Origin of the sequence: Rhodopseudomonas sp. AAP120, assembly GCF_001295845.1 — a bacterium.
In the GTDB taxonomy this organism is placed as follows: Bacteria; Pseudomonadota; Alphaproteobacteria; order Rhizobiales; family Xanthobacteraceae; genus Rhodopseudomonas.
Window position 1 is genome coordinate 1 of the sequence record NZ_LJIC01000009.1, and the last position, 43,646, is coordinate 43,646.

The 43,646-nt window shown below is 62.6% G+C and carries 41 protein-coding genes, 3 pseudogenes and 1 riboswitch; of the genes and pseudogenes, 34 read left to right on the forward strand and 10 right to left on the reverse strand.

Features of this window, described 5'->3' with window-relative positions; all coding sequences use genetic code 11:
* Positions 1-124: 124 nt before the first annotated feature.
* The 14 genes and pseudogenes from IP86_RS00800 (at position 125) to IP86_RS00855 (ending at position 10,401) form a co-directional block, all read left to right on the forward strand.
* Positions 125-367 carry a helix-turn-helix transcriptional regulator gene (locus tag IP86_RS00800; protein ID WP_054160670.1) on the forward strand — a complete coding sequence of 81 codons (243 nt, stop codon included), beginning with the start codon at positions 125-127 and terminating at the stop codon, positions 365-367.
* Positions 368-375: 8 nt separating this feature from the next.
* Positions 376-1,239 carry a replication initiator protein A gene (locus IP86_RS00805; protein WP_054160671.1) on the forward strand — a complete coding sequence of 288 codons (864 nt, stop codon included), beginning with the start codon at positions 376-378 and terminating at the stop codon, positions 1,237-1,239.
* Positions 1,236-1,694: a DNA methyltransferase gene (locus IP86_RS29545; protein ID WP_283804765.1), complete on the forward strand. Its 459-nt coding sequence runs from the start codon at positions 1,236-1,238 to the stop codon at positions 1,692-1,694. The genes IP86_RS00805 and IP86_RS29545 overlap by 4 nt, the downstream gene beginning before the upstream one ends.
* The gene (locus IP86_RS00810; protein WP_054160672.1) at positions 1,691-2,185 is read left to right on the forward strand and encodes a DUF2840 domain-containing protein; all 495 of its coding nucleotides are present in this window, start codon (positions 1,691-1,693) and stop codon (positions 2,183-2,185) included. Before IP86_RS29545 ends, IP86_RS00810 begins: the two co-directional genes overlap by 4 nt.
* Positions 2,182-2,742, forward strand: a complete 561-nt coding sequence (locus IP86_RS00815) for a S26 family signal peptidase (protein WP_054160673.1) — start codon at positions 2,182-2,184, stop codon at positions 2,740-2,742. The genes IP86_RS00810 and IP86_RS00815 overlap by 4 nt, the downstream gene beginning before the upstream one ends.
* 36 nt (positions 2,743-2,778) lie before the next feature.
* Complete coding sequence (locus IP86_RS00820) at positions 2,779-3,108, forward strand: DUF736 domain-containing protein (RefSeq protein WP_054160674.1); 330 nt, start codon at positions 2,779-2,781, stop codon at positions 3,106-3,108.
* A 40-nt stretch (positions 3,109-3,148) separates the two neighbouring features.
* Positions 3,149-3,388, forward strand: coding sequence for a hypothetical protein (locus IP86_RS00825; protein ID WP_054160675.1), 240 nt, complete (start codon positions 3,149-3,151; stop codon positions 3,386-3,388).
* A 181-nt stretch (positions 3,389-3,569) separates the two neighbouring features.
* Positions 3,570-4,328 (forward strand): lytic transglycosylase domain-containing protein, encoded by a 759-nt coding sequence (locus IP86_RS00830; RefSeq protein ID WP_054160676.1) that lies wholly within the window; start codon positions 3,570-3,572, stop codon positions 4,326-4,328.
* The gene (locus tag IP86_RS28390; RefSeq protein WP_156332343.1) at positions 4,325-4,570 is read left to right on the forward strand and encodes a hypothetical protein; all 246 of its coding nucleotides are present in this window, start codon (positions 4,325-4,327) and stop codon (positions 4,568-4,570) included. Before IP86_RS00830 ends, IP86_RS28390 begins: the two co-directional genes overlap by 4 nt.
* On the forward strand, positions 4,567-6,303 hold the full coding sequence (locus IP86_RS00835) for a relaxase/mobilization nuclease domain-containing protein (protein ID WP_054160677.1): 1,737 nt from the start codon (positions 4,567-4,569) through the stop codon (positions 6,301-6,303). Before IP86_RS28390 ends, IP86_RS00835 begins: the two co-directional genes overlap by 4 nt.
* A 34-nt stretch (positions 6,304-6,337) precedes the next feature.
* Positions 6,338-6,441: riboswitch (TPP riboswitch) on the forward strand.
* A 32-nt stretch (positions 6,442-6,473) separates the two neighbouring features.
* A pseudogene (locus IP86_RS00840) lies at positions 6,474-7,120 on the forward strand (TenA family protein).
* A gap of 3 nt (positions 7,121-7,123) precedes the next feature.
* Positions 7,124-7,785 (forward strand): annotated as a pseudogene (locus IP86_RS00845) (TenA family protein).
* A gap of 156 nt (positions 7,786-7,941) precedes the next feature.
* A complete protein-coding gene (locus IP86_RS00850) occupies positions 7,942-9,960 on the forward strand; it encodes a conjugal transfer protein TraG (RefSeq protein WP_054160678.1) in 2,019 nt (672 codons plus the stop codon).
* 3 nt (positions 9,961-9,963) lie between these two features.
* Positions 9,964-10,401, forward strand: a complete 438-nt coding sequence (locus IP86_RS00855; protein ID WP_054160679.1) for a ribbon-helix-helix protein, CopG family — start codon at positions 9,964-9,966, stop codon at positions 10,399-10,401.
* Between the two features lie 251 nt (positions 10,402-10,652).
* Here the strand turns inward: IP86_RS00855 and IP86_RS27815 are convergent, their stop codons facing one another.
* Positions 10,653-11,375, reverse strand: a complete 723-nt coding sequence (locus tag IP86_RS27815) for a response regulator (protein ID WP_082363700.1) — start codon at positions 11,373-11,375, stop codon at positions 10,653-10,655.
* Positions 11,376-11,972: 597 nt separating this feature from the next.
* Between IP86_RS27815 and IP86_RS27820 the strand changes: the two genes are divergently transcribed.
* Complete coding sequence (locus tag IP86_RS27820; protein WP_245290494.1) at positions 11,973-12,788, forward strand: DUF3313 domain-containing protein; 816 nt, start codon at positions 11,973-11,975, stop codon at positions 12,786-12,788.
* A 225-nt stretch (positions 12,789-13,013) separates the two neighbouring features.
* Positions 13,014-14,258, forward strand: a complete 1,245-nt coding sequence (locus IP86_RS00860; RefSeq protein WP_054160680.1) for a patatin-like phospholipase family protein — start codon at positions 13,014-13,016, stop codon at positions 14,256-14,258.
* A 69-nt stretch (positions 14,259-14,327) separates the two neighbouring features.
* Here IP86_RS00860 and IP86_RS00865 read toward each other — a convergent pair whose 3' ends face one another.
* Positions 14,328-15,563 carry a sensor histidine kinase gene (locus IP86_RS00865; protein ID WP_245290495.1) on the reverse strand — a complete coding sequence of 412 codons (1,236 nt, stop codon included), beginning with the start codon at positions 15,561-15,563 and terminating at the stop codon, positions 14,328-14,330.
* The gene (locus IP86_RS00870; RefSeq protein WP_054160681.1) at positions 15,560-16,288 is read right to left on the reverse strand and encodes a response regulator; all 729 of its coding nucleotides are present in this window, start codon (positions 16,286-16,288) and stop codon (positions 15,560-15,562) included. The genes IP86_RS00865 and IP86_RS00870 overlap by 4 nt, the downstream gene beginning before the upstream one ends.
* A gap of 254 nt (positions 16,289-16,542) precedes the next feature.
* Between IP86_RS00870 and IP86_RS00875 the strand changes: the two genes are divergently transcribed.
* The 14 genes from IP86_RS00875 (at position 16,543) to IP86_RS00935 (ending at position 30,756) form a co-directional block, all read left to right on the forward strand.
* Positions 16,543-17,634, forward strand: a complete 1,092-nt coding sequence (locus IP86_RS00875) for an efflux RND transporter periplasmic adaptor subunit (RefSeq protein ID WP_054160682.1) — start codon at positions 16,543-16,545, stop codon at positions 17,632-17,634.
* A complete protein-coding gene (locus tag IP86_RS00880) occupies positions 17,631-20,714 on the forward strand; it encodes an efflux RND transporter permease subunit (protein WP_054160683.1) in 3,084 nt (1,027 codons plus the stop codon). The genes IP86_RS00875 and IP86_RS00880 overlap by 4 nt, the downstream gene beginning before the upstream one ends.
* 167 nt (positions 20,715-20,881) lie before the next feature.
* Positions 20,882-21,049, forward strand: a complete 168-nt coding sequence (locus tag IP86_RS27825; RefSeq protein WP_245290496.1) for a LysR family transcriptional regulator — start codon at positions 20,882-20,884, stop codon at positions 21,047-21,049.
* A gap of 87 nt (positions 21,050-21,136) precedes the next feature.
* Entirely contained in the window at positions 21,137-22,135 is a 999-nt protein-coding gene (trbB, locus tag IP86_RS00885) for a P-type conjugative transfer ATPase TrbB (RefSeq protein WP_054160684.1), read from the forward strand.
* On the forward strand, positions 22,132-22,467 hold the full coding sequence (locus IP86_RS00890) for a TrbC/VirB2 family type IV secretion system protein (protein ID WP_054160685.1): 336 nt from the start codon (positions 22,132-22,134) through the stop codon (positions 22,465-22,467). Before trbB ends, IP86_RS00890 begins: the two co-directional genes overlap by 4 nt.
* Positions 22,467-22,730, forward strand: coding sequence for a VirB3 family type IV secretion system protein (locus tag IP86_RS00895; RefSeq protein WP_054160686.1), 264 nt, complete (start codon positions 22,467-22,469; stop codon positions 22,728-22,730). The genes IP86_RS00890 and IP86_RS00895 overlap by 1 nt, the downstream gene beginning before the upstream one ends.
* Positions 22,731-22,739: 9 nt before the next feature.
* Complete coding sequence (trbE, locus tag IP86_RS00900) at positions 22,740-25,235, forward strand: conjugal transfer protein TrbE (RefSeq protein WP_054160687.1); 2,496 nt, start codon at positions 22,740-22,742, stop codon at positions 25,233-25,235.
* Entirely contained in the window at positions 25,232-25,984 is a 753-nt protein-coding gene (gene trbJ / locus IP86_RS00905; RefSeq protein WP_054160688.1) for a P-type conjugative transfer protein TrbJ, read from the forward strand. Before trbE ends, trbJ begins: the two co-directional genes overlap by 4 nt.
* 10 nt (positions 25,985-25,994) lie before the next feature.
* Entirely contained in the window at positions 25,995-26,261 is a 267-nt protein-coding gene (gene trbK-alt / locus IP86_RS00910; RefSeq protein ID WP_156332344.1) for a putative entry exclusion protein TrbK-alt, read from the forward strand.
* Positions 26,258-27,607 carry a P-type conjugative transfer protein TrbL gene (gene trbL, locus IP86_RS00915; RefSeq protein ID WP_054160690.1) on the forward strand — a complete coding sequence of 450 codons (1,350 nt, stop codon included), beginning with the start codon at positions 26,258-26,260 and terminating at the stop codon, positions 27,605-27,607. The genes trbK-alt and trbL overlap by 4 nt, the downstream gene beginning before the upstream one ends.
* The gene (gene trbF / locus IP86_RS00920) at positions 27,604-28,290 is read left to right on the forward strand and encodes a conjugal transfer protein TrbF (protein ID WP_054160691.1); all 687 of its coding nucleotides are present in this window, start codon (positions 27,604-27,606) and stop codon (positions 28,288-28,290) included. Before trbL ends, trbF begins: the two co-directional genes overlap by 4 nt.
* Positions 28,290-29,309: a P-type conjugative transfer protein TrbG gene (gene trbG / locus IP86_RS00925; RefSeq protein WP_054160692.1), complete on the forward strand. Its 1,020-nt coding sequence runs from the start codon at positions 28,290-28,292 to the stop codon at positions 29,307-29,309. Before trbF ends, trbG begins: the two co-directional genes overlap by 1 nt.
* Positions 29,309-30,523 carry a TraB/TrbI/VirB10 family type IV secretion system protein gene (locus IP86_RS00930; RefSeq protein WP_054160693.1) on the forward strand — a complete coding sequence of 405 codons (1,215 nt, stop codon included), beginning with the start codon at positions 29,309-29,311 and terminating at the stop codon, positions 30,521-30,523. The genes trbG and IP86_RS00930 overlap by 1 nt, the downstream gene beginning before the upstream one ends.
* Positions 30,520-30,756, forward strand: a complete 237-nt coding sequence (locus tag IP86_RS00935) for a DUF2274 domain-containing protein (protein ID WP_054160694.1) — start codon at positions 30,520-30,522, stop codon at positions 30,754-30,756. The genes IP86_RS00930 and IP86_RS00935 overlap by 4 nt, the downstream gene beginning before the upstream one ends.
* On the opposite strand, the pseudogene IP86_RS00940 reads toward IP86_RS00935, so the two are convergent.
* Positions 30,753-32,208: pseudogene (locus IP86_RS00940) on the reverse strand (aminotransferase-like domain-containing protein). The gene IP86_RS00935 and the pseudogene IP86_RS00940 sit on opposite strands and share 4 nt — an antisense overlap.
* An 88-nt stretch (positions 32,209-32,296) precedes the next feature.
* Between IP86_RS00940 and IP86_RS00945 the strand changes: the two are divergent.
* The 4 genes from IP86_RS00945 (at position 32,297) to IP86_RS00960 (ending at position 35,836) form a co-directional block, all read left to right on the forward strand.
* Positions 32,297-33,157 carry a DMT family transporter gene (locus IP86_RS00945; protein WP_054160695.1) on the forward strand — a complete coding sequence of 287 codons (861 nt, stop codon included), beginning with the start codon at positions 32,297-32,299 and terminating at the stop codon, positions 33,155-33,157.
* Between the two features lie 202 nt (positions 33,158-33,359).
* Entirely contained in the window at positions 33,360-34,247 is an 888-nt protein-coding gene (locus IP86_RS00950; RefSeq protein WP_082363707.1) for an NAD-dependent epimerase/dehydratase family protein, read from the forward strand.
* 162 nt (positions 34,248-34,409) lie between these two features.
* Positions 34,410-34,961 (forward strand): hypothetical protein, encoded by a 552-nt coding sequence (locus IP86_RS00955; protein ID WP_054160697.1) that lies wholly within the window; start codon positions 34,410-34,412, stop codon positions 34,959-34,961.
* Between the two features lie 71 nt (positions 34,962-35,032).
* Positions 35,033-35,836, forward strand: a complete 804-nt coding sequence (locus IP86_RS00960) for a hypothetical protein (RefSeq protein WP_156332345.1) — start codon at positions 35,033-35,035, stop codon at positions 35,834-35,836.
* 351 nt (positions 35,837-36,187) lie between these two features.
* Here IP86_RS00960 and IP86_RS00965 read toward each other — a convergent pair whose 3' ends face one another.
* From IP86_RS00965 to IP86_RS00990, 6 genes are all read right to left on the reverse strand, one after another.
* Positions 36,188-37,072 carry a hypothetical protein gene (locus IP86_RS00965; protein ID WP_054160699.1) on the reverse strand — a complete coding sequence of 295 codons (885 nt, stop codon included), beginning with the start codon at positions 37,070-37,072 and terminating at the stop codon, positions 36,188-36,190.
* Positions 37,073-37,178: 106 nt separating this feature from the next.
* A complete protein-coding gene (locus tag IP86_RS00970; protein ID WP_054160700.1) occupies positions 37,179-38,249 on the reverse strand; it encodes a hypothetical protein in 1,071 nt (356 codons plus the stop codon).
* Between the two features lie 46 nt (positions 38,250-38,295).
* A complete protein-coding gene (locus IP86_RS00975; protein WP_054160701.1) occupies positions 38,296-40,920 on the reverse strand; it encodes an AAA family ATPase in 2,625 nt (874 codons plus the stop codon).
* 71 nt (positions 40,921-40,991) lie between these two features.
* Positions 40,992-42,110, reverse strand: coding sequence for a hypothetical protein (locus IP86_RS00980; RefSeq protein ID WP_197279583.1), 1,119 nt, complete (start codon positions 42,108-42,110; stop codon positions 40,992-40,994).
* Entirely contained in the window at positions 42,107-43,354 is a 1,248-nt protein-coding gene (locus IP86_RS00985) for a type II toxin-antitoxin system HipA family toxin (RefSeq protein WP_054160702.1), read from the reverse strand. Before IP86_RS00985 ends, IP86_RS00980 begins: the two co-directional genes overlap by 4 nt.
* A partial coding sequence (locus IP86_RS00990) for a helix-turn-helix domain-containing protein (RefSeq protein ID WP_245290497.1) occupies positions 43,347-43,646 on the reverse strand: 300 nt, incomplete at its 5' end. The genes IP86_RS00990 and IP86_RS00985, both read right to left, overlap by 8 nt.

Genomic DNA, 43,646 nt, shown 5'->3' on the forward strand with positions numbered 1-43,646 from the left:
GGGGGGGGGGGGGGGACACTTTCCCTAAAGACCCCCGATTTTTGTCACTCCGCCGAGCCGCGGATTCTTCGCCATCGTCGCAACCGACTCGCCGCCCTGTCGGCGGCTGCGACGGAGGCCCGCAATGTCGGAGAAGACCGAGAAGACTTGGCCGCGCTTCGTGCGAACGCCCGAGGCCGCGCGCCTTCTTGGTCTCTCCCCACGCACGCTGGAAAAGCATCGCTGTGACGGCACCGGCCCGATCTATCACAAGCTCGGTGGCCGCGTGGTCTATACCATCGCCGACATCGAGGCATGGATCGACGCCTGCGCGCGCCAGTCCACGGCGGAATCTGTTGCCGGCCATGCGGCCGGCGCAGCGCGCTAACCGTCGCCATGTCGGCGCGCCGCCCATACGACGACCAACAACTCGAACTGTTCCGGGCGCGCACCGGCACGATCGCCGCACGAGACGCGCAGGACTTGATGTCCTGGCCGTTCTTCTCGCTCGCCAAAGTCCGTCGCGTGACGCCGATCGACTTCCGCATGGGCGAGGTGTCGATCCGCGTCGAGGCGACCGCCGAACACGGCATGGCTACGATTTGGGACGCCGACGTTCTGATCTGGGCCGCCAGCCAGATCGTCGACGCACGCGACCGCGGCCTGCGCACATCGCGCCTAATGGCAGCGACTCCATATGAGATCCTCACTTTTGTCGGCCGCAGCGATTCCGGTCTGAGCTACGATCGCCTGAAAGCGGCGCTCGACCGGCTGCAATCCACCACCGTCGTCACTTCGATCCGCCAGCCGTCCGAGCGACGGCGGCACCGCTTCTCCTGGATCAACGAATGGAAAGAGCGGCTCGACGCGACCGGGCGGCCGCTCGGCATCGAACTGATCCTGCCGGACTGGTTCTATGCCGGCGTCCTCGACGACGCGCTGATCCTCACGATTGACCGCGCCTATTTCCATCTGACGGGCGGCCTCGAGCGCTGGCTGTATCGCCTCGTGCGCAAGCATGGCGGCCGACAGACGCACGGCTGGAGCTTCGATCTTCCGCACCTGCATCTGAAGTCCGGCAGCTTGTCGCCGCTGCGCCGCTTCCGTTTTGAGCTGCGCGCGATCGTTCAGCGCCAGCCGCTGCCCGGCTACCGCCTGACGCTGATCGACGATCCCGACGGACGACAGCGCCTGACCTTCCGACCAGCGGAATCCGATTGCACCGTTACGCCGCGCCGACGGCGGGGAGGCGTGCGATGAGCCTGTCTCGCGTTGGTGCAAAAGCTGTGGACGCACCCGTACTATTGGGAACGCCGACACCCGTACCATTGGGAACGCGAGTCCCGTACTATTGGGAACGCGCGCACGCCGTAACTCTTTGGCGCGACAAGACGGAATCAGCCCCCTCTAACTTCCCTAACTCAGAGTCCTTCGGACTCTTGCTAACGCGACTGGTTGGTTCGCGGATTTGTGGACATTCGCGCTGCCGCCACTCGCGCAGGGCGGCGCGTGTTCTCCCGACAGCGGGGATCCGCACGAACTGTCCGCAAGGTGGCCTGGTCAGTGACTGGTTTGCCGGATCGGGCGCCGCCGGCGAAGCCTGCCGGCTCGCCGGTCGCCGCTATCTCGGCTGCGAGATCGACGCCGGCATGGCCGAACTTGCGCGGGTGCGCATCGCGTCGGTGCTGCCGTTCGCTGAGGGAGCGCAGCCATGACGGCAGGGCTGCGTGCAATCGGTCAACCGGGCGACCATACGCTGGTCGAACTGACGTGGCGCGAGAAGCGCATCGAGCACCGTATCCGTTTCGGCCGGATCGTCGACGAACACCGTCTCGATCGCCATCGGCGCATCGTCAGCTTCGCGCCGGGCAGCGTCTTTGCCTTCGTTCGCTGGGCCGCCAACGAATACGGCACGATCATCTCGCGCATCGACATCGTTCGATCCGTCGGAGCGGATGAGCCCTATCAGACGCTGCCCTTCGTGCGATCCGGTGGCGAGATTCTGTTGCGCATCTCCGGCTGGCCGAAGGTGCAGCGCGTGCTGACTGCGATCGACGCGATCGAAGCTATCGGCATCGACCCGCCTGACGTTGCGCCGGAACACTGGCGGCATCTCAACAATCGCATCAGCGTCAACGAGCCGTTCCGCGTCTATAGCCTCGTTCAGCACCGCGCCTGGCTGTTGCGGCGCGAGGTGTCGCGATGAGCGCGCGGCGCATGACGCTGCTGGTGATGCTCGCTGGCGCGGCGCTGATCGTCGCGCCGGCCTGGAGCCAGCCCGACATCCGCTTCATCTGGAACGCATCCGCCAGCGTGCCGATCGGGCTGTATCGCATCGTGCCCGGCAATCATGTTGACGTCACCGATCTCGCCGTCGTCATGCCGCCCGCCGAGCTGGCGGCATTCCTCGACGAGCGCCGCTATCTGCCGCGCGGCCTGCCGCTCATCAAGCGCGTGCTGGCGCTCGGTGGCACGACGGTCTGCCGGCGCGGCAGCACTATCATCGCCTATGACGGAATCTACGGGCAGGCGCTCACGCGAGATACGCGCGGCCGGCCGCTGCCCGACTGGCAAGGCTGCCGCACGCTTCATGACGGCGAAGCCTTCTTCATGAACTGGGACAGCCCCGACAGCTTCGACAGCCGTTACTTCGGGCCGCTTCCCCTCAGCACCATCGTCGGTCGCGCCATTCCTGTCTGGACCACCGACGACACCGATCCGGCCGCGGAATCCCTTCGCGCGCCGGTCTCCGACGAGCCGTGATGGCTCGCTTCATAAACCAAGGGAAGGATCATCGCCATGCCCCCGATCGGTACGTTCACGAAGACCAAAACTGGCTTCAGTGGTCGCGTTCGCACGCTCGCACTCGACGTCGAACTGACAATTCGGCCGGCCGAGAAATCCGACGCCGAGAACGCGCCGGATCATCGCATCTTCGCCGCCGATGACCTCGAAGTCGGCGCCGCCTGGAGCCGCAGCGGCGAGAAGGCCGGCGACTATCTGTCGATCAGCATCGACGATCCGACTTTCACCCAGCCGCTGCGCGCGGCGCTCTTTCAGTCCGAGGCTGATGCCAAGGTCTGGAATCTAATGTGGAGCCGGCCGTCGAAGCGCGACGACAAGAGTTGAGGCCCATCCCGACCGATCTTCACCCCCAACGGAGACTGACATGATGGATCAGCAGCTCGTCGCGCGCATCAAACGACGCAGCAAATACTGGGGCCAGACAGCACCGCATCAATGGTTCGATGTGCGTGTCGTCGAGGACGCCGGCTATCGCCTCAGAGGCAACAACAACAACTACCGATTGGACGACGTGATACTCGGCGTGCGTCTCGCCAGTGGCTTCATTGTCGATTTCGCCAACGGCAAGGCGAACCGTCGGCGGAAGCCGGACAGGCACGGTTGAGACAATGTGCGCGTCACTCCGATCCTTGTCTGCCGTCATCCCTCTGATCGATCGGGTCGCGGATCATCCCTCCGACCCGATCGCTCACAGCGCGGCCGTCGCGCGCAGCGCAGGTCAAGGGCGGCCGCATCGCGGCCGGCGCAGCCTTGTCCTTGACCGAAGCGAGCACGATGGCAAGCTGATGGCGCATCGGAACGGCGGCTTCCATGCGCTCCTGTCGTCGATCATGATCATGCTGAGTGCATGTGTTGTGGTCTCCTGTGCGACAGCGGAGTCCCCGTTCACGACTCCTCCGACGCCCTCGAAGACCGCTGCTCCATCGCGCGATCCGTGGGCGGCGCATATGGCCGAGGCGGCGAAGCGCTTCGCTATTCCGGAGCGCTGGATACGCGCGGTCATGGCCGTCGAAAGCACCGGCGACCGGACCGCGCGATCGCCCAAGGGCGCGATGGGCCTGATGCAGGTCATGCCGAAGACATGGAACGAGCTGCGCGCGCGTTACAGCCTCGGCAACGATCCTTGGCAGCCGCGTGCCAACATCATGGCCGGCGCGGCGTACCTGCGCGAGATGCACGATCGCTATGGTGCGATCGCCGCGATGCTCGCTGCCTATAATGCCGGGCCTAAGCGCTATGACGCACACCTTGCGAATGGCCGCGCGCTGCCCGCAGAGACCGTCGATTACGTCGCGAAGATCGCGCCGATGATCGACGGCAAGGTCCCTGTCATGCGTCTGGCCGGCACTGCATCGCACGCGTCATGGTCGCGTGGACCGATCTTCGTCGGGCGATCCAGCGTCCAATCCGAAGACGGTTCCCAGCCGGCCGATCTTCCTTCCGGCCAATCGCGCGCACCTGCGATCGTCGATCTGTCGGCGCTCGTGCCGCCCTCCGATGGCATCTTCGTGCGACGGCCGCGCGCCGATGGAGACCAGCGATGAGCATCGTGTTTCCACGCTGCGCTGCGAACGCAATCGTAGACACGGCGAAGGGCTGGGGGGCAGACCAGGCAACAACCGCGGGAAGGCAAGATAAAAAGCCGCACATCGCGGCTTGGACGGTCGGTTGTTTTGTTTCTGCTTTTTCCGATTTGTTGCACATCGCGGATCATCATCGCGATGTGCGCGTCTTCCATTTCTCGAATGATTTCAGCGAATATCGCACATCGCGGGCTCAGCCATGACACGCGACGATGATTTCCGCGTCCGCCCTGGCCGCATCCGCTCATCGCGAGCGCAGCGCGCCTTGCCCTTCGTCGCCCAGGCGCTCGCCGCCGCGCAGAAGGCTGGGGGCTGCATCTCGCGCTCCGGCAAGATCACGTCGGGTCGTGGGCCGCATTTCGCGCGCGGCCGCGTCGCCAGCATCCGCGCCAATCGTCTCATCACCAGCCGCACGCGCTTCTGCACCGTCAAGGCGCTCGTGGTCCGCAACAGGGGGCAGCGCGGGCCGCTCGCCCGTCACCTCAACTACCTTCGCCGGGATGGCGTCACCCGCGACGGCGAGCGCGCGAAGATGTTCGGTCCGGAGACCGAGGACGCCGACGTGAAGGAGTTCACCGAGCGTTGCAAGGACGACCGCCACCACTTCCGCTTCATCGTGTCCCCCGAGGACGCGACCGACATGGAGGATCTGAAGCGGTTCACGCGCGAGCTGATGACGCAGTCTGAAAAAGACCTCGGTACCAAACTGGAGTGGGTCGCCGTCGATCATTGGAACACCGACAACCCCCACGTCCATGTCATTGTGCGCGGCCGCGCCGATGACGGCCGCGACCTCGTGATCGACCGGGACTACATCAAGAGCGGGATGCGGGATCGCGCACAGGACCTCATCACGCAGGAACTCGGACCCCGCACCGATCTCGACATCAGCCGCGCGCTGGAGCGGCAGGTCGAGGCCGAGCGCTGGACCCAGCTCGACCGGCAGCTTGTCCGCGACGCCAACGAGCAGGGCGTCATCGACGTGGCTCCGTCGCCCGATCGGCAGCCCGACGCATATCTGACCCAGAAGGTCGGGCGGCTTCGCCATCTTGAACATCTCGGCCTTGCCGAGACCATCGGCGCCGGTCAGTGGGTCGTCGCCAAGGAGGCGGAATCCACGCTGCGCGAACTCGGCCAGCGCAACGACATAATCAAGCGCATGCACCGCGCCCTCGACGAGCAGGGCATCGCACGCGGCACGGCCGACTACGTCCTGGCCGGCGGGGCGCATGGCGCGCCGATCATCGGCCGGTTGGTCGAACGCGGCCTCGACAACGAGTTGTACGGGACGGCCTATGCCGTGGTGGATGGCGTCGACGGCCGCACCCACCACATCAAACTTTCGGACATCGAGTCGTCCGGCGACAGCACGCCGGGCTCGATCGTCGAATTGCGCGCCTTCGAGGACGCGAAGGGCAATCGGCGCGTGGCGTTGGCCACGCGCTCCGATCTCTCGATCGAAGCCCAGACCACGGCGAACGGCGCGACCTGGCTCGACCGCCAGCTTGTCGCTCGCGATCCGCCCCATCTCGGCGGCGGCTTCGGCCTGGAGGTGAAGCAGGCGATGGAAGCGCGTGCCGACCGTTTGATTCAAGAAGGTATGGCCCGGCGCGATGGCGAGCGCATCCTGTTCAACCGAAACCTGATCGGCACGCTCAGGCAGCGCGAGCTGGACGCGCTTGGCGACAAGCTCGCGGCCGAGAGCGGCGTGCCGTTCCAGAAAGCCGCCGAGGGCGAATACGTCACCGGCGCCTACCGGCAGCGTTTCGCGCTCGCCTCCGGCCGCTTCGCCATGATCGACGACGGACTTGGTTTCAAGCTCGTGCCTTGGACGCCCTCGATCGAGAAGCATATCGGCCAGCACATCTCCGGCGTGGCCCGTGCGGACGGCGGCATAGATTGGAACTTCGGCAAACAGCGCGGTCTCGGCCTGTGATGCGGTGACATCCATCGCCGGCTCCCGTACAAAGGCCGTCACCAAGGGGAGCCCGCCGGGGCTGAGACGCTGCACGCGCGGGAACCCTTCGAACCTGATCCGGATCATGCTGGCGAAGGGATGGGCGCTTTCCAACCTGTCTTCCGCCGGCCTCAACGCGAGGCCGTCCGATGTCCGAACGCTTCACCGAGACCCTTCGTCGCGCAAGCGAACGGACCTGGTCGCAGGCCGTACAGCATCGCTTCGTCAGTGAGCTGTCCGCGGGAACGATCCCGGATCGCGTAATGGCAGGGTATCTGATTCAGGATCATCGGTTCCTCGACAGCTTCCTGACCTACTCGGCGCAGCGATCGCCACGGCCGACAGCTTCGAAGCGCGGCTTCGCTTCGGCCGCTTCGTCGGCATGGTCTCGGGCGAGGAGAACACCTACTTCCTGCGCGCCTTCGATGCACTCGGCGTCACCGAGAAGGAACGAGGTGAGACGCCGGACACCGAGCCGACCAAGGGGTTCAAGGCGATCATGCGGGAGGCCGCGGCGACCCGCTCCTATGCCGCCGCGCTCGCGGTGCTCAATGTCGCCGAATGGCTCTATCTCGACTGGGCCATGAAAGCCCCGAAGCCGCTACCATCGAACTTCGTCCATGCCGAGTGGATCACGCTCCACGACAATCCCGACTTCCGCGACTTCGTCGCCTTCCTGCGCGCGGAGCTGGATCGTGTCGGACCGGCGGACGAGAAGGTGAGCCGCGACTTCTTCCTGCGGGAGGTCGCGTTGGAGCGGGTCTTCTTCGACGCCGCTTACAAGAACGAGGGTTGACCGATGGACATCTTCGATCGGCTGAAGGCCGCGGCCGTTGCCGACTGGCAGAGCTATGTCGACCATGACTTTGTGCGGCAGATGGGGCGGGCACGCTGCCGCAAGTGGCGTTCCGAACCTACCTCGTGCAGGACTATCTATTTCTGATCCAGTTCGCTCGCGCCTATGCCCTCGCGACCTACAAGAGCCGCACGCTCGTCGACATGAAGGCGGCGCAGGCGGGGCTGGTGGCCATCCTCGACGAAATGGACCTGCATGTGCGGCTATGCGGCCGATGGGGACTGTCACCGGAGGACATCGAGGCCGCGCCAGAGCATCAGGCGACCGTCGCCTACACCCGTTTCGTGCTGGACTGTGGCGCGGCCGGCGATCTGCTCGACTTGCATGTCGCGCTCGCTCCTTGCGTCATCGGCTATGCCGAGATCGGCCGCAATCTGGCGCCGGATGGAATCGATGCGCTCGGCAACCATCCCCATCGCGAATGGATCGCCGAATATGCGGGCGATGCCTATCAGGGCGTTGCGGCCAAGGCGCGACGCCATCTCGATGATCTGGCAGCGCGCGCGATGACCGAGCGGCGCTTCGATGAACTCGCTGCGACATTCGGCAAGGCGTCGCGACTCGAAGCCGATTTCTGGCAGATGGGACTGGATGCTGAGCGCTGATCGTTACCTCGGACGTTGAGAGTTTGTCTCCGCACGCCGCAATTATTTTTTCGATCACCTACGCTGTTCTACGATAACTGACACAGACGCAGTTGAAACCTCCGCATTCCTTGCTCTTCTTCATAGCATTGCAACGCGCAGGGAGGTTTACTCGCTTTGTCCGCCAGCCGCGTCGTGTGGGGACAGATTGTCGTCGTGTTCGCGATCGTGCTGCTCGCGGTCTGGATCGCGACGCAGTGGGTTGCGTGGCGTCTCGGCTTTCAGCCGCAGCTCGGCTCGCCGTGGTTCGCGCTTGCCGGCGTGCCGGTCTATCCGCCGCCGGCCTTTTTCTGGTGGTGGTTCCTCTTCGATGCCTACGCGCCTCATATCTTTCTGGAAGGCGCCGGCATCGCCGCCTCGGGTGGCCTCGTTGCGATCGCCGCCGCCATCCTCATGTCGATCTACCGGGCGCGCGAGGCCAAGGACGTGCGCACATTCGGCTCGGCTCGCTGGGCGGCGCCGGATGAGATCGAGGCCGCGGGCCTGCTTGGCGAAGATGGAGTCGTTCTCGGCCGCTTCGACCGGACCTATCTGCGACACGACGGCGCCGAGCATGTCCTGTGCTTCGCGCCGACACGATCCGGCAAAGGTGTCGGTCTCGTGGTGCCGACGCTGCTGACCTGGCCCGGCGCGTCGATTGTTCACGATATAAAGGGAGAAAATTGGGAGCTGACCGCAGGCTTTCGCGCACGCTTCGGCCGCGTGCTGTTGTTCGATCCCACCAATGCGAACTCGGCCGCCTGCAATCCGCTACTCGAGGTGCGCAAAGGAGAGTGGGAGGTGCGCGACGTTCAGAATGTTGCCGACGTGCTGGTCGATCCCGAAGGGTCGCTGGAGAAGCGCAATCATTGGGAGAAGACATCCCATTCGCTTCTGGTCGGCGCGATCCTTCACGTCCTTTATGCTGAAAAGGACAAGACGCTCGCCGGTGTGGCGGCCTTTCTGTCGGACCCGCGCCGACCGATCGAGTCAACGTTGTCCGCCATGATGACGACGCCACATCTCGGCGAGAACGGACCGCACCCTGTCATCGCCAGCGCGGCCCGCGAGCTGCTAAACAAGTCCGATAATGAAAGGTCGGGTGTGCTCTCAACCGCCATGTCGTTTCTGGGCTTGTATCGCGATCCCGTCGTCGCGGCCGTCACGGCGCGCTGCGATTGGCGGATTGCCGACCTTGCCTCGGGCGAGAAGCCGACGACGCTCTACCTCGTGGTGCCGCCTTCCGACATCAGCAGGACGAAGCCGCTCGTGCGTCTCGTGCTCAACCAGATCGGCCGTCGGCTGACCGAGGATCTGCACGCGAAGGATCGGCGGCACCGATTGTTGCTAATGCTCGACGAGTTTCCAGCCTTAGGGAGATTGGATTTCTTTGAGTCCGCCTTGGCCTTCATGGCCGGTTATCAGATCAAGGCGTTTCTCATCTCCCAGTCATTGAATCAGATTGAGAAAGCCTACGGCCAGAACAACTCGATTCTCGACAATTGCCATGTCAGGGTCAGCTTCGCCACCAACGACGAGAGGACGGCGAAAAGAGTCAGCGACGCGCTCGGCACCGCGACCGAGATGCGCGCGATGCAGAACTATGCCGGCCATCGTCTCGCGCCCTGGCTCGGCCATCTGATGATCTCGCGTTCCGAGACTGCGCGACCGCTGCTCACCGCGGGCGAGGTGATGCAACTCCCGCCCGACGACGAAATTGTCATGGTCGCGGGCGTCCCGCCCGTCCGCGCCAAGAAGGCGCGCTATTTCGAGGATGCTCGCTTCAAGGAACGGCTTCTGCCCGTCCCACAGAACCCCAAGGCCGGTCTCGTACCGAAGCCCGATGACTGGTCAGCCCTGAAACCTGTCGCGGCGCCGGCCGGCAAGATCGCCACCGTACCGCGAACTGCGGCCGCAATGAAGGGCACTGCCAAACCGGACGACGACGATCCGGCCAACGCTGGTCTTCGACGCGAACCGGGTCTTGAGCGTCATAAGGATATCGCGCCCGAGCCGGCGAGGCCCGCCGCGAACGAGTTCGATCCCGATGCCGAGGGGCCGGAGCGTGAGGTTGTCACGAACCGCGCGCTGGCTCGGGACATGCGGCTGACGGCGCGGCGGATCGCGTTGGACCCCGGCGATGGCATGGAGCTGTAAGTCATGCCGCAAAAATCCGACAAAGCCGCGCGAGCCGATAGAAAGAAGCGGCTCTCGATCTATCTCGACCCAGACCTCTCGCATCGCTTAGCGGACCACGCTGGGCGTCGCGAGCAGTCGCGCTCCATGATCGCCGAGGCCGCCATCGCCTTGTTCCTGTCACCGGATGCGGAGGAGCGTAAGGAGGCGGCCTTGGCTAAACGTCTTGATCGGATCGATCGCAACATTCAGCGTCTGGAGCGCGACATCGGCATCGCCAACGAAGCGCTCGCCATTTTCATCCGGGCCTGGCTCACCTCGACCGCGTCTTTGCCGGAGGCTACGCAGGCATCGGCGCGCGCCAAGAGTGGCGAGCGGTATGACAAGTTTCTAGAGGCGCTCGGCCGACGTTTAGCGAAGGGACCACTGCTCCGCCAAGAGGTCCCCGACGATGTGAGTTAGCCTTTTCAAAGCCTAAACCGGGGGACGTCGGCCTATTCGAGCGTTCGACGTCTGGCGTGTACCTGACGCAAGTGGACGAAGCGCTCGTCAGCGAGGCGCGCCGTATCTTGGTTGCACGCGCAGGAACCAGAGCGCCGCGCAAGCTGCGATGATCAGCATCCCGGCGATTCAAAATAACGAGAAGCCGTTGAGCTAAGGCCGAAAGCCGCGCACTCGATCATATTAGACGGAGGTCAACATTGGAAGAATGTTTATCTGGACTCATCCAAATGAACGACGTTCGTGGCAAGTTGATAGCCGCCATTGCGGACAGTCTTGAATATGTGAGTTGCACCGCCGTCCGAAAGTTTGCGTCGCAGACGACCAACAAGCACATCGATCGACCGATCCAGTACGTCTCCTTCGCGCCCGCGCGTCAGATCGAGCAATTGATCTCGTGAGAGCACGCGACCGGGGCGATCAAGAAAGGTTAAGAGCAGATCAAATTCTGCGCCGGTGAGTTCGATCTCGGTACCTTCCGGATCTATCACCGAGCGCGCAAACGGATCGGCTGTGAAGCCTTCGAAAAGATAGCGTCCCGTTCCGCTTGGAGCGGAGCGGTGATCTTGGCCACGACGAAGGACGGCGCGAATGCGCGCGACGAGTTCGCGAGGATTGAATGGCTTTCCGAGGTAGTCGTCAGCCCCGATCTCCAGACCGATGATCCGGTCTATATCCTCCTTCAGCGCGGTGAGGAGAATGATCGGGATATTCGATCGTTTGGACCGTAGATCGCGACAAAGATCGAGTCCGGATCCATCAGGCAACATGACATCAAGAACAATGAGATCGATCTGGTTGGTAGCAATGCGTTCGCTTACCTCCGCACGCTTGGAGGCAAGCTGCACACGAAATCCCTGCTCCTTAATGTATCGAGCCAGAAGCTTTCGAATTTCAAGATCGTCATCGACAACGAGAATTTGCGGTATGTGCATGGTGCGACGAACTTCCGGCAATAGCCTTCAAGCGGGTTTAGCCACGTCGGAGCAGGTTGGAGTGAATATTTGTAACGAAGGCTGTCCCCAACCTGTCTGGACATGTTTTGACACAAATAGCGACCGAACAGCAACGTTCAGTCATGGGCGACCAGATTCCGAGCCACGTGACCCGTCTATCAATGGCGCAAGTTATCACACAGGGGATCCTGAATGCGCTCCGTGGTCAGTTCAAGTCAGTCCGAGTCCCACAAGATGTTTCCCTCATACCAACAACGCCGGGGCAAATATCACGCATCACGCTTGATCCATCTCGGGTGGCGCCATCGTTCTTTCAGTGCTTACGAGCAGTTAACGAGGGTAGCTGTCTTGACGTCGCTTGCTGCGATGCGGGTGGTGCCTGTTGCGGGCGGAAGTGTCGCAACAGCGATGGTTCAAGTTCTTTTCGCCCTGAGGCCGCTAAGACCACCTTTGAAATGCGGGGCGTGCTCCCAGATCGGACCCATTCCGCTGTTGAGATACCGCTTATGGTGCGCAGGAATCGAGGCAGGTTGGAGGCAACCGGCGCGAGGGCGGCATTATTCGATATTTCTCGCCATGTTGACAATCGTTGCCTTACTGCCGGGTTGCGCGACAGCGCCACTCGTACAGGGCGCCAGCCTATCGTCGTACGACGGACTGAAACCGTCAGACGGTAAGATCACGAGGTCGCGCCTGCACGTGAGCAAGGAGCAGGTGGCGGCTGCCAAGACCATTAACATCGCTTCGACAGCCTTTCCGTCTGCCGCGGCACCGACATTGTCGAACGAACAGCGGGCATTGGTCGCGAATGCTGTGAACCGCGCTCTTTGTATCAGCCTCAGCGATCGATTTAAGGTTGTCGAGCCGAGCGTTCCAGCGGATTTGACCGTCCACGCTGCCATTACTCGGGCAACAGAGACCAATGAGGTCGCGGCGGGCATCTCAGTGGTGGCGTCAATCGGCACCAAGTTTGTTGATGCCGGCGTTCCCATTCCTACACCCCGCATTCCAATTGGTTTGGGAGAACTCTCTATTGAGGCTGAGGCTCTTGACCGCGCCAATCGGCAGCAGGCGGCTATGGTCTGGGGCAGGGGCGCTCAAGCATTTTTTAGCTCAGCCCGAGTGTCAAAAGCGGGTGACGCTTACGAATTGGCAGGGGCATTCGGCGACGATTTCGCAACACTGCTCAATAAGGGCGTAAGCCCTTTCGACGGTACGGGAATCGATCTTCCTACTTGGCAAAAGGTCAATTCGAATTTGGGTCTCGCTCCGAAGTACGCGGCGTGTGACGCCTATGGCCGCTCTCCGGGCGTTGCAGGTCTGGTCGGCGGTAAGCTCGGATTTCCGCCTGAATGGACCGATGACGGGCCAAACGGGACTACAAGGCCGTAAAAAACAAGCAGTGCAATGGTCGAACCACTGTCGCGCGGCGCTGTCGCCTGAGCGCGCATTCCAAGCGCGCGCTGAGGCGAGTGAGCAACCCGAACCAGGTGATGAACTTCAATGGACCTCGCTGATCAACCCAGCGGATCGCGATCACTAGGAAAGGAAATACTCTTACTGGCTTGCTCGGGTCTGCGTTCAACGTGTGTGGCAGTTATATGTCTGCGGACAAGAATGTTTCGTATTGCGGCGTTACTGGTGTTTGCAGTCTCCGCTGCCGGATGCGCAACCATGATTCCCCGTGACGTTGTGCCGGAGCGTCTTGCAGACGAGGCTGAACTTGCCGGTATGCCGAATATCCGTGTCTGGGGAGACACCTCTGGCTCATCTCTCGCTGCGTTTCCCAGCATGAAAAGAACCCAGATCGGTGCCTTCGGCGAAGTACGGAGACGGCCGGGGCAGCAATCGCCCGAGGTTAATGTTCTCGCCATCTCGGGCGGAGGAGACGATGGCGCATTTGGGGCTGGTCTCCTGGTCGGCTGGGGTGACGCCGGGACCAGACCCGATTTCGACCTTGTCACCGGCGTCAGCGCGGGTGCGCTCATTGCGCCTTTCGTCTACCTGGGACAAAGCAGAGACGCAGAGCTAAGGGAGATATTCACCAAATACACCCGCAACGATATTTATGATCCGGGCATTGTACCTCTGCTGATCGGGTCCGGTCTGGTTGACAGTTCTCCGCTCGAAAATCTGATCGCGAATTATGTCGACGACCGTTTCCTCCGCGACATCGCCAGCGAGCGCAGAAAGGGACGGGTGTTGCTGATCGGCACGACGAACCTGGACGCGCAGCGGCCCATGCTTTGGGACATGGGACGCATCGCCATGAGTGGTCATCCGCAGGCTCTCAGTCTTTTCCGCAAAGTTCTATTGGCCTCTGCGTCGATACCTGGAGTCTTTCCTCCGGTGCGCATCAAGATTCAGGCCGGAGGCCGCATCTTCGAAGAGCTGCATGTGGACGGAGGAGTAACTCAGCAGGTCTTCGTGCCGTCTCTGTCAACGGTCGCCAGCGACCTCGACCCCTCGACGAGGCGATTGGCGAAGCGTTTGTTCATCATCCGAAACGGGAAAATCAGCCCGGAATGGGAAGCCACCGGGGCGGGAGTCTTCTCGATTTCCCGACGTTCGGTCTCTACCCTCATCAAGAACCAAGGCATCGGAGACCTTTATCGGATTTATGCCAAGGCACAGTCCGACGGCACCGACTTCAATCTCGCTGCCATCCCGTCCAAGTTCAGCGTGAGGTGGGCGGAGTCATTTGAACACTCCTACATGCAGGCACTCTACGACGAGGGCTATCGCTCCGGCCTTCAAGGCTACCGTTGGATGAAAGCCCCGCCGGGTTTAGCGAAGAAGCCCAAGCTTCCCGTAGCCCCGCTTCCGGAAACCCAGGGTTTGGCAATGTCGTCGCCGGACTGAAGGCTAGGAAGGAAGTCATCCGCGCAAATACTTGAAACTGTACTGATCTGCAATCTAAACGGATTCCGATCATGGGGTATGTTCAATCGGCAACTTCACGATCTGGTGCAAACCGTGCAAGGGACCATTTTCTATCGTGATATTGCCTCCGGCGCGCTGCACAATTTCATGTGCGATCGTCATGCCCAGTCCTGCACCATCGAATTGCTTGCTACGTGCTCGACTGACGCGAAAGAATGGCTCGAAAACTCGTTCAAGCATATCCGGTGGAATTCCCGGACCATCGTCATCTATGATGACGATCGCCTCCGAAGGCGTGCTCTCGACGACGACGCGCGCCCGCTTCCCGTAGGTAGCGGCGTTAATGAGCAGATTTCGAAATGCGCGATTGAGACCGGTTCGGTTTGCCCGCACGATCGCAGTTGTGGAGCAAGTGAGCGTGACGTCGTATGAAAGTGTCCGCAACTCGCCCACGAGTTCCGAAATCAGAGTGTCGAGCCTGAGAGATTCGGATACGGGCTTTCCGGACTCTTCCTGCACGAGGAGAATCGCACTATCCGCAATTTGCGCGAGTTCGTCGATGTCTTTGAGCCACATCGCGCGATCCTCGTCGTCTTCGACGAACTCTGCCCGCAGACGCATGCGCGTGATCGGTGTGCGCAAGTCATGTCCGGCAGCAGCAACAAGTCGCATGCGACTTTCTACTGCCACTTTGAGGCGGGAGGAGAGAGAGTTGAGCGCCTTGGCGGCGACGCGTACCTCCGCTGGACCTGTCATGGCAAGCTCGGGGAGCATGGCGTCCGGCCCGACCGACTCGATGGCACGCTCAAGCAGAACGAGAGGCTTGACCATGCGGTTCGCAAAGAAAAGAGCAACCGCCATCGCGCCAAATGCGATGAACGCGAGCCATATCAGAAGTAGATTGAACACGCCGCCGGCCGGAGGCAAGTCGGTGATCTGCGTGATGATCCAGCCCTGATCTACGGGAATAGACAACAGAGGCAGGTCGTTCTTCCGAGACACCACGATGTTGCGCGGTGCTCCTCGGGCTTTCAGCGCGTCGCGCAACCAGGCGGTGAGGTCGGCCTCGGTTTCGCCGCCGGCTGACTTTTCCTGAATTGTAATCAACGTTGGCGCGACGCGCGCTACCCGCTCCAGCAACTGGACCTGTTCGGCCATAGGGCCGATCGCTTGCCGTTCGTCCGGTGGCTTGAACAGGTAGATGAGCACGCCCGTCGAGACGCTGACTACCGAAACGATCACCACGGCAATGAGAATGGCGAGTTTTGCTCGCAACGTGTTCACGATAGAAAGTCCTGGAATTCGACTTTCACGACGAACTGATAGCCGCCGTTGCGAACCGTCTTCAATAAAGGTGTGATTCCAGAAGTATCCAGCTTACGCCTCAGGCGACTGACGAGGACGTCGATCGATCGATCGAATACGTCGCCATCGCGGCCACGCGTGAGATCCAGAAGCTGGTCCCGCGAAAGAACGCGTCCCGGCCGATCCAAGAATACCTGCAGCAGATCGAACTCGGCGCCGGTCAATTCGATAGGGGCTCCTTGGGCGTCGACCACGCTGCGCAATTGTGGGTCTGCGATGAACCCTTCGAACCGATACTTCTTTGAGCTCTCGGCTGGAGACGCTATCTCCGAGCGACGTCGCAATACGGCGCGAATCCGCGCCACCAATTCCCGCGGGTTGAACGGCTTGCCGAGATAGTCGTCAGCCCCCATCTCGAGCCCGACGATACGGTCGACGTCCTCCTTTAGAGCGGTCAGAAGAATGATCGGAATCTGGTTTCGTTTCGCTCTCAAGTCTCGGCATGCGTCGAGGCCCGACCCATCCGGCAGCATCACGTCCAAGACGACCAAATCGATCTGATTGCTCGCGATGCGTTCACGGAGTTCGCTGCAGCTCGACGCCAACAGGACACGAAATGCCTGCCCTTCGACATAGCGGGCGAGCAGCTTCCGGATTTCCGGGTCGTCATCGACCACCAGGATCTGTGGCGTTTGTTCACTCATGGGCCTTCGGTCGTAGATCGTTCGGAAGGTACGTTCTACATTGAAGTAAGGTCGAAAAAAGCCGCGATTCGTAACAATCTGCTGTTGTCGACCGATCCAGCAACATTTCGACATAAAGCGGCTGGCGCCGAGACAATCCGACACGAATTGTTCTACGCGAGCAAACCTCGCGCTCTATCCAGATATCCGTGCGCCGTTCACCGAAGCAGAAAACGAGACGCCGGCTGTCCACAGAGCGCAGAGGAAAGTGCAGGATGATTGTCACTACCGAACACGGGCGCATGTGGATCGCAACCATCGCGGTCCTCCTATTCCTCCATTCCGCTGCCCACGGGCAGGACACCTCGGCGGCAATGACGGTCATCGCTGCGTCGGTGAAGGAATCTGAGGTCACCAGGAGCATTACCGCCACGGGAAACGTCGTCGCCTGGCGTGAGATTCCGGTCAGCCCAGAGGTCGGCGGTTTGGCCGTGACCGAGGTCGCGGTCGACGAGGGTGACCTCGTCGCGAAAGGGCAGGTACTGGCGCGCCTCAATCAGGATCTCACGACTGCGGCCATATCGAAGCAAAAGGCGGCCATAGACGAACTTCAGGCGAGTCTTGCAATCGCCAGGTCGGACGCTGCGCGGGCACATTCCGTCTCGTCCGGAGTGATCAGCGCGCAGATGATCGAGCAGCGCGAGACGCTCGTCAAGACGACGGAAGCCAAGCTGCAGGCCGCACAGGCGCAGCTCGACGAAGCTGAAGCGCGGGATCGGCAAACGGTCATTGTCGCTCCAGCCGCAGGCACGATCACATCTCGGTCTGTAGCGATAGGCCAGGTGGTCCAGGCTGGCGTCGAGATGTTCCGCCTCATTCAGGATAACCGCATCGAGGTCGATGCTCGCGTAATCGAGTCGGATCTGCTTGGCCCCGCCTCCGGGCAATCCGCAACGATTTTTGGTCCTACCGGCAAGTCCGAGCGGGGAACCGTCCGAATCGTTTCGCCAATCGTCGACCCCAAGACTCGCTTGGGCACGGTCCGCATTGCGCTGCCCGGCGGTACGCACCTGAAGCCCGGCATGTTCGCGCGCGTGGAGATCGTGGTTGAGAGCAAGCTAGCGCTGACGGTTCCGCTCAAGGCGTTGGTCTGGCGTGAAGCGAAGGCCCACGTCTTCAAGGTCGGCCGTGACAATCTGGTATCGCTCACAGAGGTGGCGATCAGCGGAGGGGCAACCGACAACGTCGAAGTCCTGCGAGGGCTGGATGTAGGAGATCGCATCGTAACCCAAGGCGCTGGTCTTCTGAACGACGGCGACATCGTGAACGTCAAAACCGCGTCCGTGAACGGCGGTACTCTGCGATGAACAAGATTTCCAGTTGGGCGATCCGCAATCCGGTTGCGACCACAATCGTGTTCCTGTTGTTGACGCTGTCGGGCCTGGTCGCGTTCTCGAAGCTTCGGCTCAATAACATGCCCGATATGGACATCCCCACGGTGACCGTCAGCGTCGCCTGGGCGGGAGCCGCGCCGACGGAAATCGAAACTCAGATTACGCGCTTTATCGAAGACAGCGTCGCAGGATTGGGTACCGTCAATCGCACTCGTTCGATCCTGAACGAGGGGCTTTCCGTGACCATGGTCGAATTCGTGCTCGGGACGGATATCGATCGTGCAACGAATGACGTTCGCGATGCCGTCATGTCCATTCGTTCGAAACTACCGCAAGGGGCCCTCGACCCCGTGATCCGGCGCGTCGAGGCGACTGGGCAGCCCATCCTCACATTCATCGTCGACGCGCCGACGATGGCTCCCGACGATCTGAGTTGGTTCATCGACAATGATATCGCCAAGGCCGTGCTCGCGGTGCCAGGCGTATCCAGAATTTCGAGATCCGGCGGCGTCGACGCCGAGATTACGATTAAGCTCGACCCCGACCGACTGATAGCGCTCGGCCTCACAGCCGTCGAGGTTTCCGATCAGATCAGAAACCAGAACATCACCCAACCAGGTGGCCGGGTGACCGTGGGCGGAGTCGAACAAGCGATACGCACGGTCGGGAACGTCACGGATGTCGCTCGCCTGAAGCACATGCGCATCGCCTTTAGCGATGGACGCAGCCTCAAGCTCTCGGAGTTGGGAACTGTCGAGCGGTCGTGGACGGAGCCGCGCCAGAGGGCCCGGCTCAACAATCTGGAAGTAGTCGGCTTCAGTGTCTACCGGGCAGTCGGTACCGGCGAGTTTGCTGTAACTCGCGACGTTCGGAAACGAATAGCGGAATTTGCAGCAGCCCGTCCAGGAGTGCGCGTTCTCGAAGTAACCTCGTCGACCGACGCGGTCGTGGAGGGATATGACGCGGCCATCGAGGCGCTTTTGCTGGGTGCGCTGCTGGCCGTTCTAGTGGTTTGGGTATTTCTGCGGGATATCCGCGCGACATTGATCTCCAGCGCGGCACTCCCGCTGTCGCTCATCCCGACATTCGGAGTGATGTATGCGCTGAATGAATCTCTGAACAACATCACTTTGCTAGCGATCTCTCTTGTCATCGGAATCCTCGTCGATGACGCTATCGTGGAAATCGAGAACATCGTTCGACACATCCGGCAGTCCGGAAAAAGTGTCTACGATGCCGCGGTCGATGCGGCTGACGAAATTGGCTTGGCTGTTGTTGCGACGACATTCGCGATCATCGTGGTTTTCGCCCCTGTCGGACTGATGCCTGGCATTCCGGGTCAGTTCTTCAAGGCCTTCTCGATTGCCGTCTGCAGTTCGGTATTCTTTTCCCTGGTCGTTGCGCGTCTACTTACGCCTTTGATGGCGGCATTCCTTCTAAAGCCAACTGGCAAGGAGCACCGAGAGCCGGCATGGGTGCGGCAATACATTAGAATGTTGGACTGGACCCTGCGCCATCGATGGGTCACGATCTCGGCGGGCGTGGTGTTCTTCGTGGCCTCACTTTCGCTCGTTCCATCTCTTCCCACGGACTTCATGCCCGCAGCGGATCGAGGCCGCACGATTCTCACCGTCGAACTCGCGCCGGGGGCGACGTTGCAGGAAACAGACCTTGCGACACAAAAGGTCGTGTTCCTTCTAAGGGCGCGGCCTGAAGTGGCGTCCGTCTACTCGGCAATCGGAACGGAGACATCGACGCTATCGGGACCTGGTGATCTGTCGACATCGGCCGGCGAGGTGAGAAGGGCGACGGTTACGGTCAACCTGGTTCCGAGGGACGAGAGAGCTGTTTTGCAGCAGGCGTTCGAGTCTTCGATCGGAAGACAGCTATCGACGATTCCCGGCCTACGGATACGTCTCGGGGAGGATGGATCATCCGGCGCGAAGATTCAGCTCTCGCTGTTGAGCGACGACCCCGTGGCGCTTGCCGACTCGGCCCGGCAATTGGCACAGGAGATGCGCGGGACGCCGGGGTTCCATCGCGCGAGAGTAACAAGTAGCTTTGCTAGGCCCGAACTGCGAATTGTACCCAAAAGGGATAAGGCGGCGATCCTCGGGGTTTCCACAACGATGATCGCGAAAACCGTAAACATCGCCACCGTGGGCGACATCGACCAGAACCTTTCCAAGTTCAGCCTGGACGCCAGACAGATATCGATTCGCATTTTACTAAATGAGGATGCGCGTACCAATTTTTCTCGCCTCTCAATGCTTCAGGTTCCAGCATTCGAGAAACCAGTGCCGCTATCTTCGGTAGCTGACATCACATTCGGTTCAGGTCCTGTCCAGATCGAACGGACGGATCGCACCCGAAGTGAGACCGTTGAAGCGGAGTTGAGCGGGATCACCGTTGGGGATGCTGAACGTCTGGTAGCGCGCTTGCCGTCGGTCAGGCATCTGCCGACAGGGGTGGTCTACAAACCGGCAGGTGACTCCGAGCGCATGCAGGAGCTGTTCGACGGCTTCAAACTTGCGATTGGTTCGGCCATCGTTCTGCTTTTCCTCGTTCTTGCCCTCCTGTTTAACGGATTCATTCAACCGGTCACCATCCTGACTGCGCTTCCTCTATCCGTTGGGGGGGCACTTGGTTTGCTACTCATAACAGGAACGTCGATTTCACTGCCAGTATTGATCGGAATCCTGATGCTGATGGGAGTTGCAGCCAAGAACTCAATCCTTCTGGTCGAATATGCGATTGTCGCTCAGCGCAATAGCGGTCTGGGTCGCGTACAGGCACTTTTGGATGCTGCTCGCAAACGCGCTCGGCCGATCGTGATGACGACCATTGCCATGAGTGCCGGCATGCTGCCGATTGCGTTGGGCATGGGTGCCGATGCCGAAAGGCGCGCACCCATGGCAATTGCGGTTATCGGAGGGCTAATCAGTTCGACGATTCTCAGCCTGATTTACGTCCCCGCCTTTTTCACGGTCATGGACGATCTGCAATGCTGGATCAAAAAATACTTTCGAGGAGAAAAAATGCAAAGCGCATGATGCTCGGAGTCTAATGTCGGCATCGTCACGGCGATGAGATCCAATTCTGGCGGAGGAGGGCGGCGCATCGCTGCGACCGTTGGAGCGATAAGATGACGGGCCGGGCCGGTTGCTGAAGATCTGCAATTAAGCCTTCAGTTGGGAACTATGGTGGGAAGGAAAAGAGATTGGACTTGCGTCACTTGCGCTACATCGTTGCCAGTCCGCGCAACGGAAGCTTCAGCGCGGCCGCGCACGAGTTCAATGTCAAGCAGCCGATCGTCAGCAAGCGCATCAAGGAAGTATTTTTTCGACGCCCTACGATGAGCTACGGCGCACCACGAAGGTTCAAATAAATCCTGTTGCCCGTACACCATTCCTGCCTTTCTTGATTGTCCCCGTCGCCATCCGATCGTCTTGCGGATGGTTGGAATGGGGGCGGGATGTCGGCGCATCATCACAACAACGAAGGACTGTCGCGCGGCGCGCGGATGCTGCGCACGGCGCTTGGCCCGGCCATCGCGCGGTATCTTGAGGACGCGGCGATCGTCGAGGTGATGTTGAACCCCGACGGTCGGCTGTGGGTTGACCGGCTGCGCGAAGGACTCGTCGCCACCGACGATGTGCTGATCCCGGCAGACGGCGAGCGCATCGTGCGCCTGGTGGCGCATCATGTGGGCGCGGAGGTGCATCCCGGCAGCCCGCGCGTTTCGGCCGAACTGCCTGAGACCGGCGAGCGCTTTGAAGGGCTCTTGCCTCCGGTCGTGACGGCGCCGACCTTTGCGATCCGCAAGCCCGCGGTCGCGGTGTTCACGCTCGCCGACTACGTCACGGCCGGAATCATGACGGCGGCGCAGGCCGACGTGCTCAGGCTCGCGGTCGAGCGGCGCAAGAACATCCTCGTTGCCGGCGGTACCTCGACCGGCAAGACGACGTTGACGAACGCCTTGCTGGCCGAAGTGGCGAAGACCTCGGACCGCGTCGTGCTGATCGAGGACACGCGCGAGCTGCAATGCGCGGCGCCGAACCTTGTCGCACTTCGGACGAAGGACGGCGTCGCCTCACTCTCCGATCTCGTGAAGTCGTCGCTGCGCCTGCGCCCCGACCGCATTCCGGTCGGTGAGGTGCGCGGCAGCGAAGCCCTCGACCTCCTCAAAGCGTGGGGGACCGGACACCCCGGGGGCATTGGCACCATTCACGCCAACACGGCGCTCGGCGCGCTGCGCCGGCTGGAGCAGCTCGTGCAGGAGGCCGTGGTCACGGTCCCACGCGCCCTGATCGCCGAGACCATCGACATCGTCGCCGTGCTCTCCGGCCGCGGCGCCGAACGGCGCCTCGCCGAGATCGCCCATGTCGACGGGCTCGATCCGGCCAGCGGCGACTACCGCACGCTCAACGCGCTGCTTCCACCTCCACCCCTCTCGAAAGGAGACTCCGAATGATCCGACTTGCCTTGTCTCGTGTACGTCGCCGCCTTGGCGAGGCGACGGCGCTTGCCACGATCACGCTGCTGATGGCGGCGCCGGCCCATGCCTCCGGCTCCTCCATGCCGTGGGAAGAACCGCTTCAGAAGATCCTCGAAAGCATCGAGGGGCCGGTGGCCAAGATCGTGGCGGTGATCATCATCATCGCCACCGGCCTGGCGCTCGCCTTCGGCGACACCTCCGGCGGCTTCCGCAAGCTGGTCCAGATCGTGTTTGGCCTGTCGATCGCCTTCGCCGCCAGCTCCTTCTTTCTCAGCTTTTTCAGCTTTGGCGGCGGAGCGCTGGTCTGATGGAGGAAGACGTCCGCGGCTTCTTCGCGCCGGTGCATCGCGCCCTGACCGAACCCATCCTGCTCGGCGGTGCGCCACGCACGGTCGCCATCGCCAACGCGACGCTTGCCGGCGCGGTCGGCCTTGGTCTCCGGCTCTGGATCGCCGGTCTCGTGATCTGGGCGATCGGGCATTTCGCTGCCGTCTGGGCCGCGAAGCGCGACGCGCAGTTCGTCGACGTCGGCCGCCGACACCTGCGCTATCCCGCGCACATGGACGTGTGAGGTGCGCCGATGCTGAACCTCGCCGAGTACCGGAAGAAGAATGCGCAACTCGCGGACTTCCTGCCCTGGGCCGCATTAGTCGCCCCGGGCGTCGTGTTGAACAAGGACGGCAGCTTTCAGAGAACAGCGCGCTTCCGCGGCCCGGACCTCGACAGCGCCACGCCGGCCGAACTGGTCGGCACGACCGCACGGCTCAACAACGCCTTGCGCCGGCTCGGCTCCGGCTGGGCAATCTTCGTCGAGGCACAGCGCCATCCGGCCACCGACTATCCCGAAAGCCTGTTTCCGGACTCCGCGTCAGCCCTTCTCGACATCGAGCGGCGCGAGCAGTTCGAAGAGTCGGGCGTCCTGTTCGAGTCGAGCTACTTCCTTACTTTCGTCTGGCTGCCGCCGGCCGAAGAAGCCTCGCGCATGGAAGCCTGGCTCTACGAGGGCCGCGAGCGCGGCGGCGTCGATCCGTGGGAGTTGCTGAAAGGTTTCGTCGACCGCACCGACCGCGTCCTCAATCTCGTTGAAGGCTTCGTGCCGGAAGCGGACTGGCTCGATGATCCGGAGACGCTGACCTATCTCCATTCGACCATCTCGACCAAGCGCCATCGCGTGCGCGTCCCCGAGACGCCGATGCACCTCGACGCGCTCTTAGTCGATCAGCCGCTCGCCGGCGGGCTGGAGCCGCGGCTTGGCGATTTCCATGTCCGCACGCTCACCGTCATCGGATTCCCGACCACGACATTCCCCGGAATCCTCGACGACCTCAACCGGCTCGCCTTCGTCTATCGCTGGTCGACGCGCGCGATCATGCTCGACAAGACCGATGCGACGCGGCTGGTCACGAAAATTCGCCGTCAGTGGTTCGCCAAACGCAAGAGCATCGCCGCCATCCTCAAAGAAGTGATGACGAATGAGCAGTCGGTGCTGCTGGACACCGACGCGGCCAACAAGGCGGCCGATGCCGACGCCGCGTTGCAGGACCTCGGCTCCGATCAAGTCGGCGAAGTCTATGTCACCGCCACCGTCACGGTGTGGAGCGCCGACCGTACCATCGCCGACGAGAGGCTGCGGCTGGTCGAGAAGGTCATCCAATCCCGCGACTTCACCTGCATCGTGGAAGGCGTCAACGCCATCGAAGCCTGGCTTGGCTCTATCCCCGGTCAGACCTACGCCAATGTCCGTCAGCCGCCGATCTCGACGCTCAACCTCGCGCACATGATGCCACTGTCGGCGGTCTGGGCCGGACCGGCGCGGGACGAGCATCTCGGCGCACCGCCATTATTCTACGCGAAGACCGAGGGGGCGACGCCGTTCCGCTTCGCGCTCCATGTCGGTGATGTCGGCCATACCATGATCGTCGGGCCGACGGGGGCGGGCAAGTCCGTGCTGCTCGCGTTGATGGCGCTTCAGTTCCGCCGCTATCGCAACTCGCAGGTTTTCGTTTTCGATTTCGGCGGCAGCATTCGGGCCGCAACGCTGGCGATGGGGGGCGACTGGCAGGACCTCGGCGGCTCGCTCACTGAGGATGCACAATCCACCTCCGTTTCGCTCCAGCCGCTCTCTCTGATCCACCATGTTCCCGAACGGGCTTGGGCCGCCGACTGGCTGGTCGACATTCTCCTGCGAGAGGGCGTCACCATCACGCCCGACGTCAAGGAATACATCTGGGCTGCGCTGACCTCGCTCGCCTCGGCGCCGGTCGAGGAACGCACCATCACCGGCCTGACCGTGCTGTTGCAGTCCTCGGCCTTGAAGCAGGCGCTGCGGCCCTATTGCATCGGCGGCGCGCATGGCCGGCTGCTCGATGCCGAGCAGGAGCAGCTTGGCACGGCGAACGTCCAAGCGTTCGAGACCGAAGGGCTTGTCGGCACCAGGGCGGCGCCAGCCGTCCTCTCGTACCTGTTCCACCGCATCGGAGCCCGCTTCGACGGGCGGCCGAGCCTGCTTGTCATCGACGAGGGCTGGCGCGCGCTCGATGACGGGGGCTTCGCCGACAAGATCAAGGAATGGCTGAAAACGCTGCGCAAGAAGAACGTCAGTGTCGTCTTCTCCTCGCAGTCGCTTGCCGACATCGAAGCCTCGCCGATCGCGCCGGTCCTGGTCGAGAGCTGCCCGACGCGCATCTTCCTCGCCAATGAACGCGCGATCGAGCCGCAGATTACCGCCGTCTATGAGCGCTTCGGGCTCAACGCGCGCCAGATCGAGATCATCGCGCGGGCGACCCCGAAGCGCGACTACTACTGCCAATCGCGACGAGGCAACCGGCTGTTCGAGCTTGGCCTTGGCTCCGTCGCGCTGGCGCTCTGCGCATCGTCGGATAAGGCAGCGCACGCGCTGATCGACGAGCTGCTGCGCGACGGCGCGCGGCCGTATTTCCTCGAAGCCTGGCTCTACGCCAACGACCTCGCCTGGGCCGCCGACCTTGTGCCGAACCTCGCCAACGTCATCGATGCGTCCGTCGCAGCGGACCGGCCGGTTTCCACCGATCCATCAGAACAGGAGACTCCGTCATGATCCTATCCGTATCCAGCTTGCGCTATCGTCGCTCGATCGCCGCGGGTGCGCTCGCGCTTGCCGTGGCGCTTTCGCCCGGCGGCGCAGCCGCATTCGACATCGTGTACGACCCGAGCAACTACGCTCAAAACGTCCTGACCGCCGCGCGCGCCCTGCAGCAGATCAACAACCAGATCACCTCGCTCGCCAATCAGGCGCAGATGCTCATCAATCAGGCGAAGCAACTCACCAAGCTGCCGACCTCGGTTCTCTCGCAAGTCGAAGGTAACTTCGCCGAGATGAAACGGCTGATGGGCGAGGCCGAGAAACTGGCCTACAACGTCAGCAATATCGAGTCACAGTTCTCATCGACCTTTCAGAACTTCGCGGTCGGCAAGACTGACGCGCAGCTCAACGCTTCGGCGCGCGAGCGCTGGCAGCAATCACTCTCGGCTTACGAGCATTCACTGAAGGCCGGCGCTGTCGCCGTGCAGAACCTCGACGGTACGCGCACGCAGACCAGCACCTTGGTCGACTCCAGCCAATCCGCGGTCGGCGTGCTTCAGGCGACCCAGGCCGGCAATCAGCTTCTCGGCGTCCAGACGCGGCAGCTTGCCGATCTCACCGCGATGCTGGCGGCGCAGGGTAGGGCCGACGCCCTCGAAAAATCACAAAAGGCCGCGGCACAAGAGCAGTCGCGCGAGCAGTTCAGCCGCTTCCTGGCGGGAAGCAGCTACAGCCCCACCACTGTTCGCATGTTCCACGACTGAGGTGGCGAACATGGATTGGAAACTCGTCGCCAGAATCCTTGCCGTCCTTGCCGTCGCGGCACTCATGGTCGCATGCGCTATCACGCTGCGCCCGAACGCCACGGAGGAAGCTCCGGCGCCGACCATCCAGCCGCAAAGCGGGGAGCCTGCATCGAGCGAACTGCTCCACTGCCGCGAGATCGGCGCGGCCGCACTCGACGATGCCGGTTGCAAGAAGGCATGGGCCGACAGCCGCCGTCATTTCCTTGAGGGCAATGCGGAGCGGTTGCGGCCATGAACACCGGCGTCATCGACCGCTTTCTGGAGACCTTCACACGCTATATCGACTCGGGCTTCGGTTTGCTCGGCGGCGAGATCGGATTCCTCACATCCACGCTGATCGTGATCGATATCACGTTGGCCGGCCTGTTCTGGGCGTGGGGCGCCGATGAAGACGTGCTTCAGCGTCTGATCAAGAAGACGCTCTATATCGGCTTCTTCGCCTTCATCATCAGCAACTTCAACCGGCTCGCCGGCATTGTCTTCCAGTCCTTCAGCGGCCTCGGCCTGAAGGCCGGCGGATCGTCGCTAACAGCCGACACCTTGCTCCAGCCGGGCCGTGTCGCGCAGGTCGGCATCGATGCGGGCAATCCCATCCTCAAGGCCGCTGGCGACCTGATGGGCTACGTCTCCTTCTTCGAGAACTTCGTGCAGATCATGGTGCTCATGATCGCCTGGGCGATCGTGCTCATCGCCTTCTTCATCCTCGCGGTTCAGATCTTCATCACGCTGATCGAGTTTAAATTGACCACGCTCGCGGGCTTCGTGCTGATCCCGTTCGCGCTGTTCAACAAGACTGCCTTCCTTGCTGAAAAGGTGCTCGGCAACATCGTCGCCTCCGGCGTCAAGATTCTGGTGCTTGCCGTCATCGTCGGCATCGGCTCCGGCTTGTTCAGCGAGTTCACGGCCGGCTTCTCCGGCACGCCGACCATCACCGACGCGCTGGCGCTCGTGCTCGGCGCGCTCTCGCTGATGGGCCTGTCGATCTTCGGCCCCGGCATCGCCACTGGCCTCGTCTCCGGCGCGCCACAGCTCGGTGCCGGCGCTGCCGTAGGCACCGGCCTTGCCGTCGCCGGCATCGGTGCGGCCGGCGTCATGGGGGCGGGCGCCGGATTGAGCGGTGCGGCAGGCGCCATCGGCGCCGGCGGGCGCATGACGGCCGCCGCCGCGCGCGGCGGCGCGCATCTCGCCGGCAGCACATCGGGTGCGTATAGCGTCGGCGCATCCGGCCAGAACGGCATGGGCGCCGTAGCTGGCGGTCTCGGCGGCGTGGCGAAGACTGGCGCATCGGCCGCAATCCAGCCCGTGCGGCAAGCTGCGTCGCGCGCCGCAGCATCCCTCAAATCGAGTTACGGCGCCGGCCGCGCCGCCACCACGGGCGGGCAATCCCCGGCGGCAGCGACCTCCGGCGCTTCGACCGCCCAATCCTCTTCAGCATCCGGTGCGCCGCCCGCGTGGGCCGCGCGCATGAAGCACAGCCAGACCATGAGCCACGGCGCAACCGCGGCCGCCCATGCCGTGCGCTCCGGCGATCACGGCGGCGGCTCCATGTCCGTTTCTCTCCAGCAGGACGATCATAAATGAATCTCTTCCGGCGACCCTCGGTGCGCTACGCGCGCACGCCCGAACCCGAAACCCCGTATCTCAAGGCCGCGCAGGTCTGGGACGAGCGCATTGGCTCCGCGCGCGTTCAGGCGGCGAACTGGCGGCTGATGGCCTTCGGCTCACTGGCGCTTGCCGGCAGCTTCGCGGCCGCGCTCGTTTGGCAATCGACCCAGGGCACCGTCGTGCCCTGGGTCGTGCAGATCGACAAGTTCGGCGAGGCGCAAGTGATTGCGTCCGCCGTTGCGGACTACAAGCCGACCGATCCGCAAATCGCGTGGCATCTTGCGCGCTTCATCGAGCAGGTGCGCAGCATTCCGGCCGATCCCGTCATCGTGCGTCAGAATTGGTTGCGCGCCTATGACTACACGACCGATCGCGGTGCCATTGCACTCAACGATTACGCGCGCGGCAACGATCCCTTCACCAAAGTCGGCAAGCAGCAGGTCTCGGTCGAAATTTCCAGCGTCATTCGGGCTTCGCCGGACAGCTTCCGGATCGCTTGGGCTGAGCGCCGGTACGAGAACGGCCAGCTCTCCGGCACCGAACGCTGGACCGCCATCCTGACCGTCGTGATCCAACAGCCGCACACCGCCGACAAGCTGCGCGCCAATCCACTCGGTGTGTTCGTCAACGCAATCAATTGGTCGAAGGAGATGGGGTGATGGGGGACAAGAGAAAGAATGCTGCGCCGGCGCTGGTCGCCGTGATGCTGGCGACGACGGCGCTCGCCGGCTGTGCCAACAAGTTCATTCCGCCGGACATCGACTACGACGATGCTGCGCCCGCCGTGCTCAGCGCCGATCCGGTGGGGCCGGTGCAGGTCGTCGAGCTGCCGAAGCCTCTCCCGCTGCCGGGCCAGTTGAAGCCGGTTAACGCCGGCAAGGCCAAGCCCGAGCCCAACGATCCCAAGAAGCGTATCGCGCAGGCCAACGAAGCGGCGCGGATGCAGCCCGTGCGCAACGGATTCATCAACGCCGTGCAGGTCTATCCCTTCGTTGTCGGCGCTCTCTATCAGGTCTACGCCGCACCCGGCCAGGTCACGGACATCGCGCTCCAACCGGGCGAGCAGCTTGTTGGCGCTGGCCCCGTCGCTGCCGGCGACACTGTGCGCTGGATCGTCGGCGATACGCTCAGCGGCTCCGGGCAGACCGCCCAGGTCCATATCCTCGTCAAGCCGACGCGGCCGGATCTTCAGACCAACCTCGTCATCAACACCAACCTGCGCACCTATCACATGGAGCTGCGTTCGACTGAGAAGACCTACATGGCCTCGGTCTCGTGGCAGTATCCGCAGGACCAATTGATCGCGCTGCGGCGGCAGAACCAGCAGGCGACGCTCACGCAGCCGGTCGCCACCGGCGTCGATATCTCGAAGCTGAACTTCCGCTATCAGATCGAAGGCGACGATGCGCCGTGGCGGCCGCTGCGCGCCTTCGACGACGGCAACAAGGTCTATATCGAGTTTCCGTCGGGTATCGGGCAGGGCGAGATGCCGCCGCTGTTCGTCATCGGACCGTCCGGCAATTCCGAATTGGTCAACTACCGCGCCCGCCAGAACTACTACGTCGTCGATCGTCTCTTTGCCGCCGCCGAACTCAGGCTGGGCGATAAGGACAGCGAGAAGCGCGTGCGCATCGTGCGCACCGACGGCCGTCCGGGTCATGGCCCGAGGTTGTTCTGATGACCGACGCACCGACTCCGCCTCCCGGCGATATCCGCGCCGAATTGCGTTTGCGGCCCGAGCAGCCGCGCGTCACGCGCCTTTCGCGCAAGGTGCTCATCACGCTCGGCGGCGTCAGCGCCGTCGCCATCATGGCCGCGTTGTTCTGGGCGCTCGATGCCAACCGCCGCGCCAGCCAATCGCCGACCGAACTCTACAACACCGAGAACCGCACGCCGGCCGATGGGCTCGCCGGCTTGCCGAAGGATTACACGGGCATTCCCAAGCTCGGCCCGGCGCTGCCGGGCGACCTGGGGCGGCCGATCCTATACGCGCAGGATGAAGACCGTCCCGTCGTCGCACCGGATATACGCACACCGCGCGCCGATCCGGCCGAACAGCGCCGTCTCGCCGAGATTGAAGCCGCGCGTGTCGCCAAGGTGTTCACCGACAGCCGCGGTGTGCAGGCGACGGTTGCACCTGCGACAGCGCCCGCCGTCGGCCGTGTCGATCCGACCACGGGCCTCACACTGCCGACCGAGACGCCGCCGCTGGATCCGGGCGCCGCGCAGAATATGCAGGATCGCAAGCTCGCTTTCGTCAACGCCGCCGTCGATCGGCGCACGGTTACGCCCGATCGCGTGCAAGAGAAAGCGTCGCCGTACGTCGTGCAGGCCGGCACGGTCATCCCGGCGGCGTTGATTACCGGGATCAAATCCGATTTGCCCGGAACGATCACCGCCCAAGTGACGGAGCAGGTTTACGACACCCCGACCGGCAAACAGCTTCTCATCCCGCAGGGCGCGCGGCTGATCGGCCAGTACGACAGCCAGGTCGCATTCGGGCAGTCGCGCGTGCTGCTCGTCTGGAATCGCATCATCATGCCCAACGGCACCTCGATCGTGCTGGAAAGGCAGCAGGGCGCCGACGCGGAAGGCTATTCCGGTCTCGAGGACGACGTCGACTATCATTGGGGGCAGCTCTTCAGAGCGGCGATCCTCTCGACCTTACTCGGCGTCGGCACCGAGATCGGCGCAAGCAACAACGAGAATGAAATCGCCCGCGCGATCCGCCAGAGCAGCCAGGACACTGCTTCCGATGTCGGACGCCAGCTCATCCGCCGCCAGCTCAACATCCAGCCGACGCTCACCATCAGGCCGGGCTTTCCTGTGCGCGTGATCGTCAATCGAGACCTGATATTGCAGCCCTATGGGGCGGCGAAGGAGCCGTCATGACCAAGCTCAGGCTATCCGCTATCCCCGACGACCGACCAGTCAAGATCACGGTCGAACTGCCGGCCGCCGTCCATCGCGATCTCGTCGTCTATGCGGAGATCCTCGCCCGGTCCAACGGCGACACGCCGCCGCCTGACCCTGCCAAGCTGATTGCGCCTATGCTCCAGCGCTTTATGGCAGTGGATAAGGGATTTCGGAAGGCGAGAAGGCCGCTGTTGTCTTCCAATCGCTAATCCGGTCTGCGATCTCCCATCGCTCTCTTGATGACCGCATAGATTCTCTTGTCACCGAGCTGCGCGACATTGAAACGCAAGAAAGACGTCGCCGACTGAGAGACGCTGAAGACGTTCCCCGGCGCGAGTACGACCTTCTCCTCCATGCATCGTCGGGCGATCGCTGCCGAGTCGTGGCCATCAGGGAGGCGGCACCAAAGATAGAATCCTCCGCGCGGCATGATCCAAGGAGCGAGGCCGAGTGGCGCCAGCCGCTCTGTCGCCTCCTTCCTGGCTCGTGTCAGACGTTGGCGAACCTCGTCCATGTGTTTGCGATAGGTCCCGCCGGCTAGAACGTTGGCGATGAGTTCGGTCGCAACCGGGCTCGGTCCACCGAAGCTCGTAGCGACCTGGAGGTCGACCAAGCTCTCGATCCAGTCTGGCCGAGCGGCGATATAGCCACAGCGCACCGAGGCAGAGAGCGTCTTGGAGAAACTGCCGATCCTGATGACGCGGCTGAGGCCGTCGAGAATGGCGAGACGCGGCGATAAGGCCGGCTCGAAATCGGCGAAGATGTCGTCCTCGACGATCGTCAGGCCGTGGGCAGCGGCCGCGCTCAGCAGGCGATGCGCGGTCTGCGGAGAGATGCTGGCGCCGGTCGGATTGTGAAGGGCCGAGTTGGTGATGTAGAGGCGCGGATGGTCGTCGATAAGCGCCTGTTCGAAGGCCGTTGTGTCCGGTCCCGTCAGCGTAAAGGGAACGCCGACCATCCTGACCTGATGCGCGCGCAGCAGCGCCTGAAAGTTGAAGTAGCAGGGATCGTCGACGAGAACGGTATCGCCAGGTCGCAACAGCAAACGACATATCAGATCGATGGCCTGCGTCCCCGAGGCTGTCAGCATGATCTGAGGCTGTCAGCATGATCTGGTCGGGTGTGGCTGTGATGCCCTCATCGGCAAACCGGCCGAGCAGCAGGCGACGGAAGGCGAGTGAGCCGCGCGTGCTGCCGTAGTCAGCCAGCACCGTGTCATGGGTCCGGGCGAGCGCCCGCAATCCCTTCCGTAGCGCGTCATTCGGCATCCAGTCGGCCGGGAGCCAGCCGCAGCCCGGCTTGAGGAAGGTCGCATCGGCGTCGAGCGACTGCCGCGAAACCCAGAAGGGGTCGACATCGCGTTCGCGTGACGGCCCCATTTCGGTCAAGGCCATCGGCGGCAGATCTGCACCGGTGACATAAAAGCCCGAGCCTCGCCGCGCGTGGATAATGCCTTCGGCTACGAGGCGATCATACGCCTCGACCACGGTGGATGGTGAGACGCCCATCGTCTCGGCGAAGCGGCGAACCGAGGGCAAGCGGTCTCCGGGGCCGAGCGTGCGGTTTGCGATCTTGGCCCGGACAGCGTCCATCAGCTCTTCCGTCCGCGTCATCTGTCCGCCACGCGATCTGCCCTCGGCCAATTGTATAGGTTGCTGCATCCATACAGATTACAAGAATTGTATTCCACCGTTCCTGTCCGCACCAGCCGACGACCGCTAGTGCAAGGCTCACGGAAAGCGAGGGCACATGGAACGAACGACCGCGGGTTGGGGAAGCGGGCTCCTGGGTGTGATTATCTTCAGCGGGTCGTTGCCGGCCACGCGCGTCGCTGTCGCGGATTTCTCGCCGATGTTCCTCACATCCGCGCGCGCGGCGATCGCTGCATTGGTGGGGACGGTGTTCCTGTTGGCATTCCGTCAGGCACGCCCCGCGCGCAGCGATATTTTCCCGCTCATAATCGTGGCGCTTGGCGTCGTTGTGGGATTCCCTCTGCTGACCGCGCTCGCGCTTCAGCACATCACAGCGGCGCACTCGATCGTCTTCATTGGCCTGCTGCCGCTCGCGACGGCGATCTTTGGCGTCCTGCGCGGCGGGGAGCGCCCGAAGCCCGCCTTCTGGCTGTTCTCGATCGTCGGAGCTGCGACGGTCGCGGGCTTCGCGCTGTCCCGAAGCGATGGCGGATCGCTCGCGGGCGACCTTCTGATGATCGCCGCCATTCTGCTCTGCGGGCTCGGCTATGCCGAAGGCGCGACGCTCTCGCGTCGAATCGGTGGTTGGCAGGTCATCTCATGGGCCTTGTTGCTGTCGCTGCCTGTGATGGCAGTCATTACCTTGTTTACTCTTCCGAGTAGCTGGAGCGGCATCGGTGCGCCTGCCTGGATCAGCCTCGCCTATGTCTCGATCTTCAGCATGCTTGTCGGGTTCGTCTTCTGGTATCGCGGCTTGGCGCTCGGCGGGATTGCGGGGGTTGGGCAGTTGCAGCTCTTGCAGCCCTTCTTCGGGCTGATCCTGGCGGCGGTGTTCCTTCACGAGCCGATCGCCTGGACCATGATCGCATCCACGGCCATTGTCGTGCTCAGCGTTGCCGGCGCGAAGCGCTTCGCCTGATCCTGGCCCGTCATACGGCTGGTAGTGATGGGCGTCCGATCGGGCGTCGTGGGTCAGAAAGCGACGGAGTTCGGCTGGGCAAAGCTCAATGACCAATATCAGGAGAAGCTGAAAACGCCGCGCGTCTCCTAGAACTTGCTACGTCGCATCAGTTGGTCGCAAATGGTGACGCAGGTATCGGGAGCGGTGCGAAGGATTGGCGATGAAGGCTTTAGTGGTTGGCGGTACCCGATTCATCGGTGCGCATGTCGTGCGACGTCTCCATGATGCTGGCGCGCAGGTCACAGCCTTTCATCGGGGTGCAAGCTCTAACCCGATCTTGCCGGAGATCGAACACGTTCTGGACCCCGGAGCGGAATATCCGATAACGGCATTTCCGGCTGAATTGCTGCGCGATTGGGATATCGTCGTCCACATGGTCGCAATGGGCGAGGCCGATGCAGAGGCCGCCGCCCGCTCATTCGCAGGCCGAACGAAGCGCCTTGTTCTCGTTTCGAGCTGCGATGTTTACCGGGCCTATGGACGCTTGATGAAAACAGAGCCGGGACCGCAAGAGGCGGTGCCTCTGCACGAGGAGACGCCGCTTCGCTCGGTTCTTTATCCCTATCGCGGCATGGAGGCGCAACTTGGCGCTTACGTCCATGACTACGACAAGATATTGGCTGAGCGCGCCGTGCAGAGCACACCCGGCCTCGACTGGACAATTATGCGCCTCCCCAAGGTCTATGGAGCGGAAGACAACGGAGATCTTTCGACCGTTTACGGCTTTGCAGGGGTGTCGGAGTGGCGTTGGACCCACGGTCATGTCGAGAACGTTGCCGCCGCAATCGTGGCGGCCGTATCCCGTCCGGAAGCGCGCAACGCGGTGTTCAATGTCGGAGAGGCCGTCACCCCGACCATGGGCGAGCGGCTGGCGTCATTGCCGGCCCGAGGCGATGAGCCGCCCGTTCCGCCGCCGTTTGATTATCGACAGCACCTTGTCCTCGACACCGGGAAACTCCGTGCGGAGCTTGGCTACACCGATGTTGTCGATGAAAGAGCAGCTATGGCCGAGCTTGCTGTTGCGTCTGCATTGCGAAAGTGCCTTTGAGTGGAGGACGCCGGCGAGGCAATCCCCAAGGATCGGCAAAGTCGTTGTTGCCGTGGCTAGCGAGCCGCTCGTGTACGGAATAGACTCGACGGTCTCGAATTCAGATGTCCGATGACAGACATGCTGTGATTCCAGGACATCACGCGCGGCGGGGCCTTGTCAGTGAACAAATACCATATTGAATTGACAGCGCCCGAGCGCGCGATACTCGAAAAGATCGATCTTCGGGTGTCGCATCGCCATCATGATGAGGGGCATGCCGCCTACAAGGCGAACAAGGAACCGATTTTGGCGTTGTTGACTTCGCTAAGCAGCCGGAAGGCTGTTCCTGCGCAACGGCTCAGCTATTGGAACGATCCCCGCTACAACTACGGCCGCATCAAAGCGTCCCGCAAAGGGCTGTTCGAGCGGAACGGCTGCACGGGCGCCGACATCTACACTCATCCGCATTTCATCCCGTATCTGCGGTATTTCCTGTTCGGCGCGGACCTTCTGGCGGCGGTGATTGCCAGCTTCGAGGAGAAGGTGGGAAATCCGCAGTGGGTCACGTCGAGCGATATCGTGCCGATCGGAAAGTGCGCGCGCGACCTCACGCGTCAGAATCGCCTCGACGTCTCCGAGGCGCCGGATGAATTCTTCAAGCTCTGCCTTGATATGGGCCTCAGCCTTGGCATCGCGGAAAGCGTGATGCGGTCGGTGAAGCAAATCCGCTAAGGGGCGCTGAAACGAGAGGGGCTTGGCTTGGATCACATGATGAAGCGATGCGGCTGATGCATGAGCCTGAGATGAACGCAGCGGATTCGACCCTGACCTATGTCGATGCGGAGGCTCTGAAGCGTTTGGCTCAGGGCCTTACCTTCGATTTGCCGCGGTGCGCGCAGGTGTTGGATGGCGCGTTGATCTCCCTCAACGAGCAGACTGGCTTGCCCGATAGGATGCTTGCCTGGATTCGCGCGGGCGGCCTCATGAGCGGGACGGGGCCAGTGGAGCGCCGAGGGCGAATCATCGTTGACATCACGCAGACGATGAATGCTGACCGCCAGCAGGGATACTTCGCCACGGTCCTCTGCAAGAGCGACGAGCGGGAGTCCGCGCCCGTGGCCTTCTTCTCCATGCACTCGCCCACGCTGGACGTGCCGATGCGTGTCGAGGTGCCGTTGCGCGCCCTGATGGTAGGCAACCCGCCGCTAGCCGGGAGCTACACGCTCTATGTCCATGCGCTGATGACTAGCCTCGGCGAGACCTATGTCTATTACGGCATCACCAAGCGGGGCTGGAGCATCCGCTTCAACGAGCATACGCGGGCCGCCGTCGCCCAGAGGTCGAAGCGACTGCTGGCGCGCAAGCTCGATGAGCTGATTGATGCACGCGCGGCCGAACTGTCCGGGCGCGGGGACGATCGGGCGAAGCTGGCCGGCATCATCTCCGCCGTCTGTGGGACCGGCATGTCGCGCGAGGCCGCGCTCGCGGCCGAAGAGCGCATGGTGGACAAGTACAGCCTGGCCTCCAAGCATCCATACGGGCTAAACATGATCCCCGGCGGCCTCGCGGGATTGAGCCACATCCGCAACTTCCTGCGCGATCGGTAACCGGTCATGCCGCGCCACATCTTATTTTCCTGGCAGAGCGACACACCCAATCGGGTCGGACGATCGCTGATCTAAACCTGTCTCGAGCGGGCGATCAGTGTGCTGCAGGCCGATGCCGACATCGATCTGGCGGATCGGAACATCGCGGTCGACCGGGATACCTTGGACGTGCCCGGATGACCGCCGATCATGGAACCATCTTCGGCAAGATCGATCGTGCGGCCGTTTTCCTGTCGGACCTGACCTATGTGGTAGAGCGCGCCGGAGGCGGGCGCCCCCCCAATCCCAATGTTTGCCATCGGGGGAAGGGCTTGATCATTGTTCGGCTCTCCCCGGTTTGTGTCCCGCGCTCTAGATGAGGAAGGGTTGGCGCGGACCGGGCCATTCGTCGGCTTCCATCTGGAGCGCGCGATCAGCGCTGGCGATGCGTCGCAGGCTCGATGCGGCGATGAACTGCACTCCCAAAGCGAGCTTGACCACTTGCAGCCGCTTCAATCCGGCCGGCTTGTATCGGCTTTCGACATAGGGCGGCAGAGCGCTAACGACGGCTTGAACGTATGGGTCATCGCGGTGCTGGCGCGCGTTCGCCATGCGGCGGGCAAGCGACGACAGATTATGGCCGTCCTTGCCCTTTCTGAAGGAATCCGGGTCGACGCCGTCCCAGACAAGGGCCGCCTTCATTGAGAGTTCGGCCACCATGCAGATGGGCTGGATCACTGAGTCATGGCTGAACGTCGTCGGGAGAGTGTTCGCCACATCTTCAAGATTCGACCGCGCCATGCGCCAAAGCGTGACGGCCGCCTGATTTCTCTGTTCGACTTCATTCAAGCCATTGGTGAGATCGTGAAGATCGGCGACCGCAAGGGCAACCTCGCCGGCGATCGCTCGATCCTGCCTGCACCAGTTCCACCATTCTTCGGCACTCGAAAAGCCCGCTATCTGCCAGAGCTGGAGCGACACTTGGCCGAACACGACCGGGAAGGTGAGCTTGCGGACCTGATCGACGGACGCGGCGAAACCGATGCCAGCTCCTGGCCAGCTCGCATCGACTTCTGGGACCATAGCGGCATAAGCGTCCATGATCCGTTTGACTTCAGGGTTTCCGCCGGCGCCCATGACGAAGGTGGAACCGAGAAGCTCCATTGCGGCACGGAATGGCCGCTGATGAACGTGGATACCTTCCTCCGCGTATTTCAGGTCGAGCCGGCGCAGATCGTCCAACGTCCATGCGGTCATGCGCGATTTTCCTTCTTTGCGGATTTCAGGTTTCCGTATGTTCGGAAAGCCGCCTTTGCGATGAGACGACGGTCGAAAGGGACAGACCCGCGATCTCAATTCATCCTCATTCGTAGGGGAGTTCCCCAAATAGCCCGATCATGAGATCGCCATCGTAGAGGGAAAATGGAATCTCGACATAGTGGTCGCGATGGCGCGGCAAGGCGCGTCCATCGTTCGGGCCGTTCTTGGTGTGCCCCCGAACGTGCTCACCACTTTCCTTGATGTAGGGCAGCACAACGAGGCGGCCGTGGTTGGTGGAGAGGATCGTGCCTTCCTTCCAAATTGCCGCGCCTTCGGACTCGCGCGTCGACGATGTTTCCTTGACCTGCCAGCCGATACCGCCATCCGGCTCGTACCAGAAGACGATGCCGTTTGATACTAGCGCACGTTCGCCTCGGGCAAGAGCTTCGGCGAGTATCCGTTGCACGCTCGCGAGCTGGAGCAATTGATTGGCGCGGGGCAGAAGGATCTGTCTGATCTTAGCCTTCGTCTTTCCCCAATGGGTGCTGGCGCTCAGACCAAAGCCATTAGCGATCTTTGCGCGTTCTGCGATCTGTGCGGCTCTTTCGCCGGCATGATAGGGCTTCGACCAAACGTCATCCGGGCCTAAATATAGAAGGACGTAGCGCCATCGGTTGTTGGAGCGCCCGACCTTGACTACTCTCAGATACGGCATTTTGCTCAGTAGTTCTGCAAGCTCCTGACGATAACGCTCGGAGTCCGGCGCGAGCTTCAGGGTGGCGGCGTCCGGCCGCTCGTTATTGGTGTGACGGCGCAAGGCTTCGACCAACATCAGCACTTCTTCGTCTTGCAGACGCTGCTTGGCCTGCAGGGCCTTGTCGATCTTGAGTTCAAGCGATCGCTTGAGAACAGGGTCCATCGCACGCGCTGAGAGTGCCTGCCGTAAAGTTGGATTGAGTGCATTGGCGGCCGCGAAGGCAGTTTCGCGATCGGGATACCGGTCGGCAAAGACCGTGTCATTGTCTCCCGGCACCATGCGCTCACGCCAGATCGGCGCGAGCTCGCCCTTGTCGATGAGCTCCTGCATCAACCAACGCTCGAACAAGGGACGGTAGTGGGGCCAGACGGCCAGGACGACATCAGATGCCCGTTTTAGCTCCGACCATTTCAACATGAAGGAGCACCTCCGACGCGAGATGCCATGTTCTGAAGCTTCATCATCATGCGGCCTTCTCCTGCCGCGACTGGATATCGGCGATCCATTTTTCTAGCGCCTCAATTTCAGCTTCGATCGCCGATGGCGTCGGCAGCCGCGGGTTGATCTCGCCAGGCTGACTGTGAAGGAGCGCCGAGCAGCGCCCGAACGCCTCGCGCATGGCGGCGCAATCAGTATCGGTGAGGACGGTGAGCTTGATGAGGCCCGTCGTGTCTACTTTTCGGGAGAGGCGGCGGATCACTGGCCCGACTGCTTCCTCGACGGCGCGTTCCCAAGTCGTGCGGAGCTGATCCTGGAAGGACGTCACCTCGCGGAGCCATTTCGCCTGATCGCCGCGTTCGTGATGGATTTTCACGTTGGAGAGGTGGGCCTTCATCCCGTCGATCACTTTGTCGAGCGGCATGACGTTGGCGGGCGGGTCCTGATGGCAGTAGCCCGCATTTTCAGTGCCGCGACTGATCAGGCGGTACGCCACCGGCGTCGCTTCCCGGTCCTTGGTCGGGCGGCAAGCTTCATCGAGGAGAAGCAGGAACGCCATATCATGGGTGAAGACGATCACTTGGCGGGTCTGGCCGGCCTCGGCCAATCGCGCGGCGACCTTGTCGCGATGCAAATGGTCGAGCGAGGAGACAGGATCGTCGAACACGATCGCTGACTGGGCATCGATGGTCGACAGCTCGGCGAGAAACGCGGCCAACGCGACGCAGCGATGCTCGCCTTCGCTCAGGACCTTGCCGACCGGCTCGTTCGGTTTGTTGATCAGCCGGACCTGAAAGAAGGGGACGCCGGCGGTGGTCTTGGCCTGCTGAAGCTCGATGGCGAGGCCCGCGACTCCGAGCCTGTCCACCTCGATCGCGAATCTCCCGCGCAGGCGGTTGGTGACGAGAGCTTGCGCGATACGGGCGCTCTGGGTCGTGATCTTGTTTGTGGCCGTGTCCTTGCTGGCTTTCTCGATCGCCTCGATGGCCTTGAGACGCTCGATCTGGGCAAGTACGTCGGCTTTCACCACGTCGAGCCATTTGCGGTCAGCGAGGCTATCGCGCTCGGCGATGAGTGCGGCGCGCTGCGGGGAATTGGCTTCCGACTGCAGGCCTTCGATACGCGTGGCGATGCCGCTGAGGGCGGTACGCAGCGGATCGAGCGAGATGGTCGCTGCGGGCGGAAGATCAGGCTGGGCCGCGAGGCTGTGGGTTCGCAGAATGGCACGCAGCCGCCAAGCGAGATGGAGTATCTCGCGACGAAGGGTGCTCGCGACTTCATCCTGGCCGACATCATCGCGGATCGTCGCAACGATCGCGACGAGGTCCTTCATCGAGAGGGCTTGCGACGAGACCTCTTCGAGCTTCTTGTCATACGCGTCTGCGGCTTCCTCTTCACGGCGCTTGCTCTCGTCTTGCACGAAAGCCTCGAAGCTGCCGAGCCGCTTCGAGGCCTCCTCGGTGAGCGGCTGCTGGCAGAGGACACAATGGGCTCCAGTCCCGGTCACGGGGAAGGGCCGATCCGGATAGGCGGATGCGCGGGAATAATCCCGGGCCGCCTCCCACAAGGCTTTCCAGACGTCCGAGCCGATGTCGGGCAGTGGCTCATCGGCGAATAGGTTGGCGGAGGCGGCCGCGGCGGCGGAGCGCGCCGTTGCAAGGTGCGCATGGGCCTCGCGTAGCTCTGCCCGGCTTTCGTCCGTGGCGGCGGCCATGAGCCATTCGAGCCGCTCGATCGCCGACTTGATGCGGGCTTCCTGGCTCTGGAGCTGGCGAACCGTGCGCGCAGGATCGCTGGCCAGGTCGGCGTTGAGCGTTTGAAGCCGGGTTTCTTCTTCTGCGGTCAGGCCCGCGAGCTTGTCGACGGCCTCCTGCTTCGTCTTGCTCGACAGGCCCGCGATCAGCTTGCCGACGGGCGTCTCCGGTTTGCATTCGGGGTTCAGCAGGATCGCTGGTGTTTGCTCTTGGAGCGCTTTTATCTCGGCAGCCAGTTTGGCCTTCACATCCTGGCATGCTTGCGCGAGGCCGGCGAGAATCCGGAGCGGCAGCGGCGTATAGGCGAGATCGTTGGTGTTTTCGACATGGACATTGGCAGTGCGCGAGTCGAAGACACTGACGGCCGATAACATTGGATCGGGCGCGTTTCCCTGCGCCCAGGATGCGCTTCGCTTCTGTCCGCCGATGAAGAAGTCGACGCTGGCAGCCGGGGTGCCGGAGCCGGCCGCATAGATGTTGGGAAGGATCGCGTCGCCCTTCGGCGAGCGCGCCCGGCAGAGTTGCTTGAGGACGCGAGCGTAGCCAGATTTGCCAGCGCCATTGTCGCCGTAAATGATGGTCAGGCCCGTTTTACCGAACGAGAGGCGTTCTCCGGGCGCCAGCGCGTTGACATGCGACAGGCTGTGAAGAGCGCCGAGGCTAACGACAGCGTGGCTCGCTGCAGGATCCCTGATGTGGCTCGCGTCGAGCGGAACGGCTGTCGCGTCGCCCTTGCAAATCGTGACCAGGGCCGTGATATCGGCTGCCTCCAGCTTGGTCTGGCTACACAGCCGGCGCAGCGCGTCGCGTTGCCATGCCGGCAGGTCTGCCGACCATTTAAGGATGTCGGCGAGCGCCGCCGCCTCATTCGAGAGATCGTTTTCCTGCGCTTCCATCTTTGCCCCCTGATCGTGCCGCGTCTGGCGTCGGCTGTTTCCCCATGGTCCTTATGTTCGGTGGTTACCTGTCAGGTGCCGCCTCTGATGCGTCGTTCCTGACCGAGCGGCACGATCCAGCCGCCGGCGCGGTCAGGCCGAGCAAATTCATCCGGATGCACCGTCTGGGTCAGGCGAATACGCACAGCCTGCGGCTCTGCGTCGATGGCCGCGCGGATGAGGTCGCGCTCGATCCCAACGAAGACCGGCCTGAGGTTGAGGCGGGCGAGCGCCTCCTGATCGGCCGGGGCGGCGTCTGTGATCGGCCCCGCACGCGTGACGATGCCGCCGATCAGCCCGCCAATGGCAGTTGCTTTCTCCACCTCCCTTACCGGAGCGGCATCCAGGAGGGGCCTGGCGCGTCCGAGGTCTTCTTGGAGCCTGCGTGCAAATGGCTGGTGGGTGATGCGGCGCAGCACTCCGGCCAGCTCGGCGTGGCCGAGCGGCTTGATTAAATTGGCGATGTGCAGGCGCAGAAGTCCGATGAAGAGCGCATCCTTCTCCTGGGGATCGATAGGCTCGCCTTCGTCGATCGGATCGCGAACCGAGAGGTGGGCTTCGGTCGGGCCTGCCGCAGCCATGCCCCAGCGGGTTGCGATCGCAATGCGCTTCACCGTGACCTTGCGGCCTTGTGCGGTGATCTCGATCCGTCCGGCTTGCGTCCACGCGCGGTCCAGCGCTTTCGCCGGGCCTCCGACATCGTGACAGCCTTTTGCTTCGGCCACCGTTAGGGACGACAGATCGGCGGCGCAAGCGATCCAGTCGGGTAGATCGCCACGCGATAGGCGCGCGACCTTGACCCGCCGGCGACGATCGAGATCGATCGTTCGGCTGCCGAGATGGGCGAAGATAGAGAGTTTGAAATAGCGCTCAAGATAGGCGCGAGCGACGAAGCGTCCGAACAGGCCGGACAGCGCGACTTTGACTTCACGCGCCTGTCCGAGCGGCTCCTTGAAGATGAACGGCGTTCCCACGCCGGTCGGTGCCAGCAATGCGTCGAGGATCGACCACGCACCGTAGGCGGCGCCGGGCGTTTGCAGCACTTCCCGAATGCCGGCATCCTCGATGTCTGAGACTTCCAGATCCACGGTGGCGCTGGCGATGGGGCTCGCTGTCGCTGGCTCGAAGCTGTGAAGGAATGTCCTCGTCATAGTGCCAGCGCCCGTTTGAGATCGTCGTGCTCGAAGGCGCTGGCCATGCGGTTGATCTCGGCGGAGCGGGCGCCGACCGCCTTGGCTGCATCGCGCCAGGCTGCGGTCACAGTCGCGACTTCTTTGATAATCGCGCGGGCTTGCGGCAGCGTGAGCGCGAAGAACTCCGACGCGGCTTCCAACAGATCAAGCGAGCAGGTACCTTCGTCGAGATTGATGTTCGTCGTCAGCACCCGCGCCTTGAGGTCGGTCGGAACAGGATTGAGGTCGTATGCCGGCGAGAGAGACCAACCTGCCTTTCCCAGCCACAGGAAACCGTGATTGCGGAGGTGGTCGTCGACATTGGAGATCAGCACGTTGAAGACGACACGCCGATAGAGGGCATGGGCGTCCGTCTTCCCCTGGGCGCCGTGTTGAGCAAGAGCATCGACGATCTCCGGGTAGCTGCCGCGCTCGCCGTCCTTGGCGCCCATCATCGCCATCGCCGACAGGAATGGGATGCGGATCGCCCCATCGCGGTCGAAGCGTCGCGACAACATGACCGCCTTGCCGGCGACGTCGATCAGCTCGTGCTGAGGAGTGGCGATACCTGCCTGGTCGGCGAGCCGCATTGCGATCTCTTCCCAGGTCTCCATGCTGTAGTCGTCGGTTTCTTTCGGGAATTTTGCGATGGAGAGGTGGCCATGTTGGTCGATGACTGACGCCTTCGGACGCGCGCCGCCCAGAGAGGAGCCGGGAGCAAAGATGAGTTGGAGGTCCTCATCCGTTTCCTCGTCACGGAGAATTCGCTCGGTGATTTGGAGCAACCGGCCAAGCTCGATCAGGGCTGGAACGCCGGCACGGATCGGTGCCTGGAAAACCTCGTCGCCAATCCAGCGGAAGCGGAGCGCGCCAAGCCGGGTCTCGTCGGCGACCCCCAGCAGGTAATCGCTTTCCGCGAGAGTGCGAACGGCGCGGCCTTCGCGTTCGGCGAGACGGCGCTCGGCGCGCTGCATGAGGCGGCGGCCCCAGGTATCCGGCGCCGAGTCGCCGATGGAGCCGAAAGTCGCCAGTCCCGCAGGAGGAGCGAAGGCGCCACGCGTCAGTGCAAGTGCTGGCTCCAGCGAGAAGCGATCCGGATCCTCAAGCCATGCACTATCGTACTCGAAGAGAATGGTCTCTGTGCCTCGGACGCGATTGCTCCTCGCCAGTCCGATCGGGTGCGTGCGGCCATCCAGATCGATATGGACCTCGAAGTCAGCCATTGCGGGACGGTCCGGTTGGCCGCTTGAGATGGACGTGTTTGGGCAGATCGGCGCTGGCCAGCGCCTGTCCGACGCTGTCGTTGCTGATGTCGGCGACCTGGCTTAGGCCGTCGAGCAGACCGAGCGCCTGCAGGACGCTGGCATAGATGCCGATGCTGACGTTGGTATCTCCGGCTTCGACTTTTTGCAGGGTCGAGCGGGACGTGAAAGCGCGTTCGGCCACGACTGCCATCGGCAGCCGTCGGCGCCGACGGGCATCGTGGATGTCCGACCCAAGCTTACGCAGTGCCCG

Bases quoted from the DNA above. Each gene is read 5' to 3' on its own strand.
- trbG (WP_054160692.1), top strand. From the start codon at position 28,290: ATGGGGGACAAGAGAAAGAATGCTGCGCCGGCGCTGGTCGCCGTGATG.
- IP86_RS00930 (WP_054160693.1), top strand. From the start codon at position 29,309: ATGACCGACGCACCGACTCCGCCTCCCGGCGATATCCGCGCCGAATTG.
- IP86_RS00965 (WP_054160699.1), bottom strand. From the start codon at position 37,072: ATGACCGCATGGACGTTGGACGATCTGCGCCGGCTCGACCTGAAATAC.
- IP86_RS00945 (WP_054160695.1), top strand. From the start codon at position 32,297: ATGGAACGAACGACCGCGGGTTGGGGAAGCGGGCTCCTGGGTGTGATT.
- IP86_RS00855 (WP_054160679.1), top strand. From the start codon at position 9,964: ATGCCGCAAAAATCCGACAAAGCCGCGCGAGCCGATAGAAAGAAGCGG.
- IP86_RS00835 (WP_054160677.1), top strand. From the start codon at position 4,567: ATGACACGCGACGATGATTTCCGCGTCCGCCCTGGCCGCATCCGCTCA.
- IP86_RS00815 (WP_054160673.1), top strand. From the start codon at position 2,182: ATGAGCGCGCGGCGCATGACGCTGCTGGTGATGCTCGCTGGCGCGGCG.
- trbJ (WP_054160688.1), top strand. From the start codon at position 25,232: ATGATCCTATCCGTATCCAGCTTGCGCTATCGTCGCTCGATCGCCGCG.
- IP86_RS00810 (WP_054160672.1), top strand. From the start codon at position 1,691: ATGACGGCAGGGCTGCGTGCAATCGGTCAACCGGGCGACCATACGCTG.
- IP86_RS00935 (WP_054160694.1), top strand. From the start codon at position 30,520: ATGACCAAGCTCAGGCTATCCGCTATCCCCGACGACCGACCAGTCAAG.
- IP86_RS00950 (WP_082363707.1), top strand. From the start codon at position 33,360: ATGAAGGCTTTAGTGGTTGGCGGTACCCGATTCATCGGTGCGCATGTC.
- IP86_RS00830 (WP_054160676.1), top strand. From the start codon at position 3,570: ATGGCGCATCGGAACGGCGGCTTCCATGCGCTCCTGTCGTCGATCATG.
- IP86_RS00880 (WP_054160683.1), top strand. From the start codon at position 17,631: ATGAACAAGATTTCCAGTTGGGCGATCCGCAATCCGGTTGCGACCACA.
- IP86_RS00800 (WP_054160670.1), top strand. From the start codon at position 125: ATGTCGGAGAAGACCGAGAAGACTTGGCCGCGCTTCGTGCGAACGCCC.
- trbE (WP_054160687.1), top strand. From the start codon at position 22,740: ATGCTGAACCTCGCCGAGTACCGGAAGAAGAATGCGCAACTCGCGGAC.
- IP86_RS00980 (WP_197279583.1), bottom strand. From the start codon at position 42,110: ATGACGAGGACATTCCTTCACAGCTTCGAGCCAGCGACAGCGAGCCCC.
- trbK-alt (WP_156332344.1), top strand. From the start codon at position 25,995: ATGGATTGGAAACTCGTCGCCAGAATCCTTGCCGTCCTTGCCGTCGCG.
- IP86_RS00875 (WP_054160682.1), top strand. From the start codon at position 16,543: ATGATTGTCACTACCGAACACGGGCGCATGTGGATCGCAACCATCGCG.
- IP86_RS00805 (WP_054160671.1), top strand. From the start codon at position 376: ATGTCGGCGCGCCGCCCATACGACGACCAACAACTCGAACTGTTCCGG.
- trbB (WP_054160684.1), top strand. From the start codon at position 21,137: ATGTCGGCGCATCATCACAACAACGAAGGACTGTCGCGCGGCGCGCGG.
- IP86_RS00820 (WP_054160674.1), top strand. From the start codon at position 2,779: ATGCCCCCGATCGGTACGTTCACGAAGACCAAAACTGGCTTCAGTGGT.
- IP86_RS00860 (WP_054160680.1), top strand. From the start codon at position 13,014: ATGTTTCGTATTGCGGCGTTACTGGTGTTTGCAGTCTCCGCTGCCGGA.
- IP86_RS27820 (WP_245290494.1), top strand. From the start codon at position 11,973: ATGTTGACAATCGTTGCCTTACTGCCGGGTTGCGCGACAGCGCCACTC.
- IP86_RS00895 (WP_054160686.1), top strand. From the start codon at position 22,467: ATGGAGGAAGACGTCCGCGGCTTCTTCGCGCCGGTGCATCGCGCCCTG.
- IP86_RS27815 (WP_082363700.1), bottom strand. From the start codon at position 11,375: ATGCACATACCGCAAATTCTCGTTGTCGATGACGATCTTGAAATTCGA.
- IP86_RS00870 (WP_054160681.1), bottom strand. From the start codon at position 16,288: ATGAGTGAACAAACGCCACAGATCCTGGTGGTCGATGACGACCCGGAA.
- IP86_RS00960 (WP_156332345.1), top strand. From the start codon at position 35,033: ATGAACGCAGCGGATTCGACCCTGACCTATGTCGATGCGGAGGCTCTG.
- trbL (WP_054160690.1), top strand. From the start codon at position 26,258: ATGAACACCGGCGTCATCGACCGCTTTCTGGAGACCTTCACACGCTAT.
- IP86_RS00970 (WP_054160700.1), bottom strand. From the start codon at position 38,249: ATGTTGAAATGGTCGGAGCTAAAACGGGCATCTGATGTCGTCCTGGCC.
- trbF (WP_054160691.1), top strand. From the start codon at position 27,604: ATGAATCTCTTCCGGCGACCCTCGGTGCGCTACGCGCGCACGCCCGAA.
- IP86_RS28390 (WP_156332343.1), top strand. From the start codon at position 4,325: ATGAGCATCGTGTTTCCACGCTGCGCTGCGAACGCAATCGTAGACACG.
- IP86_RS00975 (WP_054160701.1), bottom strand. From the start codon at position 40,920: ATGGAAGCGCAGGAAAACGATCTCTCGAATGAGGCGGCGGCGCTCGCC.
- IP86_RS00890 (WP_054160685.1), top strand. From the start codon at position 22,132: ATGATCCGACTTGCCTTGTCTCGTGTACGTCGCCGCCTTGGCGAGGCG.
- IP86_RS00985 (WP_054160702.1), bottom strand. From the start codon at position 43,354: ATGGCTGACTTCGAGGTCCATATCGATCTGGATGGCCGCACGCACCCG.
- IP86_RS00825 (WP_054160675.1), top strand. From the start codon at position 3,149: ATGATGGATCAGCAGCTCGTCGCGCGCATCAAACGACGCAGCAAATAC.
- IP86_RS29545 (WP_283804765.1), top strand. From the start codon at position 1,236: ATGAGCCTGTCTCGCGTTGGTGCAAAAGCTGTGGACGCACCCGTACTA.